The sequence below is a fragment of the Chitinophaga sp. genome (assembly GCF_019236475.1).
Lineage (GTDB): Bacteria > Bacteroidota > Bacteroidia > Chitinophagales > Chitinophagaceae > Chitinophaga.
Window position 1 is genome coordinate 1,326,444 of the sequence record NZ_JAFAIX010000012.1, and the last position, 57,671, is coordinate 1,384,114.

Here is a 57,671-nt window from a genome sequence, read left to right on the forward strand (position 1 = left end):
TGGCGCCATTGTTGGCTTCAAAACTACGAGAGGCGAGAAAGTGAACGTGAAAACCGCGTCTTCCTTTATCTCCTTTGACCAAGCAGAACTGAACCTGAAAAACGAAATAGGGAACGATAATTTTGATGTTACCCGCAATAAGGCAAAGGCTATCTGGAATAAAGAACTGGGCCGCCTTGCCGTACAAGGTGGTACACCAGAACAAGTGCGTACTTTCTACTCTTCACTGTATAGAGTATTGCTGTTCCCTCGTAAGTTTTACGAGATCAATGCTAAAAAAGAGATTGTACACTACAGTCCTTATAATGGTGAAGTCCGCCCTGGCTACATGTTTACAGACAATGGTTTCTGGGATACTTTCCGCGCAGTGCATCCGTTCTTCACCTTGATGTATCCTAGTCTGAGTAGTCACATTATGGAAGGGCTGGCGAATGCTTACAAAGAAAGCGGCTGGCTGCCTGAATGGGCTAGTCCTGGCCACCGTGATTGTATGATTGGCTCCAACTCCGCTTCGCTGATTGCTGATGCTTATATTAAAGGTATTCGTGGATACGATATCAACACTTTGTACCAAGCGATCCTGAAGAATACAGAGAACGAAGGACCACTGGAATCTGTAGGTCGTAAAGGGGTGAAATACTATAATACACTGGGTTATATTCCATACGATGTGAACATCAATGAGAATACTGCCCGCACATTGGAATATGCTTACGACGACTTCACCATTCTCCAATTGGCGAAAGCGCTGAACCGTCCAAAGGCAGAACTGCAGTTGTTTACCAAGCGCTCCCAGAATTTCCGTAACGTGTTCGATCCGGAAACTAAACTGATGCGTGGTAAAAATAAAGATGGCAAATTCCAAACGCCTTTCAATCCATTCAAATGGGGAGATGCTTTCACAGAAGGTAATTCCTGGCATTATACCTGGTCTGTGTTCCATGACGTGCACTCATTATCTGAGTTAATGGGTGGAAAAGATATGTTTGTGAAGATGCTGGACTCTGTTTTCACTATGCCTCCTACATTCGACGAAAGCTACTATGGCAGCGTTATTCACGAGATTCGTGAAATGCAGATCATGAATATGGGACAATATGCTCATGGCAACCAACCTATTCAGCATATGATTTACCTGTATAATTATGCTGGTCAGCCTTGGAAAACGCAGTACTGGGTACGCCAAGTGATGGAACGACTGTATAAATCTACTCCTGATGGCTATTGCGGCGATGAGGACAACGGTCAAACTTCCGCTTGGTACGTATTCTCTGCGATGGGCTTTTATCCTGTTTGTCCGGGTACGCCACAGTATGTACTGGGTACGCCGCTCTTCTCCAAACTCACCATGACCCTGGAAGATGGTAAGGTGATGGAAATCGACGCTCCTGCAAACAGCGAGAAAAATCTCTACGTACAAAAAGCTTCACTTAACGGTAAAGACTATACGAAAAATTGGATCAGTCATGAAGACCTTCAAAAAGGTGGAAAGCTGATATTCAATATGGGTGCGGATCCTGCCAAAAATAAAGGCACGAATCCGGCGGATTACCCTTATTCCTGGTCTACCGCGAAGTAAATATATTAGAACGATTTCATTGTTCACTGTAACTATTTCATCCCGATTCTTCGGGATGTACTTTTTAGAATAACCTTAATTATCAACCATGAAGAAAGTATTACTGCCACTACTGCTGGCTATTACTGGCGTGGCCACTGCCCAGGAAAATGTACTGCAATATGTAAAGCCCATTACGGGCACTATGCGCATGGGACATACCTACCCCGGCGCTACCGTTCCCTTCGGCGCTGTACAGTTAAGCCCGGAAACAGACACGATTCCATATGAAATGAATGGAAAGTATAACCCAGATGTGTATAAGTATTGTGCTGAATATCAGTATGAAGACAAAACTATAGTTGGCTTCAGTCATACTCACTTTAGTGGCACTGGGCATTCTGATCTGGGGGATTTCCTTATCATGCCTACCACTGGCGAGCTACAATTAAATCCTGGTACAGCAGACCATCCAGAAACGGGCTACCGCTCTGTATTTAATCATAATACGGAAGTGTCTGAACCAGGTTATTATAAAGTAAAACTGGAAGACCATAACATTACCGCTGAGATGACAACCAGCAACCGGGTTGGATTTCATCAATATACTTTCTCTGAAAACGGGACAGCACATATCATCTTGGATATGATGTCTAACATTTACAATTATGAAAATAAAAATGTCTGGACGTATATCCGTGTAGAGAACGATACGCTGGTAACAGGTTTTAGACAAACTAACGGTTGGGCACGTACGCGAATAGAGTATTTCGCTATGGTATTTTCCAAGCCTATTCAGCATTATGGCCATCGCAATTATGCCAAAGATGTGTATAGAGGCTTCTGGCGAAAGTTTGACCAATTCCATGATTTTCCGGAAATGGCTGGTAAGCAGATACGTGCTTATTTCGACTTCCAAACCACCCCTGGAGAAAAGATTAAAATCAAAATGGCCTTGTCTCCCGTAAGCACTACAGGAGCTCTTAAAAACTTGCAGGCAGAAATACCTGGATGGGATTTTGATCAGGTGAAACGAGATGCACAGCAATTATGGGCGAAGGAGCTAAATAAAATTCACATTGAATCTGCTAGTAGAGAAGAGAAAGAGAATTTCTATACCGCCATGTACCACGCTTTTATCAATCCAACTACTTATATGGATGTAGACGGCGCTTATCGTGGACTGGATATGAATACTTATAACACAAATGGTTATACGAATTATACAACCTTCTCTCTCTGGGATACCTATCGTGCGTTACACCCTTTCTTCAACGTTATTCAGCCTTCCAGGAATGCGGATATGATTCGCTCTATGATGGCGCATTATGAGCAGAGTGCGCAGCATATGCTGCCAGTGTGGTCGCACTATGCCAATGAAAACTGGTGTATGATTGGCTACCACAGCGTTTCCGTAATTGCAGATGCTATTATGAAAGGCAATGCACCCTTTGATACCCATAAAGCCCTGGATGCCTGTGTAACCACTGCACGCCATCGTACTTATGATGGTTTGGGTTACTATATAGACAAAGGTTTTATCCCAGAGGATAAAGAAGGTTCATCTGTTTCTAAAGTATTGGAATACGCCTATGACGACTGGTGTATTGCCCAGGTAGCAAAGAAATTAGGCCGTCAGGAGATCTATGACGAATTCATCAAACGCTCGCTCAACTATAAAAATGTATATGATCGTAGTACCGGGTTTATGCGTCCGCGATTAAGCGATGGTAGCTTCAAGCAAAACTTTGATCCGCTGCAAACGCACGACCAGGGCTTTATTGAAGGGAATGCCTGGAATTATAGTTTGTATGTGCCACAATATCCGGCAGATATGATTGAGATGATGGGTGGAAAAAAACAATTCGCGCAACATTTGGATTCCCTCTTTACCATGGAATTACCAGATAAATATTTCGCAGAAACAGAGGATATAACCCGTGATGGTATTATTGGTAACTACGTACATGGCAATGAGCCTTCGCATCATGTGGTATACTTGTATAATCATACTGGACAGCCGTGGAAAACCCAGGATAGAGTAAGAATGATTTTACGGAAGATGTACCACCCTGGCCCTGATGGCCTCGGTGGTAATGACGACTGCGGACAGATGAGCGCCTGGTATATTTTCTCCTCGCTCGGTTTTTATCCTATGTGTCCGGGTTCTGATCAGTATGAGCTGGGAAGTCCTGCTGTGGATAAGGCTACCTTACAACTGGAGAATGGAAAAACATTTGTAGTAGATGTGAAAAACCAGTCGGATAAAAATGTGTATGTACAACAGGTATTACTGAACGGCAAACCTTGGAAACAGCTTGCCATTGGCCATTCGGATATTATGAATGGAGGGATAATTACTTTTGTAATGGGAGCTAAACCGAAAGACTATACGAAATAAAACATCCCTTAGATCACCCAATAATAAAGAAATGGCGTATCAAATTTGATACGCCATTTCTTTATTAAGTAGGAGGTATTTTAAGGGTTACAGTTAATCGTTATCCTTTTTTTTGTTGTCGGCTATAATGAAGGCTGCGTGAACGCTTGGTGGCGCAGGTTTTCCTTTGAGTCCTTGCCATAATACTTCATTAAACAAACGGTCTGAAATATCGTCTTCTTTGGAGAAGTTAAAGGCGGCGCTTTGAATGGCTGCTGGTGTTATCTTAATATTTTTCTCATCCAGATTTACATTTGAAGGCAGATGATGGAATGGTGTGAAATCGGGAGTACTCGTGAATGATCTCCATAAAGGAGTGGCTGCTGCGTCATATTGCGTCATAGGAGGCAAACCCAGTATCAGTTCAATAGTCCTTAAAACAGAAGAGGAAGAATACATGGTATGATCAATCGTACCTCGTTTAATATAGGGGCCGGCGAGGTACATGGTACTTCTATGTGCATCAATATGATCCGATCCGTTTTGTGCATCATCTTCTACAATGATAACAACTGATTCATTCCAAACGGGGCTTTTGCTTAGATGTTCTACAAATAACCCTACCGCCAGGTCATTATCTGCAATATGTGCATAGGGAGTGGGTCTTCCTATTTGCATTCCTTCCGTGTGATCGTTCCCAAATCGGATGGTATTTAAAGCAGTAAGCGCATGATGTGCTATTAATGAATCGAAATCTTTCTGCCAAAGCCTGAATTTGCTGGTATCTTTCACGTTTAAAGACCAGTCGTAATTGGGGCAGATATGATCTTTCAAGATATCTATATTAGGTTTATTTACTCCTGCAAATTCACCATAGCTTCTGTAGCTGACGTTATTTCGTTTACAATTATCCCAGATAAAGCCACCCTTATTATTGGCAATTGGGCGAAAACCTTCCCCATCATAAGAGCCGCCTCTTCCCCCGTAACTGGTGGGCCAAGTTTTTTCTAGGTAGTCTGTTGCATAAGCGCCTAAACTCCAATCATGTCCGTCGGCGCTTACTTCTGCATCGCAGTAAAAGTTATCCAGCAATACGAAATCCTTTACCAGCGCATGTTGATTGGGCGTATATTGTTCACCGAACAACAATAAGCTGGTATCTCCCTCTGCGCCAGGAACATCGCTCAATACCTGGTCAAATGTTCTGTTTTCTTTGATGATGTAAAACACATATTTAATGGGTGATGGGTTTCCTACTTTTACTGGAACAGGGTTTCCTTCCTGTCCTGGGGCGTTCATTTCTTTTTCTTTACTGTAAGGGGTATTACTATATACTATTTTAGATAGAAGGGCTAATTGAGGGGAAGAAGGTACTTTTATTTTACTGAGCGTGCCTGTAAAAAGTGTCCCTATGTGTCGTGCTGGTATGGATTTATCTACTCCGCTTTTATGGCTTGTTACTGTTTGTTTCCTGGCCAGTGGATTGGGTCCATTCCTATTAGGCATGGAATTAAATCCTTTGCCATTACTGACATAAATGTTTTCTCCGATTACTTTTATACTTGTGGGGTACCATCCAGTTGGAATGAAACCTTTTGATACACTTTTGCCTGGTTGGCTCACATCAAATACCGCCAGGCAATTATTGTCGGCATTTGCGATATATAGTGTCTTTTGGTTTTTACTCAGTGCTAATGCGTTTGTCGTGGAACCGCTTGGCGCATTGGGGTATAGCGCGGCATTGAGGGTTTCGACTATGGATTTATTTTTGGTGTCAATGACGGATACGGAATTGTCGTTGGCATTCGCCACATATAACCATTTTCCATTTTGGGACAATAATAAATCATTGGGATGATCCCCCACTTCAATCGTAGTATCGATTTTATTTTCCAGCAGATTATACAGCGCAATTTTTTTTGCTCCCCAAAGGCTGATAAATAGATAATGTTTGTCTTTTGATAATAGACAGGTGTATGCTTCGGAGAGTAGAGAAACCTTTTTTTCCACTTCTTTTGTGTGGATGTTCAGTATATACAGACTGTTGTCTTCCTTTGTTACTACATACAAATGGTTGGTTTTCTCGTCTATATCAAACCCAGCAGGTGAAATATTTTCTTTTTTATTATTGCTCAGATAGCATGTGTCTGAAAGGATAAGTTTATCATTTTTAATTTGATATTGAAGGATCGCATTGTCATTTCCTGCGGAGGCATACAGTGATTTCCCATTGTTACTAAATTTGAGGCCGTACCATGACTTTGGTATCGTGATATCATCTAATACTTCAAATTTTTCTGGATCAATTAATTGTAGCGATTGGCGTCCTTCTCCATTATTGGTAACAGCCATTCTTTTTTGGTCTTTTGATATGGCAATATTTAATGGTAGATCTCCGAGTGGAAGACTTTCGCCAATAGGTGTAATTGACCAGCCATTAGGCAACAATATTCTTTTTGCAGTGCTATCCTGGACGGATTGGGCAGAACATATGTTGGTACCCAGTAATGAAAGGAAGAGAACTAAATATTTCATTCTACAACATTGTACTAATAATTAAAGAAATTATACTCCCGGATCAAGAAGATTGTAGGCTGACTACAAATCTGCTGCTCAATAAAGCGGTTCCGCCCGAAGGGCGGAACCGCAAGTATGGCGTTTGTACTGAAATGGCTTTGCTGTAAGCCCCAGCATAATCTTACCAGCCAGGACTTTGTGTTAATTTTGGATTTAACACCAATTCACTGGTTGGAATGGGATAATAATAGAATTTATCCTGCCATGCCCTGGATACATCGTAGTTAGCTAACCAGTGGATGTTGCCATAAGTACCGTTTGTTAACATTACTGAATTTCCTGCGATAACGTAATAAAATACTCCTTTTACAGGATTGGAAGGCACGGCGCTTACAAAGGATACATTGAGTACACCGTCTCCATTCATCGCATAAGAAGTGTTCATCGCTGGAACATAGACACCGAGATAAGGCATGCTCATTAAATACCCTGCTTTCCAGCGTCTGATGTCGTCAAAGCGGTAGCCTTCACAAGCAAATTCGATACCTCTTTCCCTTCTGATTTCCAGTAGTGCAGGGTCGGAAATATTAGGGAAGTAGGTAGTAGCCAGATACGTGTCTGCGGTAGCTGGGTAAGAAATATTAGTAATTCCAGCTCTTGCTCTTAACAAAGCAATTGTATTTGTCCAATCGGCGTTGGTAAATTGGCCCAGTTCCGCTTTCGCTTCCGCATAGTTCAGCAGTACTTCTGCATATCGGATAATGGGGATAGAATTGTTATTCTGAGATTTATTGTCCAGGCTTTTATCGTCCAGGGTATATTTCATCACCTGGTATCCTGTAAATGTGCCGGAATAGTCGGGTGGTGCTGGTGAACCATCCAAACGTTTATAGCCATTACACCGTATTGTTTGTTGGAGACGCGGGTCTCTCGCTTGCATTTCATTTACAAAATTAATGGTATCGAAATTTGGCTGATCTGTAAAGCGAGAGCCGTCCAGTTTAAGATAGGTATCCACAAACTGTTTGTTGAGGCTCACTCTATTACCGAAGGTAGGACTCGTAAAATAGTAGTTGAGGGAACTCCATTGTTTTAAGGCATTACTATATACCGAAGCAAGCAGCATTTCATCAGACCAAGGGGTTTCTGTAGTGAACAATGCCCGGTAATCTGCCAGTGGTTTGCCGGTGTTATGCAATTTGTAATATCCTGAACTCATGACTTGTGACGCAGCATCGGCTGATTTCTGAAGAAAATCGGTTGCAGATGCGGTAAGGTTTAGTTCCGTATGGTACTTGCGAAAAGTACCTTCAAACAAGCATACCCTGGATTTGAATGCCAGCGCTACCCATTTGGTGATGGTGGAACTACTGTTGTCTTTTGCAACAGGTAAATTGGCGATGGCGAAATCAAGATCCGCTACAATAGAATCCATCACCAAAGTCCTTGGGTCTCTTGGCTTATACAATGCAGGGTCGGTTGGACTTAAAGCATGGCTGTACCAAGGTACGTCTCCATATTGTTTTACCATGCCAAAATAAAACCAGGCGCGGAAGTATTTGGCCACTGCGGCAAATCCATTACGGGTACTAGCTGGAATAGCAGTGCTGTTATTACAATTATCAAGGAAATAATTGATATTCCTCAAAGTTCCCCAAGACCATCCGCTCACATTGTTGGCATTCGTGGAGGATTGCATGAGTGTAGGAACGGTAGCACCTGAGATATTATCAGAAAGATTGTCTGTTGTAGCAATGGTCATGGCCGATGGTGTCTGGTCTACATAGAATGAATTTACGTAGAGAGCCATGTCACTGGCATTCTGAAAAGTTTTATCAGGAGTCAGGCTTGCAAATGGGTGCTTGTCCAAGAACTTTTGGCATCCTTGCAAGGCTATCGCTGTGCTGAGTATAAAGATTATTTTTTTCATGATATTTCTCTGAATAAAAATGCTAAAGTGTAATATTCAAACCTATTGAGTATGATTTCAGCATAGGGTAGGAATAACCGTTACCATAGCCAGATGACAGTTCTGGATCAGATCCGTCAATTACTTCTGGATCGATGTTGGCCGCGTATTTGTGCAAAGGAGTAAGTGTGAATAAATTCTGACCTGAAATATAAATCCGGGCATTTGTTATGCTTGCCCTGGTTAACCATTTCTTAGGTAAGGTCCAACTAATGTTCAGGTTCTTTAAGCGCATGTATGCTGCATTCTGCATGTAGCGGTCATCTGGCGGAGTTAACTCTCTTGTTCCCAATTGGGCAACATATCCGCGGTAACGAGGGAAATAAGCATTTGGATTTTCCGGCGACCATACATTTTTCATCATATACGCAGGCACTTGGTTATATGTTCTGTTGTATTGTCCCCAGAAGTTACCTTCATCCGCTCCTGGCCACCAATCTCTATGTCCAATACCCTGGATAAAAGCATTGAATGCAAAGCCTTTATAGTTCATGCCCAGGTTAATGCCGTATGCATAACGAGGAAGGGAATTACCAATTACTTTAAGGTCGCCATGATCGGCTAATGTACCCTGCCCAATGTTAATAGCATTATCTCCATTGAGGTCTTTGAATTTAAGATCGCCGGGCATCAGGGTATTGGCGTTGGATACGATAAAATAGCTTTGATCAGGATGGGCTTTGTCGAGCTGCGCCTGTGTAAACAAACCATCCACTGCAAATCCCCATATTTCTCCATATCGCTGTCCTTTATAGAAAACATTGCTATTATTACCATAAGGGATCAGGCCATTAGGGTTATTGTATCTGGTGATATAGGCCTTATAGTCAGAAAGCACTACACCAACACTATAGCCCAGGTCATCATTGATATTATCCTTCCAATTTAGGGAAAGTTCCCATCCCAATGTTTTCAGATCGGAGAAGTTACCATTGGGAACACCAGCGCCAAATACGCCAGGAAGCGGTTGGCTTGGGGTAAACATGCCAGTGGTATTTCTTCTGTAATAATCGAAGGAGGCGCTTAATCTGTCTCTCAATACGCTGATGTCGATACCTGCATCATAGGTGGTGGATGTTTCCCATGTAAGTCCCGTTGGGAGTACACTTGGCATCCTGGTATAAGTTGGGTAAGCTCCATTGAGCACCACATTATTTGCCTGAGAAACACCCATCGTTTGAATGAACTTATACGGAGGAATCTGACCATTACCCAAACTACCTACAGACGCTCTCAATTTCAAATTATCCAGCCAGTTGCTGGTGAAGTTCATAAATGATTCTCTTGAAAGAATCCATCCCAGTGACAGGGAGGGGAAGAAGCCAAATTGAGAATAGCCAGGGAATCTGGAGCTACCATCATATCTACCATTTACTTCCAGCAGGTATTTGTCTTTGTAGTCATAGTTGCCTCTAAAGAAAAACCCGGCAACAGCCCACTCGTTACCACCTCCGGAAACCTGATAGTTTTGGCCATTCAGTAAGCTGAAATCAGGCAGTGATGGGTCAAGTACGCCATCCCGCTGTACAAAATTAGTCTCGTACCTACTATCTTCTATATTCACACCACCGAGCAGTTTAACATTATGACTGCCAAATCGTTTTTTGGCTTCCGCATAAAGGTTGGCTGCATAATATTTGGTAACGCCAGTCGTCTTATTTAAGCTGCTGTTTGTAGAAGCGCTATAAACGCCAGGAGCAGGACTGTAAGATACAGGGTAATACTTTCCATCAACGGTGTTATTCGTGTATGCATAGGTAAAATCTCCCTTCAGATTTAAGAGATTCTTAATGATATCGGCTTTGAAAGAAGCCGTATTTCGGAGATAAAATTGTTTGGTGACGGTGGCGTTATTACCAGTGGATAAATCCCCAACGGTTTGATAAGATGAAGGTGTAAGCGTTCCGTCAGGGTTATACATCACCCCTACAGGGAAAGCCGACAAATCCATCATTCTCCATACAGGTACGCCATTGTTGGGAACCGGGTATGTATACTTGTAGCTATTGAAATCAAGGTTATCGCTAAGGGTAAGCCATGGTCTGATATTGATATCGCCTTTCACCCTTAAATTATATTTGTCGAAATTATCGGTATTGTACCGGAATATTCCTCCCTGGCTATAAGCCCTTCCAGAAATCAGGAAACTGGAATTTTGACCGCTTCCTGTAATGGAGATGGCATTGTCTAAACCATATCCATTGTTTTTATACAACTCATGGTACCAATCTGTGCTACCATAATAGATGTATTTGCCAGTAGCTGGGTCTATACCTACTTTCGGCAGGGATGGATCTAAGGATCGAGCTTTTAAGGAGTCCAGGTAGTAGTTAGGGAAAGGTAAAACGCCGTTGATAGTGGTAGGGGACGATTTATAATCATACCAGCCGCCATAGGCATTCGCAAAAGCTTGTGCCCATTGATAACCATCTGTCACCAATTTTGGATCGATGGTTTTTTGATTGACGGTATAACTGGAATTAAAGTTAACCTGCACCTTACCTTTCTTCGGATTTTTGGTAGTGATTAATACCACGCCAAAAGAGCCCCTTGCACCGTAAATAGCTGCAGAAGCAGCGTCTTTCAGTACTGAGATAGATTCGATATCGTTGGGGTTTAATAAAGAAGGATCTCCTGAAACACCATCTATCAAGACCAATGCAGATCCGCCATTAATGGAAGTAATACCTCTCACATTGAACGATGGAGATCGGATAGGCTTACCATCTGTAATCGTAATGTTCAGATTGGGGATTACACCCTGAAGCCCTCTTGCGACATTGGGCATCGGTCTATCAGCCAATACTTCACCACTGACCTGGGTTACAGCGCCTGTGAGGTCCACCTTTTTTTGAGAACTGTATCCTACAATAACCATTTCATCCAAACTTTTTGCGATCTGGCTCATTTGTATAAGGATGGAATTTTTCTCATTAGGTTTTGCAATAAACCCTGCAACTAATTTCGGCGCATATCCAACGTGGGAAAACGTTAGATTATATGCTACTCCTGGCTTTAATCCATGCATTACAAATACGCCTGCTGTATTTGTCGTGGTATTTAAAAAGGTTCCATTCTGTTCTATCCTGACAGTTACATCCGATACAACTTCTTTTTTTTCATTGACAACAGTTCCTGTTATCTCCGTGGTGGCTTGCTGTGCAAATAGTCGATGCGCAGGCATCATCAACGCTAGGCACAAGATCATTTTCATTGTTCTGATAAAAATGTGCTTCATTTATGTTCAATTTTAGGTAATACACTCCCGTTACGCCTTAAGTGCAAAGTCTTAAGGCGTTTACATAACTATTAAATGGCTTATTTATGGAATGGCTTTAGATACGGTATAATTGTCCCCTTCTTCTTTTACCTCCAGTTTGTTCATGGTGCAAATGACTCGGAGCACCACTATTAATGAATCTGAATTAGAGATTGTTCCTGTGAAATTTTTTCCTGCAATATCGCTCGCATCATAGATGACTTTATGATGATGTATAGCAGATAGTTTTTCTATTACTTCGTGTATTGGCGTATTGGTAAATACTACCTCGGATGCGTCCATATTGGCATTGGCAATGACCTCGGTAGGTTTATCAGTTGCAGGTTTTACGCGATTTACGCTCGCTACGGCGAGATAACTATCATAACTAACGATGTCTCCAGGACTCAAAAAGACATCCTTTTTCCATCCTCTGATATCCCCAGTTGATTTTACAACCACCTTACCTGTTATGAGTTTAACTTCCACTTTCCTAGAAGTGGCTGCCACCCTGAAGCTGGTACCCAGCGCAGTGGTTTGCAGTGATCCGGCATAAACGGTAAAAGGATGGTGATGATCTTTGGCAACCTCGAAAAAAGCCACCCCTTCTGCATAAATATCCCTGTGCTGCTGACCATAATCAGAACGGTACCTGAATGATGCGTGAGGTTCCAGGCGAATAGTGGAGCCATCTGAAAGTTTGTAGGATACTGATTTATTGGTATGGTTAGTCTGAATTGTCCAGGTCAAAGAATCCTTTGATGTAGCTCCAGTTGAGACTTCAACAGCAGCTATCACTTTATTTTCATGCTGATGGTGTGATAATTCATATCTCAACCACCAGGTGCCGACTGCAAAAAGGACGATGGCGGCAGCCACTTTTCCCCATGTTTTTAGTGTAAAGACCCTTTGCCTGTGCGTTTCAGTAGCTATTGGGAATACCTCGTCCCTGATATTTTGTTTTAATGCTGCGATATCATCAGCTCCCAATAAGGGAACATTTATCTGCTCATTCCATTCCTCCACCGGAAATAATTCTTCCATGGCCTCAGGATGCTGAGCAAGATATTCCATAACGTATTCCCATTCTTCGGGCTCACATTTGTTTTCAAAAAATCGTTGTAATAATTCCGGATCTATTGGCATGAAAAAATGAATCGCTTTAATATTAATACGATAGTGGAAGATAAAATCCCCTGCTGTTAATAATTCCCTAACATAGAAACTTTCGGGGCGCTATAATGGACTGTGGTAGCGGGTTTATTTAGGGATGGTATATTATTACAGGAAAAAAGGTGGCAGGAGAAAAACAATTTTTAACGAATAGGTACTACTTGGCAATTGAAACGATATGCTTCTGCGCCTTGCTAATATGGTCTTCGACGGTTTTTACGGATATGGAGAGTTCTGTTGCTATTTCTTTATAGGAGTACCCATAAATATGTCTCAAAACGAATACTTTTTGTCGGACTGGGGAAAGTGTCCGCATTACAGAATGGATGTAATCGGCGTTTTCAAGTGACTTGCTGGAATCCTCTACTAATAGCTCGGGAAATGTGTCTATATGCTTTAAAGGGGTCGTCTCTTTTATTTTTAGGGTGTTTTGTTGGCGAAGGAAATCGATCAAACAGGAAGCAGCAATTCTAAAAATTTGGATGTCCACTGACAATTCTGATGATAGCGTATGTCTGAAGCGCCATAACTTAATAAATGTCAATTGTACCAATTCTTTTGACATTTCTTCCGACTTGGTTTTTTTCAGGAAATACCCATAGAGCTTACATTGGAACTCGTCAAAAGCCAATGAAAAAGCAACCTCGCTCCCCTGTATTATATCATCTATACTAACCAAGACCCCCGATAAAATATTGATAGAAAATGAAAATCCATGCGAAAGTAGAGCTAATATATTAATTAAAAGTTAAGATTAGAAAATCTACATCAAAAAGAATCTGATTCTTTTGGTGTAGTATACCAAGAGGCTAATTTTCTATTACAAAAGGCTGTATCCAAAAAAATAAAGAAATGAAGTGACGTCACTTCATTTCTTTATTTTTTTGTCGCCCCTGCCCAGCGGCAGGGGCGACAGGCAGGGATTTCCGCTTTCATTTACCTTTTGGTACAGCTCTTATTAGCTGTCATATTTTAAGAACGAAGTGTAATGGAAGTAATACCCAATGGCACTTGCTCTTTCGTATCAGTAGGTTTGAAGTGCAGCGTCAGCGTATGTTTTTTACCGTCTGTGATAGGGGTAATTTTTATACTGCTATTAGCTGGAACTTTCTCCTGTGCTCCAGGTCCGATAATAGTAGAACCTAGTGGATTACCATCCAGAGAGGCTTCTACCTGGAAGCCAGCTTGCACTGCTTTATTGACCATATAATTTAGGTCGATGGCAGTTACGTCTGTCAGGTCCAGTCCTGCGTATTCTACGGAACTAGGCGTTACGCCAGGGATCAGGAATTTCATACCATTCATTTCGAAGGCAGAAACGCCGTCTGCTTTGCTGTAGCCTGCCGCAGGAATACGAGGATTGTATAAGGAAACAGCAGCCGTACCTGTCATAGGTTTGATGCCAGCGCCACCTTTGTCTGTATAGCTAGCGGTGAGATAAAATACCCCATCATCTTTGATCTGTCCTTTCAGGATAGGATTGATGTTGCCATTAGCAGCCAGCGACGGTTCTCTGTTGGTAGCCCCTCCGATAGAATAGATATATTCCACCAGTTGACGCGCTTCTGTCATAGAGAGGGTTGGGTGGGCCGCCATAGCGGTTTCTCCCCATACGCCACCACCGCCATTGATGATTTTTTGTGCTAGCTTATCTGGTGCAGCAGGATCGGTTTTATACTTCTCTGCTACTTGTTTAAAGGATGGTCCGATAGACTTCTCATCCAGTTTATGACAAGTTTTACAATCAGATATTTCCATGATATTTTTTCCTGCGATAGCACCAGTGATAATCTGGTGGCCTTGTGGCGCCGCCGCTTTATCGCGACCTTGTACATAATCTGCTTTTACATACAGATTACTGAGATCGAGTTTGCCATCTGCGGAATTACCATCTTCATGGTCGCGTACGTCTACCGCATAATTTACCTGCTTGTTAGGGAAATAGAACATCTGGTTCCCTTTGATGTTGATATTTACTACAGGTGCTTCATTGCCCGCGTATACAGGAATTTGGATACTACGTGTTTTAGCACCATGTTCGTCTATAACGTCAACGGATATACTGTATTCACCTGGACTCGTGAATTTATAATCCACTACTGGTTCTTTGGTTTCTTTTTTCTCGCCATTGCCGAAATACCAGAGGTAAGACAGTTTATCTCCATCCGGATCACGACTACCTTTCGCAGAAAGCTTCACGGTGAATGGTAAGCCACCGCTTAATTTATCCACTTCTAATGCAGCCACAGGCGCGCGATTGCCACCATTGTAATCAATGCGGGTTAAAGCGGCATCTGGGTTCTTACTGAACCAACCGTTACCATATTCGAGTACATAGATGCGGCCATCAGGGCCCATTTCCATATCGATAGGTGCATTTAATTTGAGATGAGGCATAAAGCGCTCCATCTTAGAATAGTTAGCATCTTTATCCATGGTAACCGCCATGATCCAGCCACGCATCCAATCGTATATGAAAAGTTTATTGTTGTAGTAATCAGGGAAACGTGTCTCCTTGGGATAATATTCACTATGATATACTGGTCCCGCTTCTGCATTACGGCCACCAGAGCCTACCAACGGGAACTCTGTTGATTTTGCATACGGATACCAGATAAAGGCAGGAACAGCCGGCGGCAGTTCTTTCAGCCCGGTATTATTACGAGAATTGTTAATAGGGTGTTTAGGGTCGTAAAATGCCCCGCTTTTCCCTGTTTCATAGTCATATTCCCGATAAGGCTTATTATCGGCTATAAAGAGCGGATAACCGTAATAACCGGGCTTTTTCGCTTGGTTCACTTCATCATAACCACGTGGACCGCGGAGACTGTCATCCACATTGGCATCCGGACCTACTTCTCCCCAATAGAGATAACCAGTTTTCTTATCGATAGAAATACGATAAGGATTACGGGTACCCATCGCATATATTTCAGGTTTAGTGCCAGCAGTGCCTTTAGGGAAGAGGTTTCCTTCCGGAATGGTGTAACTGCCATCGGCCTCTACTTTTATACGCAGGATTTTACCACGGAGGTCGTTGGTATTGGAAGACGAACGTCTGCCGTCGTACTGCAGATGTCCCGGACGATCATCGGTCGGACCATAGCCTTTACTCGCATATGTCTGGCCTGGCTCGTCGAATGGAGTAGTGTTATCACCCGTAGAGAGGTACAGTAGATTATCTGGTCCAAATGCAATAGAACCGCCTGTATGGCAACAGATATCGCGCTGTGAATAGAATTGCAGGATATGCTTTTCAGACGCCATATCCAGTTTGTTGTTTTCAAACTTGAACCTGGACAAACGATTCACAGAAGTATCTGCTGGTGAATAGAAAATATAGATGTAGTGATTGTTTTTGTAATCAGGATCTGCAGCTAGTCCGAGGAAACCTTCTTCTGCATTCACATTAGGGACATTTGTTTTGTAGTAAACATTTAGGAATCCTACCTGTGTGATAGTTTTGTCCGCTTGTTTATACATCATCAGTTCACCCCTGCGTTGCGCCACGAGGATGTCGAGGTTAGGAAGAATGGTCATCTCCGTAGGTTCAAAAAATTGTCCTGCGGCCAATACATTCTTGGTGAATCGGTCTTCATCCGGTACGCGCAGCGTAGTAGCTTTGCTGTAATCCAGTACTAAGTTATCCCCAATGGCATATTTTACACCAGCTCTCAATTGGTTGAGAAAATTCTCTTCCTTGTAAGACTCAGGCGTATGGCCCATACCTGTGTAGAAAGCGCGTCCGCCGTCATATTCATGATACCAGCAGATAGGGTGATTATTGTTCATATCACCACCTTTGTAAGTGGTTTCATCTAATTTGATGAGCACATTTACAGTGGTGTCTAATTTTTTGAAATTGTACCATTCATCTGTGTGTGAGAAAGATGGTGGCATTTTGTACGGCTCGAAGAACTGAGGTGTTTTAACATCCAGTTTTGCATCGTGCACGCCTTCCGGATGGTTGGCAAATTGCGCACCTACAAGATGGTTGTACCAACCCCAATCGTATTCCGTATCGGTGCCAGCATGAACACCTACGAAACCGCCACCGGCTTGGATATAACGTTCAAAATCTGCTTCCTGGTAATTGTCCAGCACATCGCCGGTAGTATTCAGGAAAACCACCGCCGCGTATTGTGCAAGGGTGTCTTCATTGAATTTGGTTGCATCTTCTGTCGTATCTACCTGTATGTTCAGGTCTTTTGCAATAGTGGTGGTGAAGGCTTCGATACCCGCAGGAATAGAAGCATGGCGGAATCCCATGGTTTTAGTAAAAACCAGGATCTTGGCTTTTCCTTCTCGTTTTTTCGTACAGCCGGCAACGATAGTAACCAGTACTACCAGCAGGAGCAGTCTGTTAATAAGTTTCATTATGTTGATTATAAATGGTAATAGGAATTATTTCACTTTCATGTTGGCTGTATACTGAATACCACCGAGTAAGTGCTGTAGGTACAGCGGATCGGCGTAGGATTCTTTCGTATGGCCCATTTCTGTATAAAAGGAGCGTCCGCCTTCGAAGGAGTGGTACCAACACATAGGATGGTTATCCCCATTTTTACCGCCTTCGTAGGTAGATTCATCAATCTTAATCAGCACATGAATATCAGGATTGATGTCCTTGAAATTGTACCATTCATCTTTGCGAATCCAATCATCAGGTAGATGTTTCGTAGAGATGTGGGTTTTATCCACCACTTTTAGGGTAGCCACCTGCTGTTTAGGGTGACTGGTAAAGTAAGCGCCTGCCAGTTTGCCATACCATGGCCAGTCATATTCGGTGTCTGTGGCAGCGTGTATACCCATAAATCCGCCACCATTGTGAATGTATTTCTGGAAGGCCTCCTGCTGGGCATCATCCAGTACATCACCGGTGGTACAACTGAAGATAACGGCATCGTATTTCTTCAGGTTGTTGTAAGTAAAAACGGAAGCATCTTCGGTCGTGTCTACCGCAAATCCGTTATCAGCGCCCAATTTCATGATAGCTGATTTGGCAACGGGAATGCAGTCGTGCCGAAATCCTTTCGTCTTGGAGAACACGAGTACGCGGTACTTGTGTTTTGCATTGGCCATAATGGAGGCCGCCAGTAATAAAAACGCGAGGAACGTGGTGATTTTTTTCATCGTGTATACGTGGTTGTTATATCGTTGGAATAGAAAAGGCATAAAGCGTGGATTCGCTTTATGCCTTTATAAGAAGGCAATTGTGATTACAACTGCCGGATTTTAATATCGCGGTAAGACACTACGTCTCCGTGGTCCTGGAGTGCGATATGGCCTTTTTGATATTTGCCAAATCCTTTCCAGGTTTTGAATTTACTGTTAGCAACGAGGGCGTCCCATTCGGGTGTGCCCATAGTTGTTTCAACGGTAGTAACGCCATTGAGTTTCAGTGTCAGGTGGCCGTTTTTCTTGATGATTTGGGCGGTATTCCATTCACCAACAGGTTTAACAGCCTTCTGAGAAGATTTCACCAGATCATACAGATCGCCAGCATTATGTTTAATGATTTTGCCATCAGGATGTTTGTCATCATCCAGTACTTGCATTTCCGGGCCAGTTTCGTAGGTAGCCTTGTACTCCGGAGATTCGTTTACACTGAAAATGATACCACTGTTGCCACCTTCGGAGATTTTCCATTGGATGGATAGTTCGTAGTTTTCATATTCATTGTTGGTAACGAGGTCTCCACCGGGAGCACCATTTTTTTTAGCTGCCTGATCGAGGACCAGGGCGCCATCTTCTACTTTCCATGCCGGGCTGGCAGCATCTTTATGAAACGTATGCCATCCCTTAGTGGTTTTGCCATCAAACAGCAATTTCCATCCCGCTTTCTTTTCCTTGGCAGTGAGGGTGTTGGGTTGTTGTGCTGATGCAACTGTACCGATGAATGCGGTGAGTGCAGCAGCCAGGATTACTTTTTTCATGCTGGCATTTTGTAAGATGAAAGTTGATTATTTGGCAGAAAGAGAAAGGATATATTTCACCATTTCTTTTGCATCATCCTTAGAAACACTGGTGTGTGGTAGCATCGCTACTTCGCCCCAGTTACCTGAACCACCTTTGATAATTTTATCAGCCAGTTTATCCACATTTTCATCGTTGTTCGGGTATTTGCCAGCGATGTCTTTGAAGGCAGGGCCTACCAGTTTCATTTCTTCCTTATGGCAGGTTTTACAGTCGGATTGCGCCATCAGTTCCTGTCCTTTGGTCATTGGTTTGTTGGCATTAGGTGATACCATTGAATTATCCGCAGCTTGTTCTGTTTCACTGCTCGTTTTCTGAGCGGCTTTGTCGCCACCACCACATGCTGCGAAGAATAATGCACTCATTACAAACGGCGCCAGATATCTCTTTTTCATTTTCTGTTATTTATTGTTTAGTGATGCTTATTTTATCAGATTCCCAATATTCTTTTGTTGAAAGCGTCGTCTGTGGCGGCGCCTGCGAAATCATCGAATGCCTTGTCGGTCACACGGATGATATGATTTTTAATGAAAGGAGCGCCTTCTTTCGCGCCATCTTCCGGATGTTTCATGCAGCATTCCCATTCCATCACCGCCCATCCGGCGTAATCGTATTGGGTTAATTTGCTGAATATAGATTTGAAATCCACCTGACCATCACCGAGGGAACGGAAACGTCCCGGGCGATCTATCCATGCCTGGAATCCGCCATACACGCCAGATCTGCCAGTAGGATTGAATTCCGCGTCTTTCACATGGAAAGCTTTGATTCTTTCGTGATAGACATCGATATACTCCAAGTAGTTCAGACATTGCAATACCAGGTGACTTGGATCATAGAGGAGACAAGCTCTTTTATGATTGCCTACTGCTTCGAGGAAACGCTCGTAGCTGGCGCCATCGTGGAGATCTTCGCCCGGATGTATTTCGTAGCATACATCTACCCCTTGTTCTTCAAAAGCGTTGAGGATAGGCATCCAGCGTTTGGCCAGTTCTGCGAATCCGGCTTCTACCAGTCCTGCAGGACGTTGTGGCCAAGGATACATAGCCGGCGCCCAGAGGAGTGCGCCACTAAAGGTGGCATGTGCGTCCAAGCCCAAGTTACGACTGGCTTTGGCAGCGTATTTCAACTGGTTAACGGCCCATTCCGTGCGAGCAGCGAGATTATTGTGATATTGTGCAGGTGCAAACTGATCGAACATTTCAGTGAAAGCAGGATTTACTGCTACTAGTTGTCCTTGCAGATGTGTACTCAGCTCTGTAATTTCCAGTCCTGCGGCGTTAACGATACCTTTGATTTCATCTGCATATGTTTTGCTTTCAGCGGCTTGTTGCAGATTGATGAGACGCGTGTCCCAAGTGGGGATTTGTACCCCTTTAAAACCAATAGAGGCAGCCCATTCACAGATACTTTTCAGACTGTTAAAGGGAGCAGTATCGCCCATGAACTGGGCCAGAAATATACCAGGTCCTTTTATTGTTCTCATAATACCTTTCCGTTTAACCAATTACTAGATTTCGAAATTAGTCCATTTGGTGTCACTCTGCGAAGATTTCACCACATTATCGATAAATGCCATACCACGAATCCCTTCTTCCACGCCTGGGAAGTCCAGTGATTCCGGTGCTGGCTGGGTTCCATCGATTTTAGCGGATAAAGTTTGCGCAAAGTTACGATACAAATTTCCGAATGCTTCCAGATATCCCTCCGGATGTCCGCCTGGTGTACGGGTATTATGTGTCATGTAAGACGACTGGGCCTTGTAGCCATTACCGGCTCTATAGATTTCCGTTGGTTTATCCAGCCATTTTACCAGCAGGGTATTAGGCTCGTGCTGTGCCCATTCCAGGCCGCCTTTCTCGCCATATACACGGATTTTCAGGGCATTTTCCTCGCCTGCGGCTACTTGAGTGGCCATCAGTACGCCGGAAGCGCCATTGTCGAAGCGGAGGAGTACAGCGCCATCATCGTCCAGGGCGCGGCCTGGCACAACGATATTGAGATCGGCACATAATTTTTCCAGTTTTGCGCCGCTAATATATTCTGCGAGGTTGAAGGCATGTGTGCCGATATCGCCCATAGCGCCGGCTTTCCCGGATTTTTTAGGATCGGTTCTCCATGCAGCTTGCGCATTTCCTTCTCTTTCGCTTAGTTTAGACAACCAGCCCTGTGGATATTCTACCCATACTTTTCTGATTTGACCGAAATCTCCGTTTTTCACCATTTGGCGGGCCTGTTTGACCATTGGATAACCGGTGTAAGTATGTGTGAGAAGTAAAGAAAGGCCGGTGGCTTCTACTTTTGCTTTCAGTTGTTTGGCTTCGTCCAAGGAAATGGTGATTGGTTTTTCAATTACCACGTTAAAGCCTTTGTCCAGCGCCATCATGGCAGGTTCAAAGTGGGCGAAGTTAGGAGTAACGATGGTCACGAAGTCCAGTCGCTTATCTGCCGGCATGGCAGCTTCTTTTTCCAGCATTGTTTTGAAATCCGTGTAGGTACGTTCCGGATCGAGAAACAACATCTTCCCGGAGTCTACTGCAATCTCAGGATGTACACTGAGAGCGCCTGCTACGAGTTCAATAAGGCCGTCCATGTTGGCGGCAATGCGGTGTATAGCACCGATGAAGGCATCTTTACCGCCTCCAATCATTCCCATTCTGAGCTTGCGTGTCATATAATCAAATCAGCTTTAAAATTTAGAAATTATGCTACTGCGATTTCAGGTTTTTTACGATTGCGCATATAGAAGAACAGCGCGGTGAAGGCCACTATCAGGATAATAGGAATAATCAATGTCACATTCAGGATCTGCGGACCGGCAACGGATTGCGCATGGCCGAATGCTGCTGCTTCTGGCGAGCCTGCGGCAGCGGTGCGGTAAGCATCCAGGGAAGCGCCTGCTGGCAGCTCTTTGGCAAGAATGCTGTCATAGAAACCACCCATGAAAATAGTATAGATAGAAACGGCAAACATACCAGCGCCACCCACCAGGTTCATACCCAGTGCACCAGATTCCGGAATATTTTCAGATACAAAACCTATCATGCAAGGCCAGAAATAAGTTACGCCCATACCAAATATGAATGCAGCGAAAAATACCATATTGCCGGACACGTGCGCTAACATGTAAAGTCCGAGGGCAGACAATACTGCTGAAATCAGCAGTACACCGGTAGCAGACATCCTATGAACGATAGGCCCAGCAAAGGCTCTGCCCAAAGTTTGCACACCGGCGGTCATGGCCAAGATCAGGATAGCGTTTTCGGTGACGTTTTTCAAGAGTACTTCAATCCACTGACCAGTAAACAGTTCAGTGATCGCAGTGCCGAACATCAGGAAGAATATCACGATGAACAGCGGTGTGAAGAGAGATTTATACATCTGTGCATTGGTGATACCAGAAGCTACGCGTTCTGTTACTGGGAAATCCAGTTGCATGAAAAGGTAGCCATACAGCAGGGTAGGAATGATCATGGTCGCCATCTGCACCTGGTAGTTAAGTTTCAGGCCAGAGAGGAAGAACACGGTCAGTGCGCCAATCACAATGCCTCCAGGGAACCATAGGTGAAAGTGGTTCAGTTTGGTGGTTTTGTTGTTGGGGAAGATGGTGGCTACAAGTGGATTACAGGCGGCTTCCACGGTACCGTTGGCCATGCCGATGAACAGCGTGGAGATAAACAGTGTGGTGAAACCAGTGGCGAATATTGTCAGCAGGATACCTGCCAGGTGCAGTACAAATGCGGCCAGGAGCAGGCGTTTCATACCGATGATATCGACCACAAAACCTCCAATAACCACTGCCAACGGGAAGCCCCAGAAAGCAGTACTGGCTATGATGCCCAATTGTGATGCACTTAGGTCGAACTGTTTGCCCAGATCACCGAGGATTCCGGCGCGGATTCCAAAGGATAGGGAGGTAACCAGTAATGCCATACAACTGGCTACAAATAACTTTGATGGCTGGATCGCCTTTGCCATAAACGTGGAGTTTTGTGTGATTTTTAAAAACAAGTAATAAAACGACTAAATTTATAAAAACTATTCACACTTTTTCATCTTTTTATGGATGAATGGAGTGGATAAACCCATTTAGCTTGAAGAAATGTTGCAGTTTTTAGGCATTTTGGCAGTGTCGGTGTAGCAGATAATTCAGTGGAACTGTTAAAAAGTCCTGTGCAAAGCCCCTTGTAAGGTGTTGGTATTGTTAAAATTTCTAATTCAGGAATTACAACCGAAATGAGTCGGTAATTCCCCAAATTTATTACTAATTTTACAGGCCTTGTAAAGCAGCACCACAAATGACACATTGACATGCAGGCTTTCCAAGCATAATATTTGCGTAACCAGAATCCCCGTCTGTTTAACATCACCAGGCCAGCGTCATCATAGTGCCAACGGTACTGGCATATACAGCGAGGAATTGAAATTGTAATCCGTAATTAAACATTCTATATGTTAGGTTTTTTAACAAAACTGTTTGGAGGGAATAAGTCTGACAGAGATATCAAGTCTATCGCTCCAATAGTGAAGCAGATCAATGAGGAGTTTGAAAAGCTGCAATCCCTACCTATTGACGACCTGCGTCATAAAACCCAGGAGTTCCGCACCCGTATCAGGGAGCATGTTGCTACTATTGATGCTGAGATAGCGGAAAAGAAAGAAACCGCGGAACAATCAGAGGATGTTACAATTAAAGATGCTATCTACCAAGAAATAGATGCACTGAAGAAAGACCGTGACAAACAGCTAGAAGTAATTCTACAAGAGCTGTTGCCAGAGGCTTTCGCAGTGATGAAAGAAACCGCTCGCCGGTTTACCAACAACCCAGAAATGACTGTAACAGCTACCCCGCTGGACCGTCAACTGGCTGTTACAAAAGATTACGTTACCATTGAAGGCGATAAAGCTATCTGGAAAAACACCTGGACAGCCGCTGGCAACCAAGTGACCTGGAACATGGTTCACTACGATGTACAGTTGATCGGTGGTATCGTACTGCACCAAGGTAAAATTGCTGAAATGGCAACGGGTGAAGGTAAAACATTGGTGTCTACCCTCCCTGCTTACCTGAACGCCCTCACCGGCGAAGGCGTACACATAGTAACGGTAAATACCTACCTCGCTCAACGTGACTCCGAATGGAACGGCCCTGTATTCGAATTCCTCGACATTACTGTAGACTGTATCGATACCACTCAGCCAAACAGCGCAGAGCGCCGTCAGGCTTACATGGCAGATATCACCTATGGTACCAATAACGAATTTGGCTTCGACTATCTCCGTGATAACATGGTGCATAGCCCTGAAGAAATGGTACAACGCAAACACCACTACGCAATGGTCGATGAGGTGGATAGCGTATTGATCGATGATGCCCGTACCCCACTCATTATCTCTGGTCCAGTTCACCGTGGTGAAGAACAGGAATTCCATATCCTGAAACCACGTATCAACGACCTGGTAGACTTACAGAAAAGAGAAGTTAATAAATATCTGCAGGAAGCGAAAAAACTCATCGCTGAAGGTAAAGACGATCCCAAAACTGGTGGTCTGGCCCTGATGCGCGCCTGGAGAGGTTTGCCTAAAAACAGTGCCCTCATCAAGTTCCTCAGCGAACCAGGTATGAAAGTATTGCTCCAAAAAGCAGAAAACTACTACCTCGCAGATCAACAGCGCGAAATGCCAAAGGTGGACGCGGGTCTCTACTTCACTATCGAAGAGAAAAATAACAGCGTAGACCTCACAGATAAAGGTATCGCCCAGATTACTAAAGCGGGTGAAGATGCAGACTTCTTCATCATGCCAGACGTAGGTTCTGAACTGGCCGAAATCGAAAAAATGGATATCCCTTCCGAAGAAAAACTCCAGCGCAAAGATGTGCTGTTGCAAGACTTCGCAGCGAAATCCGATCGTATCCACTCTATCCAACAACTCCTGAAAGCATATACCCTCTTCGAAAAAGATGTGGAATATGTGGTAATGGAAGATAAAGTTAAAATCGTAGACGAACAGACAGGTCGTATCCTGGATGGACGTCGTTACTCCGACGGTCTGCACCAGGCGATTGAAGCGAAAGAAAATGTGAAAGTGGAAGCCGCTACACAAACATTCGCTACAATTACCCTCCAGAACTATTTCCGTATGCACCACAAGCTGGCTGGTATGACCGGTACGGCTTCTACTGAAGCAGGTGAGTTCTGGGAAATCTACAAACTCGATGTGATTACCATCCCAACCAATCTGCCTATCTCCCGTAATGATGCAGAGGATTTGGTATACAAAACAAAGAGAGATAAATACAAAGCTGTCATCGAAGAAGTGAAGCAGCTCCAAGCAAAAGGCCGTCCTGTACTGGTAGGTACTACTTCCGTAGAGGTATCCGAATTGCTGAGCAAAATGCTGACCTTCGAAAAAATTCCTCATAACGTACTGAACGCGAAACAGCACGCCCGTGAAGCACAGGTAGTTGCTGCTGCCGGTCTGCCAGGAGCGGTAACCATCGCTACCAACATGGCGGGTCGTGGTACGGATATCAAACTCGGACCAGGTGTGAAAGAAGCAGGTGGTCTGGCTATTATCGGTACAGAAAGACATGAAAGCCGTCGTGTAGACAGACAGCTTCGTGGTCGTGCCGGTCGTCAGGGAGATCCGGGTTCTTCCCAATTCTTTGTTTCCTTGGAAGATGACCTGATGCGTATGTTCGGTTCCGACCGTATCGCTGGTCTGATGGACCGTATGGGTTATAAAGAAGGAGAAGTGATCCAACACAGCATGATCACCAGATCCATCGAAAGAGCACAGAAAAAAGTAGAAGAAAATAACTTCGGTATTCGTAAACGTCTCCTGGAATATGATGACGTTATGAACAAACAACGTACAGTTATCTATTCTAAACGTAACCACGCACTGTTCGGCGAAAGGCTGTCTATCGATATCGATAACGCATTCTACGATGTAGCTGAAAACATGGTGACTACCCACAGAGAAAGCGGCGACTATGAAGCTTTCAAAATGGATGCTATCATGAACTTCGCGATCGAAACAGAAATCACTTCAGAAGAACTGGCTCGTACTGATCTCCAGGCACTCGCTAGCAAACTTTATCATGAAGCGAAAGGCAACTATCTGCGTAAAACAGAAGCGATCGATGCACACATGCTGGATGCTGCTAAAACCATCCTGCAAGAGCACAATCAGCAGTTTGGTACCATCCGCGTACCATTCACCGATGGCAGAAGACAACTGATGATCTTCGCTGATCTGCAACAGATCGTTGAAAGCCACGGTCATGAAGTACTCAGCACCCTGGAACGCAATATCACCCTGCACCTCATCGATGATGCATGGAAAGAGCACCTGCGCGCTATGGATGATCTGAAACAGTCTGTACAAAGTGCTGTTTACGAACAAAAAGATCCATTGCTGATCTATAAATTCGAAGCATTCAACCTGTTCAAAGAAATGGATGGCGAAACTAGTCGCGATATCGTTTCTTTCCTCTGCAAATCCATGATTCCGGTACAACAAGATTATCCAGAACAACAACAGTTTGAGGAGAGTCGCCGCCCGGAGGAGAAAACGGACATGAGCCGGATGAGAGCCACCCATGAAGATCTGAGTGATCAAGCGGGTGCATATGAAGGTGCTGCTCCAGCTTATGCCCAAGATGTAGAAGAAGAAAAACATGAGCCGGTTCGCGTAGGTCCAAAGGTAGGTCGTAATGATCCTTGCCCTTGCGGAAGCGGTAAAAAATTCAAACAATGTCATGGTCGTGACCTCTAAGAGGAAACGCCCTGAAAAGGAATACAGAAAACGGATTGCAGATAATGCAATCCGTTTTTTTATTTAATTTCGCCCAATAACATTTACAGATGGAAATAAACCGCTATATTGATCATACCGTACTGAAACCTACTACTACACTGGAAGACATTAAGAAATTGTGCATGGAATGTGTAGAATACGATTTTGCCGCCGTTTGTGTACCCCCGCTCTATGTGAAGATAGCAAAGCAGTTCCTAGCATCTACCAACAGTAAAGTAGCTACTGTAATCGGTTTTCCGTTTGGATATTCTGCTATTGAGGCCAAAGTAGCTGAAACGGTACTGGCTATTGTGGATGAGGCAGATGAGCTGGACGTAGTAATTAACATCTCCGCAATAAAAAATAACGATTGGGAATACCTGGAAAAAGAGATCGCCAATCTCATGTATATCATCCGGGAAAAGAAGAAAGTGATTAAGGTAATCATCGAAAGTGGTGTACTGACAGACGAAGAAATTATCAAGTGCTGCCAGTTGTATGCAAAGTACGGCGTGGATTTTGTTAAAACATCCACCGGTTATGCCGAAAAGGGCGCTAGCGTTCATGCAGTACAACTGATGCGCGCCAACCTGCCGGCAGAAATCCAGATCAAGGCTTCCGGTGGTATTCGTACCTTTGCTTTTGCTAAGGAGCTCGTGGAGGCCGGCGCTACCCGTATCGGAGCCAGCGCAAGTGTGGCCATCGTGAATGAATCCAAAGCCTGATTGCAATTTTGACCAATTAAAAAGCTATGCATAAAATTTTCATCCTGCTCTGCTGCCTACTCGGTACAACCTGTGTTATGGCCCAGGACAATACCGCTACCAGCAATGGAACCGTGAGAGTGATTAAAGATAGCCGTGTTGATGCGCTGATTAAAAAGCAGATTTATATCAACACCCTGGCTATTCGTAATCAACCAGGTTTCAGAGTACAAGTCATCTCCACCAACAAACGCGCTGACGCGAACGAAGCAAAACAACGGGTGATGCAGCTATACCCTGATATTCGTACCTACATGGAATTTCAGGCTCCCTATTTCAAAGTTAGGGTAGGCGATTACAAAACACGTGAAGAAGCCACCGAGCTAAGGGATAAACTGTCCAGCCTCTTCTCTGGAGGAGTATTTGTTGTCCCATCTACGATTAACGTGTCACCGGATAAAGAACTATCTAATGAAGAATCTAATTAAGGAGCTGGCAAAAGCCTATGCTCCTGAGTTCATCGGCATCAGGGAACACCTGCATGCACACCCCGAACTCTCCTTTCAGGAATATGAAACGTCCAAATTTATCCAGCATAAACTGACCGAATTTGGGGTCCCTTTTACAGCAGGTATCGCGGGCACCGGCATTGTAGCCTTGATCAAGGGTAAAAACCCGGAATCAAGGGTGATTGCCCTCCGTGCAGATATCGATGCACTGCCTATTACCGAAGCTAACCAGGTTCCTTATAAATCAAAGCATGATGGCGTAATGCACGCCTGCGGCCATGATGTACATACTACCTGTGTGCTCGGCGCTACTAAAATTCTGAATGAGCTGAAGGACCAGTTTGAAGGAACAATTAAAATCCTTTTCCAACCAGGGGAAGAAAAACATCCTGGAGGCGCCAGCATCATGATTGAAGAAGGCGCGTTGAATAACCCCAAGCCAGACGCTATCCTCGGTATGCACGTGCAACCAACAATGGAAGCAGGTACACTTGGTTTCAGAGCCGGACAATACATGGCAAGTGCAGATGAAATCTATATCACAGTGAAAGGTAAAGGTGGTCATGCCGCTCTGCCACAATCTACTGCTGATACTATTCTCATTGCATCTCACATCGTAGTAAGCTTGCAGCAGATCATTTCAAGAAATAATAATCCTTTCAGTCCTTCTGTACTCAGTATTTGCGCATTCAACGGCGGATTTACTACCAATGTTATCCCCAGCGAAGTGAAACTGATGGGTACTTTCAGGGCGATGGATGAAACTTGGCGCTTTAAAGCCCATGACCTGATCCGTAAACAGGCTATTGGCGTGGCACAGGCGATGGGGGCTGAAATTGATATCGATATCCTCGTAGGTTATCCTACACTGTATAATAACGAAGCCGTTACAGCACAGGCCCGCGGCCTGGCGGAAGACTTCATGGGACTGGATGCCGTGATGGATACAGAAATCAGAATGGGTGCGGAAGACTTTGCGTTCTATTCTCAGATTATCCCGGCTTGCTTTTTCCGTCTGGGAACAGGTAATGCGGCAAGAGGCATAAATTCCGGCGTACACACGCCTACTTTCGATATCGATGCACGTGCCATCGAGGTGGGAATGGGTGCTATGGCTTATCTGGCCACACAGTTCAAAAAATAAGAAATGCCGATAGAAATCGGCATCACTCTTTATAGGAAAATGTTGTTTATGAGAAGTCCTGATGGAAATCAGGACTTTCTTTTTGCTTGTAAAACTGATAAGTATAATTTAATCTTAACACTATTTTATCTCGCTGATCATGCGTGCGCTGGTACCGGAAACTGATATGGCACTTGCGCTGTCCAGCAGAATATTTTTCTTAGTGAAATACACATCTCTCAACTGAAGAGAACTATTTCGGCCCATAGAAATGCTGGCTGCTGGAATAGTATCACTATCATCAAAAGAGAGTGAATTGTACTGGCTACCTGCAAAGCGGAAACTGTTTAATTTCAGGTCACTCAGTTCTGTGTTAGCGCCTGCGGTGCACTGAATTTGTAAGTCGCCACTGGTGTACCCCTCTACTCTTACGTTACTATATTTGTTGATAATGACTGGTAAGTTTGTCGTCTTCACCCAAACCATACCGTCCTTATTCTTCAGGCTAATGAACAGCGTATCGTTTTTCTGCTGATAGTCTATCTCTCTGGCGTCCAAGATCTGGTTGACTGAATCCTGCTTCAATACCACCATATTGTTGCCATGTTTTTCCATAACCGCGTCCAGATCCACATTTCCTTGCATGGTATCCACTACCTGCTGCACGTTTTTATTAAAGACGACTATCACGCGAAATGGTTGCACGGAGACGTAAGGATTTTTTTCATAAATTTTATTTTGGGGTTCCTTGTGCATCCATGCATCGTTTTTCTCTCCTTTTCTATAGCTGGCCCAGATGGTGATATCTGCGAGGAGCATCAGTCCTATGAGGATGCTGAAGAAGCCTATAATGAGTTTGGTACTAGTTTTCATGACCGTTGAGTTTGCTTTTTCTGAATTGGTCGTAATAAGGTTTAAGGTCGTCGAGACTTAAATCGAGCAGGTAAAGGTTATGGAAGAATTGAGGCAGTTCATTGGTGATAAAAGCATCTTTCTTCGCCTGCATGATTTTTTTCACCGCATCTGGTTGAATAAAGTACCCGATACCTCTTTTATTGAAGATGATGTCCTGTTGTTGTAATAGTTCGCAGGTGCGCATCACCGTGTTGGGATTGACTTCCAGGGAGACAGCCAGTTCTCGGACTGAAGGAATTCTTTCCTCAGGGAGCCATTTGCCCAGGAGAATCTGTTCGTTTATATAGTCGGCTATCTGAATATAGATCGCCTGTGTGTCTTTGAATTCCATCGTATTACTTTTTATTGTATTTCCTTGTCAGCAATGCGGAAGTAAGCCATTGTCCAGAAAGCTGGTATCAGCAGGTATTTCCCTATGAAAATGAAGGAGGTGCCTAGCCATTCAGGAACAAAATAACCTGTTGATAGATGAGTGTTGGCGGTACTTGCACCTGGTTCGATAAGCCCTGCCACCACGAAAGGAACACTTGCATTCCAGGACTGCAAATGACCGACAAAGAGAATATTGGTGAAGCCGAGATTAATTACCCAAATACCTGTTTGAATCAGTATAAGGACGAAGAAGATCTTCGGCAGGGCGAATTTATGAAAGAAAGTAGCGCCAAACAGGTAGAGGGAGTTCATACCCAATACCATCAATAAATAGCTGCCAATGGTGAAAGGCCTAGGGAAAAAGCGATCCATATCCGTTGTTATCTCCGCATGTTTATAGTGTGTGGCCAGGTAAGAGAAGAACTGAACGCCAATGTAAACGCAGAGATTAAAAACTACTATTGCGGCGGTGAGCGAAATAATCAACTGGGTCAGAAATTTTTCCAGGTGAGATGCTGGTAACAAGAAGAAATCGATACTCCTTTCGGGTTTGGAAAGTTGATTGAAACTTCTGGATGCCATCAGGGCGGTAAAGGCGAGTAAAAGTGTAAGGTACAATGGCAGTATGTCTGCCAGTTCGAAAGACGTTTTGTACGGGTTCATTGTAATTACGGCAATCAGGCCAAACAGGCAACAGGCAGCGAGAATAGCGGCTGTACCTAGTAGGAATACCTTGTATTGGTCTATGATCTCTTTTCGAAGATAAAGGCCCATTCGGCGTAAAGAGAAAACATTATTTGGTTGCATAAGGGATCAATTGAAAATTTCCTGAATAGATTGGCGGTTGGAGAGAACGGCATTGAACAATAGTTCCATATCAATTCTGCTATGTTCATGCTGTAGGTTAGGCATGACCACGGAATGTCCGCGCAGATTGCTGTCGGCATATATTACCGGAATGGATTTGTCCAGTTGCGGAAGCACTTTAAAACTCAGTTTATCCGTTACCGTTTCCACCGCTTCTCTGAAAATGATGCGGTGATTGTCGATGATCACGATACTATCGATCAGGTTGTCGAGGTCTCTGACCTGGTGTGTGGAGATGACAATGCATTTATCTTCTGTCAGACACCCAGCAATCAGTTTGCGGAAAATGCTTTTGGAAGGGATATCAAGGCCGTTGGTGGGTTCGTCCATGATGAGTAGGTGGGTATTACAAGCCAGGGCAAAGCATATCAAGAACTTTTTCTTCTGGCCGTAAGACATTTCCGTCAGTTTCTGATTAACTGGGATGTCAAACTCTTTCAGATAAGTATCGAATTCCTGTTCATTGAATTTCGGATAGAAAGCAGCTCTGGTGTTAATAAACTGTTGGATGCTGATTTTAGGGAGATAAAATTCTTCCGGTACTAGGAATATTTCTTGTAAGAACGAAGGGGTTCTGAACCGGGTTTCTTGGCCAAGTACTTCTACTTTCCCGCTGGTTGGGAATAGCAGCCCTGCTATTTGTTTGAGTAATGTGGATTTCCCTGCACCGTTCTTGCCCAGAAGGCCATATATGTGGCCGGGGCCCAGTTGGAGGTTCAGGTCATCGAATAATGGCCTGCTGGGTTTGTAGCTGAATTTCAATGACTGGATGTTAATCATATCAGTGTGGTTTAGTGTACTACTTAACTAGTACACTGTAAAAGTACAATTTCTTTCCATATGGCAAAATATTTTTAGGGAGATGACAAGTTGGGGAAATGCAAAACGCCCGTCAGTGCAAGACTGGCGGGCGTTTTGTGGAAAAATTAGCTTTATTGGTTCTTATCCCAGTTCAGGATAGAGAGAGAATTGTTGCATGAAGGTGTTCACTTCACCACGGATTTTAGTGATAAGCGCTTCGTTATCAGCATCCATCAGCAGTTGGTCTACCCAATCTACGATCAGCGGCATATGGTTTTCTTTCAGGCCACGGCTGGTGATAGCGGGAACGCCCATACGAATACCAGAGGTAACGAAAGCAGATTTATCATCGAAAGGCACCATGTTTTTGTTGGTAGTGATATCTGCTTTAACGAGGGTTTGTTCTGCTTTTTTACCAGAGATGTTTTTATTGCGCAAGTCGATCAGCATAAGGTGGTTATCGGTACCGCCAGAAACGATCTGGTAGCCTTTATCCACAAAGCTTTTCGCCATAGCCTGCGCATTTTTCTGGATTTGGTGCGCATACTCAGTGTATTCGTCGGAGAGGATCTCGAAGAAAGAAATGGCTTTAGCAGCAATTACGTGTTCGAGAGGGCCGCCTTGAATACCAGGGAATACGGCAGTATCGATGAGGGAGCTCATCATGCGGATTTCACCTTTAGGGGTTTTCAGACCGAATGGATTTTCGAAATCTTTACCCATCAGGATCATACCACCGCGAGGTCCGCGCAGTGTTTTATGAGTAGTAGTAGTTACGAAGTGGCAGTGTGCAAAAGGTGAGTTCAGTAATCCTTTAGCGATCAGCCCTGCAGGGTGAGCGATATCGGCCATTACGAAAGCACCTACTTGATCAGCGATTTCACGGATACGTTTGTAATCCCAGTCGCGGCTGTAAGCGGAAGCACCACAAACGATCAGTTTCGGTTTTTCGCGGTTAGCGATTTCTTCCATTTTATCATATTCAATCAGGCCGGTTTCTTTGTTTACACCGTAGAAATGAGGCTGATAGAGTTTACCGGAATAGTTCACAGAAGAACCGTGTGTCAGGTGTCCGCCCATGCTCAGGTCCAGTCCCAGGATTTTATCACCTGGCTGGAGGATAGCCAGCATAACAGCAGCATTGGCTTGTGCGCCAGAGTGAGGCTGTACGTTGGCATATTCTGCACCAAAAATCTGTTTTGCCCTGTCAATTGCCAGTTGTTCGCTCAAGTCAACAACTTCACAACCTCCATAGTATCTTCTGCCTGGATATCCTTCGGCATATTTGTTTGTCATCACATTACCCATCGCCTGCATAACTTGTAAGCTGGTAAAGTTCTCGGATGCAATCAATTCAATGCCGTGGCGCTGACGCTCCAGCTCCTGGCGGATGATATCAAATATTTGCTGGTCTCTTTGCATGATGCCTTAAAATTTGACGCAAAGGTAGAATAAACCTGAATGAATTGCAATGCAGATGGGGGGATAAATTTCTATCAGTGTCACATACAATTTATACTATATTTTTATACCCGTCGATCGATCGCTAAAATTATACTATTTTCGCCCCATCATGAAGGCAATAATACCTGTGGCCGGAGCAGGCACCAAACTCCGTCCACATACATATACCCAGCCCAAAGCTTTAATTCCGCTGGCAGGTCGCACTATACTGAGTATCATTGTAGACCAGCTTGTAGAAGCAGGCATCCGCGAATTCGTGTTCGTTGTGGGGTACCTGGGAGAAAAAATCCAGCATTACGTAGAACAAAAATATCCAGACCTCACCTGTCATTTCGTGCAACAGAATAGTAGAGAGGGTACGGGTCATGCTATCTTACTGACCCATGAAATAGTAGGCAGTGATGAAATCCTCATTGTGCTGGGAGATACTATTGTGGAATGTGATTTACAAGAGGTCATCAACTCGCCCTACTCTATGCTGGGGCTGAAAAAAGTGGATGATCCCCGTAATTTCGGTGTGGCGGAATTGGATGAACATGGCGTCATTACCAGGGTGGTGGAGAAACCGCAGATACCTAAATCCAACCTGGCATTGGTGGGTATTTACAAGATCAAAGAAACAGATCAATTGTTTGAATGTCTGCAAACCAATATCGCCAACAAAGTGAAATCGCATGATGAATTCCAACTGACAGATGCTTTGGAATGCATGATCGAAAATGGTGTTCGGTTCAACGGTTTTAAGGTAAACAACTGGTTTGATTGTGGTCGGAAGGATACGTTGTTGGAAACAAATGCTATTCTACTTAAAAAATATAAACTCGCCAACAATCCTGTATTACCGTATGAGAATACCATCATTATCCCGCCAGTAAGTATTGGAGAAGGTTGTAATATCAAAAACTCTATCATTGGCCCTAATGTGGCCATCGGAGATAATACCGTTGTTAATTATTCCATCGTAAAAGATTCTATCATCGGATCATTCAGTAATCTTTATGAAGTAGTACTGAAGTCTTCCTTGATAGGCAGCGATGCCAACATACGCGGACTTAGCCAGAGCCTAAATATTGGCGACAATACAGAGATTGATCTCGGCTAAACCTCACGATTTATCTGTTAGCTTATGAACAGGATTAATACGCTTTTTAATATTCGTTATCCCATTATTCAGGCCGGTATGATCTGGGCCAGTGGCTGGCGACTTGCCAGTGCTGTTAGTAATGCCGGTGGATTAGGATTGATTGGCTCCGGCAGCATGTACCCACATGTATTGAAAGAGCATATTCAAAAGTGTAAAGAGGCTACAGATAAACCTTTCGGTGTGAACGTGCCTTTGCTTTATCCGGATATCGACAAATTGATGGCGATCATCCTGGAAGAGAAGGTACCGATTGTATTCACGTCAGCAGGTAATCCTAAAACCTGGACACCTGTGCTGAAAGCGGCAGGCGTGAAAGTGGTACATGTTGTATCTAGTTCATTGTTTGCTGAAAAGAGTGAAGCTGCTGGAGTAGATGCCGTAGTAGCAGAGGGGTTTGAAGCGGGAGGCCATAACGGCCGGGAGGAAACTACTTCCATGGTATTGATACCTGCAGTAGCTGCAAAAGTAAAAATTCCTGTAATTGCCGCGGGAGGTATTAGCTCAGGACGTGCTATGCTGGCGGCTTTTGCATTAGGCGCGGAAGGCGTACAAGTAGGTAGTCGTTTTGTAGCTACACCGGAAGCCTCTTCCCATATCAATTTCAAAAAGGCCATCCTGGATGCTCAGGAAGGGGATACCATGTTGAGCATGAAGAAGCTCACACCAGTACGACTCATCAAAAATCACTTCTATGATGTCGTGAAAGCCGCAGAAGATAGTGGCGCAGACGTGGCCGCATTAAAAGCAATACTAGGCCGTGCCCGCGCCAAAACTGGTATGTTTGAAGGGAACCTCTCAGAAGGTGAACTGGAAATCGGCCAGGTGAGCGCGCTTATCCATGAGATCAAACCTGCAGCCGAAATAGTAGCCGACATCTGGGAGGAATTCGAAGCCGTAAGAAAACAATTTACGACTTACTGAAAACCCACTTGAAAGCCTCTTTGAGTGTTATCTTCTTACCATACATCAAAATTCCAGTACGGTAAATTCTGCCGGAAAGCCAGGTAGTAAATATAAATCCTGCAATCAACAACACCATCGATAACAACAGTTGCCAGATCGCAACGGTGCCCGGTACGCCCGCTGGGAGTCGCGCCATCATTACCAAAGGAGAACTGAATGGAATAATACTTGCCCAAACCGCCAGCGGACTTGTAGGATCTGCTACTGCTTTTATCACAATCAGGAAGCTGATGATAATAGGAGCTGTAACCGGTAATGTCATCTGTTGTACATCAGAAGCATCTTCATTAGCGAGACTTCCAACTGCTGCAAAGAGAGAAGAGTAGAAAAGATATCCTCCCAGGAAATAGAACACAAAACAACCGATGAACAGCGGCCAGTTAATTCTAGCCATTACAAACGACACCTTTTGCATGGCTTCTGCCATTTGCGGATTGCTGCTACTTTGGCTGGCAGCATGCATTGCGTCTGGTGAAAGGAATAGCGGCATCACCATAGATAAGACTGTCAGGAGAATACCCCAGATAATGAATTGGAGAAGACCTACGGCAGCAATACCGATAATCTTACCCATCATAAGTTGAAAAGGTTTTACACTGGAAATCATTACTTCTGCAATACGACTCACTTTCTCTTCCATCACTCCTCGCATCACAGATGTACCAAACAGGAGCAGCATTAAATAGATGATAAAACCGCTGGCATAGCCCAGGACGAAGGATGCAGCAGAACTGCCTTTCTTTTCATCTTTACTGTTACGGAAATCTACGGTAACATCGGCATGTATCGCATCCAGTTTACTTTTATCGATACCATTTACCTCCATGCGTTGTTTTTCAATGGCATCGTTGAGGTTACTGGTGAGTGCATTTTCCAGCATAATACTGGCTTGTGCTTCGCTATAGTACTCAAATCCAGAAGGGCGGTTCAGGTCTATTGCAGGTATTAACAAAACCCCAGAATAGCCTTCTTTAGCATAGTTTTTCTTGATACTATCTATCGGCGTATCGAGGAATTTAAAATACACATCTTTCACATCGCGGAAATGACCTTTGAAATAGCCGCTTTTATCCACTACCGCCACTTTTTGTGTGCTACCGGAATTGCCAGCTAGGAGGGCCGGAATAATGATAATAGCCGCAAATGCTAGTGGTACCAGCAGCGTTACAATCAGGAAAGAGCGTTTACGGACGCGAGAGATAAATTCTCTTTGTATAATGAGTGAAATCTTGTTCATAATGTTCAGGCAGGTTGAGGTGCAGCAAGGGTTTCAGTACGTTGTACCTGTGAGATGAATACTTCATTGATGCTTGGAAGGATCTCTTCAAAATAAGTAACAGGAATCTCCTGGTTAATAAAATGAAGGAGGATATCGTTGGTAGTACTGTCGGGATTGCGTTTCAGTACATACGCATGATCTTCTACCTTCACAATGGTGAAGTGCCAGGTAGCCATTTGTGCAGGGTTAGGTATAACGCCTACTCCTATACGAAACAGTCCTTGTTTAAAATCCTGTCGTATTTGTTTAACGCTGCCATCCAGGATCTTATGCCCTTTGTTTACCAGCATGATATGGTCACAGATTTCTTCAACTTGTTCCATGCGATGGGTAGAGAAGATAATGGTAGTGCCCTTCTCACTAAGGTGGAAGATTTCCTGTTTGATCAGGTTGGAATTAATGGGATCGAGGCCAGAAAATGGTTCGTCGAGGATAAGTAGTTTAGGTTCATGCAGAATTGTAGAGATGAACTGTACTTTTTGCTGCATTCCTTTACTGAGTTCATCGACTTTTTTGTTTGCCCAACTGTGGAGTTCAAATTTGTCGAACCAGTATTTGATTTTGGCTTGGGCAGTTTTCTTATCGAGACCCTTTAATTGTGCGAGGTAGAGTACTTGTTCGCCTACCATCATTTTTTTGTAGAGGCCTCTTTCTTCCGGCATATAACCGATGTACTGGAGGTCCATCATAGGGTCAAAGGGTTTGCCGTTAAGCAGGATATCACCGGAGTCGGGATGGAAGATACCGGTGATCATGCGAAGGAGAGTTGTCTTTCCTGCGCCGTTGGGGCCGAGTAGGCCAAATATGCTACCCTGGGCGATGTTGAAGCTGATATCATCAACTGCTTTATGGGTGGCATAGTATTTTTTCAGGTGTTGTACTTCCAGGAGGTTCATGATGAAATTTAATCATAAATCATGAAAATCCTCCTGGAGTAGCTGGAAAATGTTTAAGAAGTTAATCTGGCCGCAATCATGGCAGCAACGCGTTCTCCATCCATCGCGGCAGAAACGATACCACCAGCATAACCGGCGCCTTCGCCACAAGGGTAGAGACCTTTCACCTGTGGATGTTCCAGGGTATCATTTTCCCTAGGAATACGGACAGGAGAAGAAGTACGGGATTCAGTGGCTACCAGCACCGCATCGGCAGTATAATATCCTTTCATTTTTTTGCCAAATGCTTTGAAAGCTCCTGCTAGTCGGGTATGTACAGTAGCGGGTAGTACTTCTCGGAGATTGACGCTATTGAGGCCAGGAACGTAAGAGCATTCTGGCAGTGAAGCAGATACTTTACCATTCACAAAGTCCGTCATACGTTGTGCTGGCGCTACAAATTTGCCACCACCTGCATTGAAAGCAGCTATTTCCACTTCACGTTGGTAGTACATAGCAGCGAGGTTGCCTTTATCGGCAAACGGCTGAAAGTCGGATGCCTCAATACTTACCACCATACCTGAATTCGCGAAGGGGTTATTTCTTTTGGAGGGCGACCATCCATTGACCACCAGTTCACCTGGATCGGTGGATGCAGGTGCAATGATACCACCTGGGCACATACAGAAAGAGAATACGCCGCGGCCATCTACTTGTTCTACGAGGCTATAGCTGGCAGGAGGCAGGTATTCGCCTCTTAATGCGCAATGGTATTGAGCGCTGTCGATCAGTTCCTGAGGATGTTCCACGCGAACGCCCAGAGCAAAAGGTTTTGCTTCCAGGAGAATATGTTGCTGATCGAGCATGATAAATATATCGCGGGCGGAGTGGCCGGTGGCGAGGATCAGGTGTTGTCCGTTGAAATAGGCGCCACTAGCGGTTTTTACGCCTTTTATCTGACCATCCTGGATATCTATATGATTAATACGTTGATCGAAGTGAACTTCCCCACCACATTGAATGATTTGTTCCCGCATAGCGGTAATGATATGTGGTAGTTTGTTGGTACCGATGTGGGGATGTGCATCGATGCCGATTTTTTCATCTGCTCCGAACTGGATAAAGATATTAAGGATACGATTGATATCGCCGCGTTTATTGGATCGGGTATATAATTTACCATCCGAGTAAGTACCAGCGCCACCTTCACCAAAGCAGTAGTTGGAGTCGGGGTTGACGATACCTGTTTTATTGAGTGCGGCAAGGTCTCTTCTGCGGGCGCGTACATCTTTACCGCGTTCGATGATGACTGGTTTGATACCAGCTTCCAGGAGTCGTAATGCAGCAAAGAGTCCTGCAGGGCCAGCGCCGGCGATCAGCACAGCGGGGGCATTAGCGGGGAGTTCTTTGTATACAAAGGCATTGTGTTCATTTTTGTGAAATGGTTCATTCACAAAAACCTGGATGGTGAGGATGAAGTAAACCTGTCTGGAACGGGCGTCAATAGAGCGTTTGAGCAGGTTATATCCCGTAATGGATTTAGCGGGGATGCTGAGAGCGGCGGCGGCGGCATTAGTAATAGCGGCGGGAGCAGCGGCTTCGGCTGGCAGTAATTTTACAGATATTTGATGAATCATGTTAGGTAGTTATCCTAAAGAAATACGGATTTGGAGAGTTCCGGTTTAAGCCGGTGGACTCTTCAAATCCGTAAGTTATTAATGGTAATTTCTTAGAAAGGGAGATCGTCGTTGCTATCGCCGCCAGCAGGCATTTGTGGCGTATTGTAGTTAGGCATTGCATCAGCGCCCGGTGCAGGGGCAGCCATAACAGATTCCATACGCCAAGCGTCGAGGTTGGTGATGTAGTTTACTTTACCATCTTTTTCCCAGCGGGTACCTTTGATATTGAAATAAACTTTAACATTTTCACCCTCGTTGAACCGGTCAACAATACCAGTGCGGTCCTGTACAGCCTGGAATTTGATATAGTTATTGATAACACGGCCGTTGATATCATCAGATTTTTCGATAACGAACTCTCTTGTTTTAAAGGTTTCGCTACGTTGCACCGTATTATATTTCACAATCAGCTTTCCGGTAATTTCAAAACTCATAGATAATTAATTTAAATTCAGAAGGCCCAAAGATAGGTATTCGACAAAGGGCGTACAAATAATTTTTATTTGAGTACAGGCGCGCGGGTATATAAAAAAATAGTTGCTTATAAACTAGCCCTAAACACATTTTTTTTAATGGAGATACTAACATAGTTTTGCACCCTCGCAAAAAAAAGTGTGAATATCTCAGGATTTTTCCTGGAATAGAAACATGTAAAAAAATCGGTACGATGTTATTTTATCATGAATGCGATACTATTTAAGATAAAATGGCCAATGCTTCAGAAAAGCGATTGCAAATCAAGCCGGTTTGAAATGCCAAAAAACCGAGGTATGTCAGTGCTGTAAAGCGCTAGCAGCGGGCAAGCAGAGGGTGTTTGCACACTGTATTCAGGATAATATAAACAAGGGTAGATAAATTTTTTTTTTCAACATTTTCTACAGATATTCGTCGTCCTGTCTGAACATTTTTTCGACATCCTGCGTTGAGGAATAGCGAATTCGAGAACATCCTTAATTAAGAAACAAACTAATTTTTTTTATCTCAATGAATAAAACTTGCGAACAAGTTTGGGAAAGGTGTCTTAATATAATTAGGGATATTGTTGAGTGGCAGCCATTTAAGACATGGTTTGAACCCATAAAACCCATTAAACTTGAAAACAATGTTTTAACCATCCAGGTCCCCAGCCAATTCTTTTACGAGTATTTGGAGGAGCATTATGTGGGATTGTTAGGAAAAACCATCAAGAGAGAATTAGGTAAAGAAGCCAGGTTGGAATACCGCATTGTAGTCGAGAACGGTACGCCACACCAGAATCCTAGAACCGTAAACATGCCGACGCAGTTTACAAAACCGCAAAAAGACAATGAAGTAGATTTCCCGTTAACGATTCAGAATCCTGTAAAGAATCCCTTTGTGATTCCTGGAATCAAGCGCGTACAGATAGATTCACAATTGAATCCGAATTATACATTTGATTCGTATATCGAGGGTGATTGTAACCGTGTGGCACGTCGTGCTGGAAAGACTGTAGCAGAAAAGCCAGGAGGAACTTCGTTTAATCCGCTTGTAATCTATGGTGGTGTGGGATTGGGGAAAACGCATCTTGCACAGGCAATTGGTAATGAGGTGAAACGCATTCACCCAAACAAGGCCGTATTGTATGTAAGTGCGGAAAAGTTCATCAATCAGTTTATTGATCACTCGAAGAATAATATCATTAATGATTTTATACATTTCTATCAGTTGATAGATGTATTGATTGTAGATGATATTCAGTTTTTCGCGCGTGCAGAAAAAACGCAAGATGCATTCTTTGCTATTTTCAACCATTTGCATCAATCGGGAAAGCAGTTGATTCTGACTTCAGATAAGGCGCCGAAAGATTTGGATGGTGTACAGGAGCGTTTGTTGAGTCGTTTCCGTTGGGGATTGAGTGCGGATATTCAGATTCCTGATTTTGAAACCAGGATGGAAATTCTGGAGATGAAGATGCGTAATGATGGGTTGGAGATGCCTAAAGAGGTAGTGAAGTATGTAGCTTATAATATTCAGACAAACGTAAGAGAGCTGGAAGGGGCGCTTATTTCTCTGCTGGCCCAGTCTTCCCTGAACCGTAAAGAAATTGATTTGGAGTTGGCGAAACGTGTGCTGAAGTCTTTTGTAAAAACGTCTTCTAAAGAGATTACGATAGAAAGTATCCAGAAGATGGTATGTGAATATTTCGATGTACCTTATGATAAGCTGTTGCAGAAGACGCGTAAGCGAGAGATTGTGCAGGCTCGTCAGATTACGATGTACTTGGCAAAATCTTTTACTAAAAACTCGCTGAAAACGATCGGTGAACATTTTGGAGGAAGAGATCATACCACAGTTATCCACTCTTGTCAGACCGTAAAAGACCTGATGGATACTGATAATAATTTCAGAGATAGTGTGATTGAACTACAACAAAAAGTGCAGTTGGCAGCAATGTAGCCCCCTTGTAACCTATTTACATCATGCCCCCGCTAAAAGCGGGGGCATGTTTGTTTTGGGAGGTGTTGTGCGCTGGAACTCAATGCAGTAGCGGGTTTTGGCATATTAAAAGCAATTGTTTATTTGATTGATTTTCATCTATTTGAAAATTTTTTTTAAAAAAATATCATTTGCTTTTGGTGGATTTAAAATAATTCCTATTTTTGCAACCCCTTCACGGAAGTACTACGAAGGAAAAATGGTGAGGTGCCTGAGTGGCCGAAAGGAACGGTTTGCTAAACCGTCGTACGGGTTAAACTGTACCGAGGGTTCGAATCCCTCCCTCACCGCTGAATACAAACCGGGATCGGGGCGTAGCGTAGCCCGGTTATCGCGCCACATTTGGGATGTGGAGGTCGCAAGTTCGAATCTTGCCGCCCCGACGAAAACAAAAGGACAAGTCATATAGGCTTGTCCTTTTTGTTTTTATACTTTACCACTTCTTCTACTTGCATTCATCATCTCTTCGTTATATAAATTTATAATGCCTGTAATGTGCATTCTCCTGTTATTGTAAACCGCATGACACTTTATGATTGTTCCTACTTGCATCCATCATCTCTTCGTTATATAAAGTTATAATGGCTATAATACGCATTCTCCTGCTGTTTTAAACCGCTGGAAGGCAAAGGGCTCCGTGTCTCCCTAAACACGTTTTAAACACCTGAAATAAGCGCATTAGCTGTACAATTAGGATATTACTATTATACAGGGTTTCGCGATAGAAAAAGAAGAGGCGCAGTAGTTGTAAATGCTATTATGCAATCTTTGTTGATATTACCTGTTGAAAGGGTGCCTATGAAGTAGTAGAAAATAAAAAGCGGAGACAATCTCGCTGTCTCCGCACATGGGGCCAACAAGATAACTCCTGCTACCCGGACAGATTAATAAGATGAATGATGGAAAATTTGAGGATACAAAAACAGGATGTAAGCTAATATAAAGGTAGTATGGTCCTGGAGTATAGGAGGCTTTAAAATGGCAATTGGTATCTCCTTTTTCCTAAGTGGTCATTTTGGGCTTATAAGTGTCGGCTTAAACTTACCTACTGGAAAATATATTTCCCATTACCCAACCTTTCGGTTTTAGTTTCCCGTTTACTATAATAAACAGACTTTCTATGAGATATCTTCCCCTATCTTTTTTGGTGTTAGTGCTTGGTATTATTTGTATTATTGGTTGCAGAAAGGACAATAATGTACAGACCTTGCAGGAAATTAAAGCTAAAAGTGCGGCTTTAGGATTAGATTCTACAGGTCATCCCCGTGACACTACTCATCGTGATTCGATTCCTCATCCGGGCGATACAACGAAACCACATTGGCCGGTAGATACCCCTAGGCATCCGCGCGATACGCCACGTTGGCCGGTGGATAGTCCACGCTACCCGATTGATACGCCGCATTGGCCAGTGGATTCGCCTCGTCATCCGGTAGATACGCCAAGATATCCTGGTTCGGATACATTAAGGGGATCTGTGAGGAGATTTTAATGACGTATAACCGATCATGTTAGTATACCATCAAGCTGTTTGACACGTGTAAACAGTGGTAAAAAACAGTGGTAAACACAACAGATAGTTGCTGTAAGACTGAAAAGTCTATAGCAACTTTTCCCATTTTGGTAACCCATATTTAGTTCTGTAATAGGTTAATCCTTTGGAAGATTTACAGCAATTGATACGTGAGTGCCTGGCCAATGACAGACGTAGTCAGGAGAAGTTATACCGGAAGTTTTATCCGGCGTTATTCTTATTGTGTAGAAAGTTCTTCAGTCAGCCTGAAGAAGCCGTTGAAGTGCTGAATGATGGGATGCTACAGGTATTTACACAATTGGAGAAGTATGATGCTGCAAAAGGAGCGTTTTTTAATTGGGTATATACTGTAGTCAGAAATACGGCACTGGATAAAATCCGCAAGAAGAAATGGCCTGTACACACCGCCATAGAGGAAGATGTGATTGTAACGCAGAATAATATTTTGAGCAAACTAGCATGGGAAGATATTTATAAGTTGCTCGATACGTTACCTCCATCTACCAGGGCTGTCTGTTCATTATTCTACCTGGAAGGCTTTCCTATAAAAGAAATTGGCGAGATGCTCCAACAAAGTCCTGGCACTGTAAAATGGCACCTGAGCGAAACACGAAGTAAATTGAAACCGATATTGGAGAAGTACTACCTTAAATGATATCTGAGTGAGCGAAAGTAATTTGCATATGCAATTTTTTGATGAGGAAAATGTACCCATTCCCATACCACCCGCTGATCAAAGCTGGAAGCTCATGGAACAGGCACTAAATAAAGCCATGCCCGTGAATTCCCCATCCGGCGGGAATGCCAGCCCCTTTGCCGGTAGTATTGGCGATAAATTGCTCACCATTGTCAAATATGCCGTCGTAACTGTATTGAGTGCAGGGGCGATCTATTATGGGATCCACCGAATGACGCACTCAGAAAAGGCAGCATTGCTCGATAAGCATCACTCAACGATGACAGGGCGATCAGATTCCTTGTCATATCAGGCTGGGGCAACTCCTGGAGCGACGGTAGCTGAGGCAGAGAATAATGGGTTATCCACATCTGGAAATGTTCCATCTAGTGTAACCGGCCAGGGATCCTCATCACGTGGTGCAGTGAATAATGGGGCGACTACATCTGGGAAAACTTCTTCTAGTGGAAATGGCCAAGGTACAGCATCCGGTGGTGTTGTGAATAATCGGGTATCTGCATCTAGTAACGCGCAATCTAGTGTAACCGGCCAGGGAGCTGTATCAGGAGGTATTATGAATAACGGCGTGGCTACATCTGGGAAAACTCCTTCCGGTGTAAATGGCCAGGGGACAGTATCAGGTGGTGCTGTGAATAATGGGTTATCCACATTTGTAAAAAACTCTTCTAGTGTAAAGGGGCAAGGCGCTACAATTGGTTCTGCGAGCGCCAATAGAGCTACTGTTACTGGTCCCCCTATGACACTACCAGTTGGGCATACTACAAAGCGAAAAGCAGAAAAGAAGAATGCAACTGTTGAAAAAAGTGCAATAGGTCCAGAAAAGGCAAGAGAGGGTAATTTGTCGAATAGTGGAAAGGAAAACCTCTCCACCACGAATAACCCTACCAGCACAAAAGAAAATGAGCCGACGTCTAATAACCCATCATTGGCAACTCCTGATCTGGCCAGTGGTAATACCATTCCAAACAAAAAACTTATACTGAAAAATAATTCCTTTACTGGTAGAAAAAGTCAATCTCCAATTGCGCAGCAATCAGTAAATACAACTGTGGTGGACCATCCTGGAATGGTGGCCCCTTCTGATATTAGCTCTCCTGGTACTATGGGCACGGGGCAACCTGGATACCCCGCCATTATTCAGTGTCAATCGCTCCGGCCCTCAGGAAGCATTCATGCTACATTAGAGCCATTGAAAGTAAGTGCTGAAACAATGCAGCTCATGGCCAATTACCGTATGCCGAAAAGTAAAATACATATGCCCGGAAATTGGGAAGCCATGGCCCAGTGGAGCGTGGCAATGCCCATCAATAGTAATGCGGGTTTTTACAATGGTCCTGCCGGCAACTCGCAGCTATACAGATTAATAATTCCAGGTATACGTGCCCAACGAACTTGGAAAAATGCCGCCATCAGCCTTGATCTTAATGTGATGGCTACTCAAACCTATGACCATCAGCCTTACATGTGGCTCCCCTGGGCCGGAAGCACAGGAGGTACAACGTCTTTGACCTTGTTACAGACATTCGGATATAAGGCAGGCCTAGCCTATCATCATCGGTTGGTAGGTCAGTTCTTCGGTAGTGCTGGTATACAAGGCTATATTGGGCATACAGGTTCCATTCAGCGTGTATCTTATATCAGGGATAGTTTGGGCGTTCATAGTAACACTACCATCAATATAAATAAAGATAGTTTGTGGAACAGCATTGGGAAATTCCAGGGAAATATAACAGCAGAGGTTTACTATGACCTCAAAAGGTGGCAAATAGGTGCTCGTACAGCTATTCCAGTCATACATTCCGCTAAAGATTCCGCCGGAATCAATATAAAACCAACGGTTCAACTAGAAATATTGCTTCGCTGGAAAATCTGGAAGAATAAATAGCGATCCTTTGTAAGTGTCTGTGGTGGCCGTTGTGTATTGGTTAGTCGGCTGAAAGCTATTGTGCCAGCTATCTCCCTGAAAAATTATTTTTAAAAAAACTGAAAATCAATTTGGTTTTCTCGCAAACTTCTCGCTATCTTTGCACTCCGCAATCAGGGAATCAAACATCTGAATTGCACACCGGAACAAGGTTCCGGGGCGTAGCGTAGCCCGGTTATCGCGCCACATTTGGGATGTGGAGGTCGCAAGTTCGAATCTTGCCGCCCCGACCAAAAAAGAGAGAATGGTTTTATTACCATTCTCTCTTTTTTTATTCCTGCCTATAATACAATGCAGGTTTGCAATATATGTATTTTTCGAGGTTCGAACTTGTAATCCGAAATTGATTTAAAGCCCTCAGAATTTTATCTTTTCATATAAATATATCAATTGATTTTTGACTGCGCTTCACGATGATCTTATTATTTTCCAATGATTTGTTAGCTAAATAACTCCTTATAGTCGTTTACAAATTGCTCAAAACTAATTGGAGCGACATTGGTTATATCGCAAGCCGTATTATAGATTTCGGCCGCCTCTCCCCTGGAATAGTGCGCATAGTCTTCGATCAAGCCTCCTACCTGCCATTCAGGAAATCCCGCATCTCTTAAAGCTCTTTCCATCTGATTTGGAGTTACATCGACGAACACGATCTCCTTTCCGAGCACACGAGAAAATATATCTGCCATTTGATTGTGCGTGATGGCTCTACTACCTGTGATGTTATATATCTTATTTTCATGCCCCGCTTCAGTCAGTGCCTTGGCTGCAACTGCTGCAATATCTCTGATATCGACCGCACTAATGGCGGCATTGCCCACAGATGCGTAAAACTTTCCACTGGTTTTGATATAGTCCTTAAATGCGATCAGTCCCTGCATATACAAATTTGGCCTAAGGAATGTATAGCTCAATCCCAGTTCTTTGATCTTGTTTTCTACCTTGGCATGGTAACGCAGGAAACGAACAGGAGAATTTTCATCGGCAGCATATTGAGATAATTTTACAATATGTTTTACACCTGCACGATATGCAGCATGTACAAAATTCAATTGCAATTGCTCTGCCTGTTCTGATGAGTTAGTCAGCAGGAATGCTTTTTCGATGTCTTGCATTGCATCAATCAATGCCAATTCATTAGCCAGGTCACCTATGATGATCTCGGCTTGTGGCAGGCTTTTCAGTAGCTCGTTATGATCGCCATTACGTACCAAAGCCTTAAATGGTATGTTTAATGCTGCAAGTTGTTTTACTAATTGGGTGCCCACGTTTCCTGTAGCGCCTGAAATAAGAATTTTTGTCTGTGTCATAAATTAGTTTTTGATGACACAAAATTGGCGATCAGCGATTTACTAAAATTGTAAGAAAACGAAAGTCAGGACCTGGGATTACAGATGCCTTGCTGGAACTTCAGGTATTTAGAAGGAGTAAGGTTGAGGTAATATTTAAAATCGTGAATGAGCTGGCTCTGGTCGTAATATCCACATTCATAAATCACTTCGAACCAGTCCACTTTTGCATCATTTGAAGCAGCAATTGACTGCACTTGCTGTATAGCTTTTAAAAAACGTTGATAGCGGCTGATCTCCTTGGCAGAGTAGCCGAAATGTTTTTTATGGTTTAACTGGATTGTCCTTTCCGATATCTGATTCTTTTCGGAAATTTCTTTCACAGGGCTCAGGTTATCGACATTAAAACCAGCTATTTGACTGGCTATATGGTTTCGGCTTCTTATATATGGCTTGCTAAAACTAAGGATGTGATTGATCCGGCTTTCGTTATCTGTTAATTTACCTAGATCCGACCATAAGAGATGGAAACAATTTTCGTTCAACAATTCATCGGGATGTACAGCGATATTTTGTGTTAGAATTGCATGCCCGAAAAAACGAAAAAAGGCATCATCTTTAAAATTGGCTACCAGTATTTCTGACGAAGATGGTAAAATATAATCAAAAGCATGTTTGATAGGGCCAATCACTAGGCATTTCTCTACTGATACCTCATCATTTTCTTTAGTTATAAAAGAAACCGGGTTACCAAAGCTGAAAACCATAATCGTTTGGAAGGAGGGCATTAGGGTCTGAATAATGGTTGTACCGGATATGTTTTCCGCAAAATAAAAATGTGAAAACATTTCTTCAAATGCCGACGGCACTGGAATCCGGTAACTATTATAGCCTTCTTTATTTTCCATTGTTGTAAAGATAACAGGTCTTCTTTAATTCCGGTAAACATCGATATTTCGTTTTCTTACAATTTCTGCGCATCATGGCTTTCTACTTTTGTCACTATCAATCATAGTCAAAAAAAGTATTAACATGAAAAAAATTCTTTATAGTATTCTGGCAACAACATTATTATTAGCTCTTACTATTGGAGCCTTGGAATTCTTCAGCGCTTACCCGTCCCAGGCGATTGTCTACAATACAAAGGCTCCAGTTCAGTCGATCAAGACTATAACCATTCATGCTACCCCTGAAAAAGTATGGACAATACTGACAGATGTCAATAAATGGGAGAGGTGGGAAAGTGATAATAAAAGCCCTGTTTTAAAGGGAGATTTTAAAGCCGGTAATTCATTTACCTGGAAATCAAATGGTTTATCTATATGTTCCAATATTAAAGTAGCTGAACCATATTCAAAGATCGCCTGGTCTGGCCCTGCATTCGGAACATTTGCCATTCATACCTGGACATTTACACCGCTAACCGGAGGATATACAAGGGTGGAGATCCGGGAAAGTATGGAAGGTTGGCTGGTAAAATTACTCACGCATAAATTTCAAACCGGCCTTGACACTTCTCTGGATAAGTGGTTAGCTTCCCTCAAAGATGAAGCAGAAAAACAGCGTATTTTATAGGTAGAAATTAGTGCCGGTTGCCCCGACCCAAAAAGCCTTCAAGTCAATAGATTTGAAGGCTTTTTTGTTTTTAGTATGTTTGATTAACCCTATCCATTCTTACATAATGTCAGGTTTGTTCTCTACATGTCAAAGTATAGCGGTCAAGCGTTTTTAATATAGCGTCTTACTTTGAAGGATCTGTGTTTAACAGATTAGCAACAACCTACTCTCTCCAGGCTTTTCCTCTGGTGCACGGTGAACACAAGAAGGAACTTTACTTTCAGGATGATCAACCGCCAATCTCCATAGATGACCAAGACCTAAGCTTATTGGACGCGCATTACGTTTTGCCTGATAGTGCAGATCAAAGAAATGGTCACTTAAGAATGATTCAAAACCTTCATCTGTTCCATGATATAGTTTTTTAAGTTCATCACGTATTTCCGGAATAAGTACTTTCTTTTCGCTTTGCCCGTTGGGTAATATTTCACTCGACTCTCCATAGTAGGTGCATAAAAAGGTATCAACTGGTATGGGCGAGCGATCAACATGATAGGAATAAACATCGGTGGGGAAAAATGGGTAGGCATTATCCCGATCATAGTATTGGATGACATTAAGGATGGGCGATGCGCCGTGATCTTCCAATACCCTCATGTCATTTAAAAGAATTTCACGGGCAAGTTGTCCTTGTTCACTCAACTGCAGCTCACGTAGTTCCTCTTCCCCAATGGTCGTTATATTTCCGCTTAGTACTACCTTTTTAACAATCTCAGAAAAATCACCTATTAAATTACGAGTCCAACACATCGCATTAATTTCTCCAATAAATGGCGTAGAAACGAGGTCTTGAAAATTCGTGACACGGTGAATATGTTTCTCTGTATGAGATAAATCTATCATAATAGTTTATAAAAATATAAAATCACTTGACAACGAAGGACAGGCGTAAATTCAGGTCAATATCCTTAAGTAGCACCCACCTCCGGCATATAAAGGTAGCCAATGATAACTATAAAGTAGGAATCAAACCAGGCATAAAGGCTGAATGGTACAGTAGCTTAAACTTTCCTGTTGAATTATTGTCTGACCTCTGTACTAAAACAATTGGGGAGCATGAAACAAAAGGGAATCTATGCCTTGTTTATATTAAGTGTTATCAGTTTATTCTCGTACGGATGCAATAAAAATGACCAGGTATCTGGTACAGTTGAACCTCCAAAAAGGTCTTTTGTCATATATAGCCAGATCCATTACAATCACACCCCCAGTGATTTATCAGGGTATGGGATCAGTGCTTCTGTTATACATTATCCGGGAAATTTTCTGGACACCATTGCTGGGGATCCTTCGCGCAAGGGAAATTCGAATCTGGATTGTAAGGTGATCAATTCATCCAAATTGGCTACCCTGGCACAGGCAGATGCAAATAGAGATCCTAAAGTGCCTATCATTTTAGACATTGAGGCTTGGAGCTTCGCTGCTCAGGATTTGCCTGCAACAATAGATAGCTTTAAAAAAGTAATTAATTTATACAGAAGCTATAACCCCAATTCTCCATTGGGTTTTTATGGTAATTTCCCACAAACGAGATGGACTTGGAATAATATTTCTACCCCCGATAAATATCAAAATTGGCAAAAGACGAATGATCGAATGGCAGAAATTGTACCTATGGTACAATTCTTTGCACCCGACAACTACGTCTATGGTAGTACCATTGATAAGGCCACTTGGGGGCAATATGTTCAAGCCAATTTGAGCGAGATCAAGAGATATAAGAGCAGTAATCCGGCTTATGCTTTTATATGTCCTCAAGCGATTGGAGGCAATTTTTTAAGTTATGATGATTGGAAATTTGTGTTGAGCACTTTGTACAACCTTGGTTATGATGGCGTATTTATTTGGACAAGTAATCGCGATAGTGCAGGGAATGGAATGGAATTTACTATAGCATCACAGCTCGATTGGTGGAAAGCAACACTAGATTTTATCAAAGAGAAAAATATTACAGCTCGTTAATCAGGCCCAGTGTATACCAGGGAGCGCCTTGCAGCAATACATTAACCGTTTTCAGGACGTCCCAAATCTAATAAGGTTGAAAATTATATAAAGAAGTAAACTAAAAAAAGCTCGTAATAATACGAGCTTTTTTTATCTATATATGTGACCTTACTAATCCCAAAAGATAGCATCTATTTTTAAGCGCTGCCCTTTTATTGGTAATAGATCTGTTTAAACAGTCTGTGCAACTGGTTTCTTGGCATGAGCTGGCAGTGTAACACCTAAATAGTTCGCGTAGTTAAATAACTGATGTTGGAAACCTGCCTGGCCCAACCAATCCTGAATATTGTCTTTCTCCAATTCAGGAAACAGTTTAGCGGTGAAGGTGATGTAGTTCTTTTTGGGTTGTTGGTAACCTGCCAGGAGAAACAGCTCTCCCAGTAATTGAAATGCACTTTGCAAAGTAATCTGCTTATGGTTAAATGTAACTTTAATGGCAGATGCTGCTGGGTGAGGGTTATACAGATTACCTGTAGCTGCGAGTCCCTCTGCAACAGGGAAGTAAGGAACTACATCATTTAAATTCTGATAATGATATGCAGTAGGCAATTTGGCATCCAGATCCTTTGCGAAATCACTGTTGCCAGGTGCTGGTGCTGCAAATGTGAAGAGAGAAATGTTGTTAAGAGGTAAGCCCTTCCGTTTAAGCGTTTCTGCATAATAGGAAGCATAAACATTGGCCATATTGCCGCCCAGGCTATGTCCTGTAATAATCAGCTCTTTACCCTGTTTGGCTGTATGGGTAATCAGAAAATCGGCGAGGGACTGGCCAGATCCCATGGTATCTTGCATCAGCAATAAACTTGTGAAAGCAACATAAGCCCCAGCACTGATGCAAGGCATAGCGGTACTAGCAAATGGCCAATATGCCAATGCTACGTCCAGGTCTTCCAGTACCCAGTCAACGAATACATCCCACTGATTGAATACATCACTAGGCACAACTGAACCTCTGATGGCCAGTGCGTACTTTTGCCCAGTAACGTCTATGGCAACAAATGCATAGTTGGGATCAGTTACCTGACCTCCATTCCAGACTATTTTCCAGCCTGGCATGAGTGTTCCGATATTCTTTACAGGATTGGTGTCAATGGCAACATTACAGAGTTGTACTGCATCCCTTGCATTTTGGAGTGAAGTGTTGTTTTCTGTTTTGGGTTCCATAGTTTTATTTTTGAGGTGTGAAAAATAAAGAGGGTTTCTGTTTGTTTTAGTTGTAATTATAGAAACCGTTGAAGTAGTAAATTTGTTTGGATTCCTTATTAGATTTTTATTAGTTGATAAACGCATTGTCATTCGTTTACCCTATTTGATCAGTCTGATTATTTATTTTTTAATCCTTGATGTTACGCATGTAACAATTACTCCACTGTTGTATTACAACAACTGGAAAGAGATAGGATGGTTTCTTAGGTTTTTTCTAAACTTTACTCCGCAGTGGTAGGGTCAATAATGGCAGACACTTCGCTGATAGCGTTGGCGGGGAATCCTCCTTTTTCTGCATGCTCACGAATCAGTTCTTCATTGGGTGCGATATAAACGCAGTAGATCTTGTCACCTGTGACATAGCTGTGTACCCATTGAATTTGTGGGCCCATATTGCTAAGAACGCCACATGAAGTTTGTGAAATTGCTTTCAATTGTTCTTCTGAGAATTTACCTGCACCAGGTATTTCGCGTTCGATAACATACTTAGGCATAATTATCAGTTTTAGTTTTTTTCCTGGAAAGTTGTATCCTGCTTGTGGTCGGGGCTTTCTGGTGTTTTGAGGGAAGCAAAAGGAGTAGTAGAAAGTATACATCCTAAATTTAAACAATTCTTAGAAGAGATCCTTCTGTTTTTTATCTGCAATAGTTGTATTTTCAATAGATAAAGGATAGCCACGGTTGAACTTACTTTGGCTTCAAAAAGGCCCCCCATTAGCATTATTACCCCTAAAATATTAAGCTATGATAAAAAGAATATTTACACTCTCCATTATTATGCTATCGCTAGCATTCAACCAACTTAATGCAACTAATCCTCCAGCAACACATCATAACGCATCAATATCGCAAACGAGCAAACCAGCAGCTCCCCCTGTAGGCTTTAAACATGCGTCCGCAGTGGTAAATGGTGTAAGAATACATTATGTCATCGGTGGCCAGGGAGAACCGCTGCTGCTTATACACGGCTTTGGCCAAAATTGGTATATGTGGAACCGCCTGCTGCCTGAGTTTTCCAAACATTTCACCGTGATCGCGCCTGACTTGCGGGGTGTTGGCGAAAGTGATAAACCAGCAACGGGCTATGATAAAAAAACAATGGCTACTGATGTACATGAACTCATGAAGAAATTAGGCTACAACTCCGTTAATCTTGCTGGTCATGACATTGGACTAATGGTGGCCTACGCCTATGCTGCACAATTCGGTAATGAGGTGAAAAAACTGGCATTAATGGATGCATTGCTCCCTGGAGTAGAGCCAGTATGGAGCCAGGTAAGAGCGCATGCATGGTGGTTTGGTTTTTATGCATGGCCAGCTTCCGGAGAACTGGTGGCAGGAAGGGAACAATTATTCCTGACCAATTTTTGGCCTGTAGTAGGATATGTGAAGCATCCATTTACAAAAGAGGAAGTGACTGAATTTATCCGGGCTTATTCCGTAAAAGGTGCTACCACCGGAGCTTTTCATTGGTTTGGTGCATTCAACCAGGATGCTGCGGATAATCTTCAGTTCATGAAGAATAAATTAAAAATGCCTTTGCTCGCGCTGGGAGGGGATCATTCAGCATCATCCTACCTCGTTGATCACTGCAAGCTGGTAGCGGAAAATGTAGTAGGTGCTAATATTAGTGAAGCCGGACATTGGGTAGTGCAGGAGAATACGGCGCAAGTGCAAAAAGACCTGCTTGATTTTTTCCTCGGTAAGTAAATGCTGATTTAGCAATTATACCAGAAATATTATGGATACAAATTAACTAAACCTACCAATACGCACCTATATGGAAGGTTTAGTTACTTATTTCATTGCTTCTCTCTCTTCGGCGCTATATTCCAATATATCTCCAGGTTGACAGTCCAATGCTTTGCAAATAGCTTCCAGTGTATCAAATCGGACGCCTTTGGCTTTCCCATTTTTTAAAATGGATAGATTCACATTTGTAACCCCAACTTGTTTAGCCAGCTCATTCAGTGAAATTTTGCGCTTGGCCATCATCACATCCAAATTGACAACTATCGCCATAACTAAATAAATGATTCGTTTTCATTTTTGACTACTATCGCCCTCACCACGAACTGGCGTACTATCCACAATATGGCTGCTAACAGCAGGTACATCGTTTGTGGTTCATTTAGCACAAAGAAGTGCATGGAAAACTGGAGCAATCTATTAGTTATAGCCCATACAGATGTCCACTCATCTGTATGTAAGGCGTCTATATTGTTGAAAAATGTTTGAATAAATCCTAATAATGCCAATATTAAACAGGATATAATAACCTTGTCGAATACACGAATACTATCCTCTGCAAAATAGCCAGCTCTCTTGTGCTTCCGATAGAGGCGTAGCAACAGTATCCCAACCGTCATAAATATGCTATAACTGGCAATCTTCACCACAAACCATAGAACGGGAATACCAGTACTGGGTGCTACATAAGAATGTTGACCCGAAAGCAATGGTATTAGCCATCTGGTAAAGTAAATTAATGCCACAGCAGAGGAAACAACGGTGGCCCATGCAACCAGCCCAATAAGGTGCCGACCTTGGAGTTTATTCATAACAATTTTTAAATCGAAGATAAGTGAATTTAAAATAAAACAAAAAATATTTATCGTTTTATTTTAAATTTTCCTAAATCCACTCCTCTTTTAGTTGCCACCACTTTAACCTCCCATCCTCTACTTTAAAAACAGCACTGGACCTACGAACCGTTGTCTTATTCCCCATCTCCTGTTTTTCTTCATAATAAGCCAGCGTATGATGAAAAGTGCTGAAAATTTCCAAGTTATCAATAGTGATAACAATATCCGGTCTGCTGCCTTTTGCACCCGGCAGCCATGCTGCAAATGCTGCTAATCCCATAGCATTACCACCTGGACCTACCATGTGAAAGTCTTCACTGAAATACGATAATAACTGATCTATACTGACGGTCTTATCTGCCCTAAACCATTGCGCAATGGCAATATGAAAGTCTATGACCATCTTCCGGGCCTCTTCTCTATGATTCATATGTTTGCAAAATGTGATTTACTATAGCTGATCGCTAGTCGCCATCCAGTGAAGAATATCACTGATAAGGTGATAAAAGAGATCTCAATAGAACGACTATACGAAAAATATTCCAACAAGGTGAAAAACAAAGTACCTATGACTGCCGTTCCCGTTACACTTCCCACCTGAATAGCGGTACTGACAATCCCTGATGCTTGTCCGGCGAGGGATACGTCTATATCAGACATGATTTGTCGGAGCATGGCAGGCATCACGGTACCATGACCAATTCCGGCCATTAACAGTCCTGTTTTTAATAACAGCCCAGGCTCTGGTTCAAAGTGAATCGCAACAGCGCCCAATATACAACCCATGGTAATCAGTAATAATCCTCCTTGTATTAAACGATGGCCTGAAAACTGGAACCGATGACTTACGAGTGGCGCTATAAAGAATCCAATGGCATAGGGCAAGACAGCCAGTCCTGCTTCAAATGCGTCTTTGTGGAGGCCATTCTGTAAGTAATATGGAAAGATGAGGAAAATCGCAGCAGTATGATTATATAGGAAGACGACACCTGCACCTTTCAGAAAGGTCACATTCCGCAACAAGGGCGTGTGCAATAAAGGCGATTTCTTTAGCGCCAGCAATCGTTCTTCATAGTGAAATAGCAACCAGCCTGTAACTCCAGAGAAGAGAATAGAAATAAATACCCAAAGTGGCCAGTGTGCTTCCCTACCTTTTACCAACGGATAAATAAACAATAACAAACAAACTGTTGCCAATACGATTCCCCCAATATCCAGTTTCGGACGCACTGCCGCTTGGTTCTCTTCCATAAAGAAATAAGCCATGGTACAACAGATGAGACCTACCGGGAGATTAACCATGAACACACTTTCCCAAGTCCACCCAAAGAGATGCGCATCTATCAATATACCACCCAGCAACTGACCAGCTATTACCGCCAAACCAAATACGGCTCCAAATATGCCCATGGCTCTGGGTTGTTCTGCTGGCGGAAATATTACCCTAATCGTGGCGATTACCTGTGGCGCAAGCATGGCCGCGCCCATTCCCTGGATAATCCTAGAGGCTATCAGCCAGTTAATGTCTTTCGCATTGGCACAACAGGCGGATGCAAAGGTGAATAACAACATCCCAGACATAAACACTCTTTTACGTCCGAAAATATCTCCTAACCGTCCCCCTGTAACTACCAATACCGCATAAGTCAGTCCATATCCCGCCACTACCAGTTGCAATGCGGTTTCTGATGCATTAAGGGCCGTTTTAATATCTGGTAAAGCCACATTGACGATAATAAAATCCAGCGGCGATAAGAACGCTCCAGCAGATAATATGGCCAGTATCAGCCATCTGCGCGTGGAGTACGCCGATTGTATTGCATCCATTCTGATTTATTTGAATAGCAAAATAACAGTAGATAGTACAATAAAAATGGTATTTTAAGGGGTTTGTTTTGTACCTTTAAAGATGGCATTTACGAAAATTATTGATCAGGCAGAAGTGGTGATAGTGCAGATGGGAACGGAAGTTTACAAGTTTCGTTCTGATTATTATTTTGAGATGGCATTCGTGTTGGAGGGCAGTGGTCTACATACAGATCAAAAATATAATTATCGGTATGGGCCTCGTAAATTGTTTTTACTACAACAGGGCGTACAATATACCTTCGAACCGGAAAACAATAGCAGTATTGCGTTCTTGCGATTTAGTCCTGGGTTTATTGATCAAGTACGATTTGAAAATGAGCGCATCGAAACCTGCGATAACCTTAAAAAAATCGGCTATATCCTGCATCACTTCCATGCAAAAGCAGGATGTATATTCCGAGAGAAAGTAGATGAAAAAACGGCCCATGTGCTGCTGGAAGGGATTATTCGGGAATATCAGCAGAAGTCATACGGACATGTGCTCATCATTCGGCAATCGCTATCCATTCTCATCAATCTGATTGCCCGAAACCTCATTGCCAGTGAAGGGCCGGGCGTCAACACCGGCAGCGATCAGCCTGCGGGCATGCGCCTGATTACGTATATCCAACAACATATCACTGATCCTGTAGCCCTGAAAACGGAGGTGATGGCGGAAAAGCTGAATATATCCCCGCATTATTTGGGCGAGTATTTTAAAAAACATACGGGTCGGAATATCCAGGATTACCTAGTGGAATACCGAATGAAATTGATTGAAACCCGATTGGTGTATAGCAATATGCGCTTGAAGGAAATAGCATCTGAACTGGCGTTTAATGATGAAAGTTACCTGACGAAGTATTTCAGGAAGTATAAAGGAATGACGCCAGGAGCGTATAGGAAACGATATAGAAATATCAATCAATAATAAAGTAATTATGTGGAGTGATCGCTATGGCTATTATGAAATTCGTAACGACGCCGACTATACGAAGTCCCTGCCTACAGCAGAGATAGTGCAAGTTTTACTGAACACAGGCGTGTTCCATCAGAAAGCGCCGCTTATATTTGAGAACAAAGAACCATTTCCCTGGTTGAATATCAGCGTTGTTTATACCACAGATGGAGGGTTCTCAGTTGGGCCTAATAGTACCAGTGAAATCAGTACTTTATTGTC

Annotated in this window: 46 protein-coding genes and 3 tRNA genes (2 of these 49 cut by a window edge); 19 read left to right on the forward strand and 30 right to left on the reverse strand. The window is 43.2% G+C overall.

Annotated features, from left to right (window positions below):
* Together JO154_RS21690 and JO154_RS21695 are read left to right on the forward strand one after the other, a co-directional pair.
* On the forward strand, nt 1-1,579 hold the 3' portion of the coding sequence (locus tag JO154_RS21690; protein WP_291949460.1) for a GH92 family glycosyl hydrolase. The gene continues 713 nt to the left of window position 1, outside the view; the window shows 1,579 of its 2,292 coding nt (coding positions 714-2,292); its start codon lies off the left edge, out of view; the stop codon is at nt 1,577-1,579.
* Nucleotides 1,580-1,667: 88 nt separating this feature from the next.
* On the forward strand, nt 1,668-3,959 hold the full coding sequence (locus tag JO154_RS21695; protein ID WP_291949462.1) for a GH92 family glycosyl hydrolase: 2,292 nt from the start codon (nt 1,668-1,670) through the stop codon (nt 3,957-3,959).
* 93 nt (nt 3,960-4,052) lie between these two features.
* On the opposite strand, the gene JO154_RS21700 is transcribed toward JO154_RS21695, so the two are convergent.
* The 12 genes from JO154_RS21700 to JO154_RS21755 form a co-directional block, all read right to left on the reverse strand.
* Nucleotides 4,053-6,473: a bifunctional YncE family protein/alkaline phosphatase family protein gene (locus tag JO154_RS21700; RefSeq protein ID WP_291949465.1), complete on the reverse strand. Its 2,421-nt coding sequence runs from the start codon at nt 6,471-6,473 to the stop codon at nt 4,053-4,055.
* Between the two features lie 163 nt (nt 6,474-6,636).
* Nucleotides 6,637-8,385: a RagB/SusD family nutrient uptake outer membrane protein gene (locus JO154_RS21705; protein ID WP_291949468.1), complete on the reverse strand. Its 1,749-nt coding sequence runs from the start codon at nt 8,383-8,385 to the stop codon at nt 6,637-6,639.
* A gap of 22 nt (nt 8,386-8,407) precedes the next feature.
* A complete protein-coding gene (locus JO154_RS21710; protein WP_291949470.1) occupies nt 8,408-11,662 on the reverse strand; it encodes a TonB-dependent receptor in 3,255 nt (1,084 codons plus the stop codon).
* Nucleotides 11,663-11,746: 84 nt separating this feature from the next.
* Nucleotides 11,747-12,757: a FecR family protein gene (locus JO154_RS21715; protein ID WP_291949473.1), complete on the reverse strand. Its 1,011-nt coding sequence runs from the start codon at nt 12,755-12,757 to the stop codon at nt 11,747-11,749.
* Between the two features lie 256 nt (nt 12,758-13,013).
* Nucleotides 13,014-13,535: a sigma-70 family RNA polymerase sigma factor gene (locus JO154_RS21720; protein WP_291949476.1), complete on the reverse strand. Its 522-nt coding sequence runs from the start codon at nt 13,533-13,535 to the stop codon at nt 13,014-13,016.
* Between the two features lie 293 nt (nt 13,536-13,828).
* Entirely contained in the window at nt 13,829-17,233 is a 3,405-nt protein-coding gene (locus JO154_RS21725) for a ThuA domain-containing protein (RefSeq protein WP_291949479.1), read from the reverse strand.
* A gap of 27 nt (nt 17,234-17,260) precedes the next feature.
* Nucleotides 17,261-18,031, reverse strand: a complete 771-nt coding sequence (locus tag JO154_RS21730; protein ID WP_291949481.1) for a ThuA domain-containing protein — start codon at nt 18,029-18,031, stop codon at nt 17,261-17,263.
* 44 nt (nt 18,032-18,075) lie between these two features.
* Nucleotides 18,076-18,792 (reverse strand): DUF1080 domain-containing protein, encoded by a 717-nt coding sequence (locus JO154_RS21735; RefSeq protein ID WP_291949484.1) that lies wholly within the window; start codon nt 18,790-18,792, stop codon nt 18,076-18,078.
* Between the two features lie 27 nt (nt 18,793-18,819).
* Nucleotides 18,820-19,227: a c-type cytochrome gene (locus JO154_RS21740; protein WP_291949487.1), complete on the reverse strand. Its 408-nt coding sequence runs from the start codon at nt 19,225-19,227 to the stop codon at nt 18,820-18,822.
* Nucleotides 19,228-19,262: 35 nt separating this feature from the next.
* Nucleotides 19,263-20,318: a sugar phosphate isomerase/epimerase gene (locus tag JO154_RS21745; protein WP_291949490.1), complete on the reverse strand. Its 1,056-nt coding sequence runs from the start codon at nt 20,316-20,318 to the stop codon at nt 19,263-19,265.
* 24 nt (nt 20,319-20,342) lie between these two features.
* Nucleotides 20,343-21,506 (reverse strand): Gfo/Idh/MocA family oxidoreductase, encoded by a 1,164-nt coding sequence (locus JO154_RS21750; RefSeq protein WP_291949493.1) that lies wholly within the window; start codon nt 21,504-21,506, stop codon nt 20,343-20,345.
* Nucleotides 21,507-21,535: 29 nt separating this feature from the next.
* Nucleotides 21,536-22,810, reverse strand: coding sequence for a sugar MFS transporter (locus JO154_RS21755; protein WP_291949496.1), 1,275 nt, complete (start codon nt 22,808-22,810; stop codon nt 21,536-21,538).
* Nucleotides 22,811-23,284: 474 nt separating this feature from the next.
* Between JO154_RS21755 and secA the strand changes: the two genes are divergently transcribed.
* The 4 genes from secA (at nt 23,285) to JO154_RS21775 (ending at nt 28,992) form a co-directional block, all read left to right on the forward strand.
* Nucleotides 23,285-26,614, forward strand: a complete 3,330-nt coding sequence (gene secA, locus JO154_RS21760; RefSeq protein WP_291949499.1) for a preprotein translocase subunit SecA — start codon at nt 23,285-23,287, stop codon at nt 26,612-26,614.
* A gap of 89 nt (nt 26,615-26,703) precedes the next feature.
* Nucleotides 26,704-27,360 (forward strand): deoxyribose-phosphate aldolase, encoded by a 657-nt coding sequence (gene deoC / locus JO154_RS21765; RefSeq protein ID WP_291949502.1) that lies wholly within the window; start codon nt 26,704-26,706, stop codon nt 27,358-27,360.
* A gap of 26 nt (nt 27,361-27,386) precedes the next feature.
* Nucleotides 27,387-27,827, forward strand: a complete 441-nt coding sequence (locus JO154_RS21770; protein WP_291949506.1) for an SPOR domain-containing protein — start codon at nt 27,387-27,389, stop codon at nt 27,825-27,827.
* Entirely contained in the window at nt 27,811-28,992 is a 1,182-nt protein-coding gene (locus JO154_RS21775) for a M20 family metallopeptidase (RefSeq protein WP_291949510.1), read from the forward strand. The genes JO154_RS21770 and JO154_RS21775 overlap by 17 nt, the downstream gene beginning before the upstream one ends.
* Before the next feature lie 120 nt (nt 28,993-29,112).
* On the opposite strand, the gene JO154_RS21780 is transcribed toward JO154_RS21775, so the two are convergent.
* From JO154_RS21780 to glyA, 5 genes are all read right to left on the reverse strand, one after another.
* Entirely contained in the window at nt 29,113-29,844 is a 732-nt protein-coding gene (locus tag JO154_RS21780; protein WP_291949514.1) for a hypothetical protein, read from the reverse strand.
* Complete coding sequence (locus JO154_RS21785; protein WP_291949547.1) at nt 29,834-30,217, reverse strand: GntR family transcriptional regulator; 384 nt, start codon at nt 30,215-30,217, stop codon at nt 29,834-29,836. The genes JO154_RS21780 and JO154_RS21785 overlap by 11 nt, the downstream gene beginning before the upstream one ends.
* Nucleotides 30,218-30,228: 11 nt before the next feature.
* Complete coding sequence (locus JO154_RS21790) at nt 30,229-31,065, reverse strand: hypothetical protein (RefSeq protein ID WP_291949550.1); 837 nt, start codon at nt 31,063-31,065, stop codon at nt 30,229-30,231.
* A gap of 6 nt (nt 31,066-31,071) precedes the next feature.
* Nucleotides 31,072-31,905, reverse strand: a complete 834-nt coding sequence (locus JO154_RS21795; protein WP_291949553.1) for an ATP-binding cassette domain-containing protein — start codon at nt 31,903-31,905, stop codon at nt 31,072-31,074.
* A gap of 162 nt (nt 31,906-32,067) precedes the next feature.
* Nucleotides 32,068-33,348, reverse strand: coding sequence for a serine hydroxymethyltransferase (gene glyA / locus JO154_RS21800; RefSeq protein WP_291949556.1), 1,281 nt, complete (start codon nt 33,346-33,348; stop codon nt 32,068-32,070).
* A 151-nt stretch (nt 33,349-33,499) separates the two neighbouring features.
* Here glyA and JO154_RS21805 point away from each other — a divergent pair, with 151 nt between their 5' ends.
* Nucleotides 33,500-34,492 (forward strand): sugar phosphate nucleotidyltransferase, encoded by a 993-nt coding sequence (locus JO154_RS21805; RefSeq protein WP_291949559.1) that lies wholly within the window; start codon nt 33,500-33,502, stop codon nt 34,490-34,492.
* 24 nt (nt 34,493-34,516) lie between these two features.
* A complete protein-coding gene (locus JO154_RS21810) occupies nt 34,517-35,455 on the forward strand; it encodes a nitronate monooxygenase (protein ID WP_291949562.1) in 939 nt (312 codons plus the stop codon).
* On the opposite strand, the gene JO154_RS21815 is transcribed toward JO154_RS21810, so the two are convergent.
* From JO154_RS21815 to JO154_RS21830, 4 genes are all read right to left on the reverse strand, one after another.
* Nucleotides 35,442-36,734: an ABC transporter permease gene (locus JO154_RS21815; protein ID WP_291949565.1), complete on the reverse strand. Its 1,293-nt coding sequence runs from the start codon at nt 36,732-36,734 to the stop codon at nt 35,442-35,444. The genes JO154_RS21810 and JO154_RS21815 overlap by 14 nt on opposite strands.
* A 5-nt stretch (nt 36,735-36,739) precedes the next feature.
* Entirely contained in the window at nt 36,740-37,672 is a 933-nt protein-coding gene (locus JO154_RS21820; protein WP_291949568.1) for an ABC transporter ATP-binding protein, read from the reverse strand.
* Between the two features lie 53 nt (nt 37,673-37,725).
* The gene (locus tag JO154_RS21825; protein WP_291949570.1) at nt 37,726-39,288 is read right to left on the reverse strand and encodes an NAD(P)/FAD-dependent oxidoreductase; all 1,563 of its coding nucleotides are present in this window, start codon (nt 39,286-39,288) and stop codon (nt 37,726-37,728) included.
* 92 nt (nt 39,289-39,380) lie between these two features.
* A complete protein-coding gene (locus tag JO154_RS21830) occupies nt 39,381-39,764 on the reverse strand; it encodes a DUF3127 domain-containing protein (RefSeq protein ID WP_111595020.1) in 384 nt (127 codons plus the stop codon).
* Between the two features lie 550 nt (nt 39,765-40,314).
* Here JO154_RS21830 and dnaA point away from each other — a divergent pair.
* The 6 genes from dnaA to JO154_RS21860 all read left to right on the forward strand — a co-directional run bounded on the left by dnaA (nt 40,315) and on the right by JO154_RS21860 (nt 46,175).
* A complete protein-coding gene (gene dnaA, locus JO154_RS21835) occupies nt 40,315-41,748 on the forward strand; it encodes a chromosomal replication initiator protein DnaA (RefSeq protein WP_111595019.1) in 1,434 nt (477 codons plus the stop codon).
* Between the two features lie 240 nt (nt 41,749-41,988).
* Nucleotides 41,989-42,077, forward strand: a tRNA-Ser gene (locus JO154_RS21840).
* A gap of 18 nt (nt 42,078-42,095) precedes the next feature.
* Nucleotides 42,096-42,170 (forward strand) — tRNA-Pro (locus JO154_RS21845).
* Nucleotides 42,171-43,445: 1,275 nt separating this feature from the next.
* The gene (locus tag JO154_RS21850; protein ID WP_291949579.1) at nt 43,446-43,976 is read left to right on the forward strand and encodes a sigma-70 family RNA polymerase sigma factor; all 531 of its coding nucleotides are present in this window, start codon (nt 43,446-43,448) and stop codon (nt 43,974-43,976) included.
* A gap of 28 nt (nt 43,977-44,004) precedes the next feature.
* The gene (locus JO154_RS21855; protein WP_291949582.1) at nt 44,005-45,903 is read left to right on the forward strand and encodes a hypothetical protein; all 1,899 of its coding nucleotides are present in this window, start codon (nt 44,005-44,007) and stop codon (nt 45,901-45,903) included.
* Between the two features lie 194 nt (nt 45,904-46,097).
* Nucleotides 46,098-46,175: transfer RNA gene (locus JO154_RS21860), tRNA-Pro, on the forward strand.
* 207 nt (nt 46,176-46,382) lie between these two features.
* Here the strand turns inward: JO154_RS21860 and JO154_RS21865 are convergent.
* Complete coding sequence (locus tag JO154_RS21865) at nt 46,383-47,252, reverse strand: SDR family oxidoreductase (RefSeq protein WP_291949585.1); 870 nt, start codon at nt 47,250-47,252, stop codon at nt 46,383-46,385.
* A gap of 65 nt (nt 47,253-47,317) precedes the next feature.
* On the reverse strand, nt 47,318-48,139 hold the full coding sequence (locus tag JO154_RS21870; RefSeq protein ID WP_291949588.1) for a helix-turn-helix domain-containing protein: 822 nt from the start codon (nt 48,137-48,139) through the stop codon (nt 47,318-47,320).
* A gap of 124 nt (nt 48,140-48,263) precedes the next feature.
* On the opposite strand from JO154_RS21870, the gene JO154_RS21875 reads away from it, so the two are divergent.
* Nucleotides 48,264-48,806, forward strand: coding sequence for an SRPBCC family protein (locus JO154_RS21875; RefSeq protein ID WP_291949591.1), 543 nt, complete (start codon nt 48,264-48,266; stop codon nt 48,804-48,806).
* Nucleotides 48,807-48,992: 186 nt separating this feature from the next.
* Here the strand turns inward: JO154_RS21875 and JO154_RS21880 are convergent, their stop codons facing one another.
* Nucleotides 48,993-49,691, reverse strand: a complete 699-nt coding sequence (locus JO154_RS21880) for a hypothetical protein (protein ID WP_291949594.1) — start codon at nt 49,689-49,691, stop codon at nt 48,993-48,995.
* 213 nt (nt 49,692-49,904) lie between these two features.
* On the opposite strand from JO154_RS21880, the gene JO154_RS21885 reads away from it, so the two are divergent.
* Complete coding sequence (locus JO154_RS21885; RefSeq protein WP_291949597.1) at nt 49,905-50,810, forward strand: hypothetical protein; 906 nt, start codon at nt 49,905-49,907, stop codon at nt 50,808-50,810.
* 213 nt (nt 50,811-51,023) lie between these two features.
* Here the strand turns inward: JO154_RS21885 and JO154_RS21890 are convergent, their stop codons facing one another.
* Complete coding sequence (locus tag JO154_RS21890) at nt 51,024-52,016, reverse strand: hypothetical protein (RefSeq protein ID WP_291949600.1); 993 nt, start codon at nt 52,014-52,016, stop codon at nt 51,024-51,026.
* Nucleotides 52,017-52,279: 263 nt separating this feature from the next.
* Nucleotides 52,280-52,552, reverse strand: a complete 273-nt coding sequence (locus JO154_RS21895; protein WP_291949603.1) for a DUF4242 domain-containing protein — start codon at nt 52,550-52,552, stop codon at nt 52,280-52,282.
* A gap of 250 nt (nt 52,553-52,802) precedes the next feature.
* Here JO154_RS21895 and JO154_RS21900 point away from each other — a divergent pair, with 250 nt between their 5' ends.
* Entirely contained in the window at nt 52,803-53,768 is a 966-nt protein-coding gene (locus JO154_RS21900) for an alpha/beta hydrolase (protein ID WP_291949605.1), read from the forward strand.
* Between the two features lie 87 nt (nt 53,769-53,855).
* On the opposite strand, the gene JO154_RS21905 is transcribed toward JO154_RS21900, so the two are convergent.
* The 4 genes from JO154_RS21905 to JO154_RS21920 all read right to left on the reverse strand — a co-directional run bounded on the left by JO154_RS21905 (nt 53,856) and on the right by JO154_RS21920 (nt 56,470).
* Nucleotides 53,856-54,080, reverse strand: coding sequence for a helix-turn-helix transcriptional regulator (locus JO154_RS21905; protein ID WP_291949609.1), 225 nt, complete (start codon nt 54,078-54,080; stop codon nt 53,856-53,858).
* 2 nt (nt 54,081-54,082) lie between these two features.
* Nucleotides 54,083-54,619 (reverse strand): hypothetical protein, encoded by a 537-nt coding sequence (locus JO154_RS21910; protein ID WP_291949612.1) that lies wholly within the window; start codon nt 54,617-54,619, stop codon nt 54,083-54,085.
* Nucleotides 54,620-54,692: 73 nt separating this feature from the next.
* Complete coding sequence (locus tag JO154_RS21915; protein WP_291949615.1) at nt 54,693-55,073, reverse strand: DUF4440 domain-containing protein; 381 nt, start codon at nt 55,071-55,073, stop codon at nt 54,693-54,695.
* Nucleotides 55,070-56,470, reverse strand: coding sequence for an MFS transporter (locus JO154_RS21920; protein ID WP_291949618.1), 1,401 nt, complete (start codon nt 56,468-56,470; stop codon nt 55,070-55,072). Before JO154_RS21920 ends, JO154_RS21915 begins: the two co-directional genes overlap by 4 nt.
* 82 nt (nt 56,471-56,552) lie before the next feature.
* On the opposite strand from JO154_RS21920, the gene JO154_RS21925 reads away from it, so the two are divergent.
* Both JO154_RS21925 and JO154_RS21930 read left to right on the forward strand, forming a co-directional pair.
* Complete coding sequence (locus JO154_RS21925; protein ID WP_291949621.1) at nt 56,553-57,422, forward strand: AraC family transcriptional regulator; 870 nt, start codon at nt 56,553-56,555, stop codon at nt 57,420-57,422.
* Nucleotides 57,423-57,432: 10 nt separating this feature from the next.
* Nucleotides 57,433-57,671: the 5' portion of a hypothetical protein gene (locus JO154_RS21930; RefSeq protein ID WP_291949623.1), read on the forward strand. 136 nt of this gene lie beyond the right edge of the window; only the first 239 of its 375 coding nucleotides appear in the window; it begins with the start codon at nt 57,433-57,435; its stop codon lies beyond the right edge, outside the window.

Excerpts from the sequence above, each read along its gene's own strand:
- JO154_RS21695 (WP_291949462.1), top strand. The coding sequence starts at position 1,668 with ATGAAGAAAGTATTACTGCCACTACTGCTGGCTATTACTGGCGTGGCC.
- JO154_RS21700 (WP_291949465.1), bottom strand. The coding sequence starts at position 6,473 with ATGAAATATTTAGTTCTCTTCCTTTCATTACTGGGTACCAACATATGT.
- JO154_RS21705 (WP_291949468.1), bottom strand. The coding sequence starts at position 8,385 with ATGAAAAAAATAATCTTTATACTCAGCACAGCGATAGCCTTGCAAGGA.
- JO154_RS21710 (WP_291949470.1), bottom strand. The coding sequence starts at position 11,662 with ATGAAGCACATTTTTATCAGAACAATGAAAATGATCTTGTGCCTAGCG.
- JO154_RS21715 (WP_291949473.1), bottom strand. The coding sequence starts at position 12,757 with ATGGAATATCTTGCTCAGCATCCTGAGGCCATGGAAGAATTATTTCCG.
- JO154_RS21725 (WP_291949479.1), bottom strand. The coding sequence starts at position 17,233 with ATGAAACTTATTAACAGACTGCTCCTGCTGGTAGTACTGGTTACTATC.
- JO154_RS21730 (WP_291949481.1), bottom strand. The coding sequence starts at position 18,031 with ATGCCTTTTCTATTCCAACGATATAACAACCACGTATACACGATGAAA.
- JO154_RS21735 (WP_291949484.1), bottom strand. The coding sequence starts at position 18,792 with ATGAAAAAAGTAATCCTGGCTGCTGCACTCACCGCATTCATCGGTACA.
- JO154_RS21740 (WP_291949487.1), bottom strand. The coding sequence starts at position 19,227 with ATGAAAAAGAGATATCTGGCGCCGTTTGTAATGAGTGCATTATTCTTC.
- JO154_RS21745 (WP_291949490.1), bottom strand. The coding sequence starts at position 20,318 with ATGAGAACAATAAAAGGACCTGGTATATTTCTGGCCCAGTTCATGGGC.
- JO154_RS21750 (WP_291949493.1), bottom strand. The coding sequence starts at position 21,506 with ATGACACGCAAGCTCAGAATGGGAATGATTGGAGGCGGTAAAGATGCC.
- JO154_RS21755 (WP_291949496.1), bottom strand. The coding sequence starts at position 22,810 with ATGGCAAAGGCGATCCAGCCATCAAAGTTATTTGTAGCCAGTTGTATG.
- secA (WP_291949499.1), top strand. The coding sequence starts at position 23,285 with ATGTTAGGTTTTTTAACAAAACTGTTTGGAGGGAATAAGTCTGACAGA.
- deoC (WP_291949502.1), top strand. The coding sequence starts at position 26,704 with ATGGAAATAAACCGCTATATTGATCATACCGTACTGAAACCTACTACT.
- JO154_RS21770 (WP_291949506.1), top strand. The coding sequence starts at position 27,387 with ATGCATAAAATTTTCATCCTGCTCTGCTGCCTACTCGGTACAACCTGT.
- JO154_RS21775 (WP_291949510.1), top strand. The coding sequence starts at position 27,811 with ATGAAGAATCTAATTAAGGAGCTGGCAAAAGCCTATGCTCCTGAGTTC.
- JO154_RS21780 (WP_291949514.1), bottom strand. The coding sequence starts at position 29,844 with ATGAAAACTAGTACCAAACTCATTATAGGCTTCTTCAGCATCCTCATA.
- JO154_RS21785 (WP_291949547.1), bottom strand. The coding sequence starts at position 30,217 with ATGGAATTCAAAGACACACAGGCGATCTATATTCAGATAGCCGACTAT.
- JO154_RS21790 (WP_291949550.1), bottom strand. The coding sequence starts at position 31,065 with ATGCAACCAAATAATGTTTTCTCTTTACGCCGAATGGGCCTTTATCTT.
- JO154_RS21795 (WP_291949553.1), bottom strand. The coding sequence starts at position 31,905 with ATGATTAACATCCAGTCATTGAAATTCAGCTACAAACCCAGCAGGCCA.
- glyA (WP_291949556.1), bottom strand. The coding sequence starts at position 33,348 with ATGCAAAGAGACCAGCAAATATTTGATATCATCCGCCAGGAGCTGGAG.
- JO154_RS21805 (WP_291949559.1), top strand. The coding sequence starts at position 33,500 with ATGAAGGCAATAATACCTGTGGCCGGAGCAGGCACCAAACTCCGTCCA.
- JO154_RS21810 (WP_291949562.1), top strand. The coding sequence starts at position 34,517 with ATGAACAGGATTAATACGCTTTTTAATATTCGTTATCCCATTATTCAG.
- JO154_RS21815 (WP_291949565.1), bottom strand. The coding sequence starts at position 36,734 with ATGAACAAGATTTCACTCATTATACAAAGAGAATTTATCTCTCGCGTC.
- JO154_RS21820 (WP_291949568.1), bottom strand. The coding sequence starts at position 37,672 with ATGAACCTCCTGGAAGTACAACACCTGAAAAAATACTATGCCACCCAT.
- JO154_RS21825 (WP_291949570.1), bottom strand. The coding sequence starts at position 39,288 with ATGATTCATCAAATATCTGTAAAATTACTGCCAGCCGAAGCCGCTGCT.
- JO154_RS21830 (WP_111595020.1), bottom strand. The coding sequence starts at position 39,764 with ATGAGTTTTGAAATTACCGGAAAGCTGATTGTGAAATATAATACGGTG.
- dnaA (WP_111595019.1), top strand. The coding sequence starts at position 40,315 with ATGAATAAAACTTGCGAACAAGTTTGGGAAAGGTGTCTTAATATAATT.
- JO154_RS21855 (WP_291949582.1), top strand. The coding sequence starts at position 44,005 with ATGCAATTTTTTGATGAGGAAAATGTACCCATTCCCATACCACCCGCT.
- JO154_RS21865 (WP_291949585.1), bottom strand. The coding sequence starts at position 47,252 with ATGACACAGACAAAAATTCTTATTTCAGGCGCTACAGGAAACGTGGGC.
- JO154_RS21870 (WP_291949588.1), bottom strand. The coding sequence starts at position 48,139 with ATGGAAAATAAAGAAGGCTATAATAGTTACCGGATTCCAGTGCCGTCG.
- JO154_RS21875 (WP_291949591.1), top strand. The coding sequence starts at position 48,264 with ATGAAAAAAATTCTTTATAGTATTCTGGCAACAACATTATTATTAGCT.
- JO154_RS21880 (WP_291949594.1), bottom strand. The coding sequence starts at position 49,691 with ATGATAGATTTATCTCATACAGAGAAACATATTCACCGTGTCACGAAT.
- JO154_RS21885 (WP_291949597.1), top strand. The coding sequence starts at position 49,905 with ATGAAACAAAAGGGAATCTATGCCTTGTTTATATTAAGTGTTATCAGT.
- JO154_RS21890 (WP_291949600.1), bottom strand. The coding sequence starts at position 52,016 with ATGGAACCCAAAACAGAAAACAACACTTCACTCCAAAATGCAAGGGAT.
- JO154_RS21895 (WP_291949603.1), bottom strand. The coding sequence starts at position 52,552 with ATGCCTAAGTATGTTATCGAACGCGAAATACCTGGTGCAGGTAAATTC.
- JO154_RS21900 (WP_291949605.1), top strand. The coding sequence starts at position 52,803 with ATGATAAAAAGAATATTTACACTCTCCATTATTATGCTATCGCTAGCA.
- JO154_RS21905 (WP_291949609.1), bottom strand. The coding sequence starts at position 54,080 with ATGGCGATAGTTGTCAATTTGGATGTGATGATGGCCAAGCGCAAAATT.
- JO154_RS21910 (WP_291949612.1), bottom strand. The coding sequence starts at position 54,619 with ATGAATAAACTCCAAGGTCGGCACCTTATTGGGCTGGTTGCATGGGCC.
- JO154_RS21915 (WP_291949615.1), bottom strand. The coding sequence starts at position 55,073 with ATGAATCATAGAGAAGAGGCCCGGAAGATGGTCATAGACTTTCATATT.
- JO154_RS21920 (WP_291949618.1), bottom strand. The coding sequence starts at position 56,470 with ATGGATGCAATACAATCGGCGTACTCCACGCGCAGATGGCTGATACTG.
- JO154_RS21925 (WP_291949621.1), top strand. The coding sequence starts at position 56,553 with ATGGCATTTACGAAAATTATTGATCAGGCAGAAGTGGTGATAGTGCAG.